This window comes from Methylobacterium sp. 13MFTsu3.1M2 (genome assembly GCF_900112625.1).
In the GTDB taxonomy this organism is placed as follows: domain Bacteria; phylum Pseudomonadota; class Alphaproteobacteria; order Rhizobiales; family Beijerinckiaceae; genus Methylobacterium.
Window position 1 is genome coordinate 1 of record NZ_FOMM01000038.1, and the last position, 44157, is coordinate 44157.

The 44157-nt window shown below is 72.9% G+C and carries 38 protein-coding genes and 1 pseudogene; 14 read left to right on the top strand and 25 right to left on the bottom strand.

The annotated features are described in order from the left end of the window. Window positions 1-276, top strand: a pseudogene (locus tag BM314_RS27555) (porin family protein); the annotation flags it as partial. A 531-nt stretch (window positions 277-807) separates the two neighbouring features. On the opposite strand, the gene BM314_RS27560 reads toward BM314_RS27555, so the two are convergent. After that, entirely contained in the window at window positions 808-2919 is a 2112-nt protein-coding gene (locus BM314_RS27560) for a putative bifunctional diguanylate cyclase/phosphodiesterase (RefSeq protein WP_091981659.1), read from the bottom strand. 246 nt (window positions 2920-3165) lie between these two features. Between BM314_RS27560 and BM314_RS27565 the strand changes: the two genes are divergently transcribed. Beyond that, complete coding sequence (locus BM314_RS27565) at window positions 3166-3522, top strand: VOC family protein (protein WP_091981663.1); 357 nt, start codon at window positions 3166-3168, stop codon at window positions 3520-3522. A 49-nt stretch (window positions 3523-3571) separates the two neighbouring features. Here the strand turns inward: BM314_RS27565 and BM314_RS27570 are convergent, their stop codons facing one another. After that, complete coding sequence (locus BM314_RS27570) at window positions 3572-3868, bottom strand: hypothetical protein (protein ID WP_234081578.1); 297 nt, start codon at window positions 3866-3868, stop codon at window positions 3572-3574. Window positions 3869-3963: 95 nt separating this feature from the next. Between BM314_RS27570 and BM314_RS27575 the strand changes: the two genes are divergently transcribed. Beyond that, entirely contained in the window at window positions 3964-4398 is a 435-nt protein-coding gene (locus BM314_RS27575) for a hypothetical protein (RefSeq protein ID WP_244527084.1), read from the top strand. Between the two features lie 26 nt (window positions 4399-4424). Here the strand turns inward: BM314_RS27575 and BM314_RS27580 are convergent, their stop codons facing one another. The 14 genes from BM314_RS27580 to BM314_RS27645 all read right to left on the bottom strand — a co-directional run bounded on the left by BM314_RS27580 (window position 4425) and on the right by BM314_RS27645 (window position 16890). After that, window positions 4425-5117 (bottom strand): response regulator transcription factor, encoded by a 693-nt coding sequence (locus BM314_RS27580; RefSeq protein ID WP_020096040.1) that lies wholly within the window; start codon window positions 5115-5117, stop codon window positions 4425-4427. Then, window positions 5114-5647: an MxaH protein gene (locus BM314_RS27585; RefSeq protein WP_091981666.1), complete on the bottom strand. Its 534-nt coding sequence runs from the start codon at window positions 5645-5647 to the stop codon at window positions 5114-5116. The genes BM314_RS27580 and BM314_RS27585 overlap by 4 nt, the downstream gene beginning before the upstream one ends. Further along, window positions 5644-6594 carry a YncE family protein gene (locus BM314_RS27590; RefSeq protein ID WP_091981669.1) on the bottom strand — a complete coding sequence of 317 codons (951 nt, stop codon included), beginning with the start codon at window positions 6592-6594 and terminating at the stop codon, window positions 5644-5646. The genes BM314_RS27585 and BM314_RS27590 overlap by 4 nt, the downstream gene beginning before the upstream one ends. A gap of 8 nt (window positions 6595-6602) precedes the next feature. Further along, a complete protein-coding gene (locus BM314_RS27595) occupies window positions 6603-7157 on the bottom strand; it encodes an SRPBCC family protein (RefSeq protein ID WP_091981672.1) in 555 nt (184 codons plus the stop codon). Between the two features lie 2 nt (window positions 7158-7159). Further along, window positions 7160-8227 (bottom strand): vWA domain-containing protein, encoded by a 1068-nt coding sequence (locus BM314_RS27600; RefSeq protein WP_091981674.1) that lies wholly within the window; start codon window positions 8225-8227, stop codon window positions 7160-7162. Continuing rightward, on the bottom strand, window positions 8224-8856 hold the full coding sequence (locus BM314_RS27605; RefSeq protein ID WP_091928522.1) for an MxaK protein: 633 nt from the start codon (window positions 8854-8856) through the stop codon (window positions 8224-8226). Before BM314_RS27605 ends, BM314_RS27600 begins: the two co-directional genes overlap by 4 nt. Next, window positions 8853-9905: a vWA domain-containing protein gene (locus BM314_RS27610; RefSeq protein ID WP_091928523.1), complete on the bottom strand. Its 1053-nt coding sequence runs from the start codon at window positions 9903-9905 to the stop codon at window positions 8853-8855. The genes BM314_RS27605 and BM314_RS27610 overlap by 4 nt, the downstream gene beginning before the upstream one ends. Before the next feature lie 4 nt (window positions 9906-9909). Further along, on the bottom strand, window positions 9910-10914 hold the full coding sequence (locus BM314_RS27615; RefSeq protein ID WP_244540059.1) for a nonribosomal peptide synthetase MxaA: 1005 nt from the start codon (window positions 10912-10914) through the stop codon (window positions 9910-9912). Window positions 10915-10916: 2 nt separating this feature from the next. Next, window positions 10917-11771: a DUF58 domain-containing protein gene (locus tag BM314_RS27620; protein ID WP_091928531.1), complete on the bottom strand. Its 855-nt coding sequence runs from the start codon at window positions 11769-11771 to the stop codon at window positions 10917-10919. Continuing rightward, on the bottom strand, window positions 11768-12799 hold the full coding sequence (locus BM314_RS27625) for an AAA family ATPase (protein ID WP_091683313.1): 1032 nt from the start codon (window positions 12797-12799) through the stop codon (window positions 11768-11770). Before BM314_RS27625 ends, BM314_RS27620 begins: the two co-directional genes overlap by 4 nt. Before the next feature lie 102 nt (window positions 12800-12901). Further along, window positions 12902-13192 (bottom strand): methanol dehydrogenase [cytochrome c] subunit, encoded by a 291-nt coding sequence (locus BM314_RS27630; RefSeq protein WP_012321128.1) that lies wholly within the window; start codon window positions 13190-13192, stop codon window positions 12902-12904. 86 nt (window positions 13193-13278) lie between these two features. Continuing rightward, the gene (gene moxG / locus BM314_RS27635) at window positions 13279-13866 is read right to left on the bottom strand and encodes a cytochrome c(L), periplasmic (protein ID WP_091981677.1); all 588 of its coding nucleotides are present in this window, start codon (window positions 13864-13866) and stop codon (window positions 13279-13281) included. Between the two features lie 69 nt (window positions 13867-13935). Then, a complete protein-coding gene (gene moxJ / locus BM314_RS27640) occupies window positions 13936-14844 on the bottom strand; it encodes a methanol oxidation system protein MoxJ (RefSeq protein WP_056529785.1) in 909 nt (302 codons plus the stop codon). A gap of 162 nt (window positions 14845-15006) precedes the next feature. Beyond that, window positions 15007-16890 carry a methanol/ethanol family PQQ-dependent dehydrogenase gene (locus BM314_RS27645; RefSeq protein WP_026605374.1) on the bottom strand — a complete coding sequence of 628 codons (1884 nt, stop codon included), beginning with the start codon at window positions 16888-16890 and terminating at the stop codon, window positions 15007-15009. A 381-nt stretch (window positions 16891-17271) separates the two neighbouring features. On the opposite strand from BM314_RS27645, the gene BM314_RS27650 reads away from it, so the two are divergent. From BM314_RS27650 to BM314_RS27665, 4 genes are all read left to right on the top strand, one after another. Next, window positions 17272-18135, top strand: coding sequence for a trypsin-like serine peptidase (locus BM314_RS27650; protein ID WP_091981679.1), 864 nt, complete (start codon window positions 17272-17274; stop codon window positions 18133-18135). A gap of 168 nt (window positions 18136-18303) precedes the next feature. Continuing rightward, entirely contained in the window at window positions 18304-19761 is a 1458-nt protein-coding gene (locus tag BM314_RS27655; protein ID WP_091981682.1) for a cytochrome P450, read from the top strand. Then, window positions 19751-22234 (top strand): putative bifunctional diguanylate cyclase/phosphodiesterase, encoded by a 2484-nt coding sequence (locus tag BM314_RS27660; protein ID WP_244540060.1) that lies wholly within the window; start codon window positions 19751-19753, stop codon window positions 22232-22234. The genes BM314_RS27655 and BM314_RS27660 overlap by 11 nt, the downstream gene beginning before the upstream one ends. Before the next feature lie 88 nt (window positions 22235-22322). After that, window positions 22323-23264 carry an NAD(P)-dependent oxidoreductase gene (locus BM314_RS27665; RefSeq protein ID WP_091981687.1) on the top strand — a complete coding sequence of 314 codons (942 nt, stop codon included), beginning with the start codon at window positions 22323-22325 and terminating at the stop codon, window positions 23262-23264. A gap of 83 nt (window positions 23265-23347) precedes the next feature. Here BM314_RS27665 and BM314_RS27670 read toward each other — a convergent pair whose 3' ends face one another. From BM314_RS27670 to BM314_RS27700, 7 genes are all read right to left on the bottom strand, one after another. Beyond that, on the bottom strand, window positions 23348-23587 hold the full coding sequence (locus BM314_RS27670; RefSeq protein WP_020096021.1) for a hypothetical protein: 240 nt from the start codon (window positions 23585-23587) through the stop codon (window positions 23348-23350). A gap of 112 nt (window positions 23588-23699) precedes the next feature. Further along, entirely contained in the window at window positions 23700-25022 is a 1323-nt protein-coding gene (locus tag BM314_RS27675; protein ID WP_244540061.1) for an adenylate/guanylate cyclase domain-containing protein, read from the bottom strand. A 124-nt stretch (window positions 25023-25146) separates the two neighbouring features. Then, complete coding sequence (locus BM314_RS27680) at window positions 25147-26544, bottom strand: TAXI family TRAP transporter solute-binding subunit (RefSeq protein WP_091683322.1); 1398 nt, start codon at window positions 26542-26544, stop codon at window positions 25147-25149. Window positions 26545-26556: 12 nt separating this feature from the next. Continuing rightward, window positions 26557-27477 carry a DMT family transporter gene (locus BM314_RS27685; protein WP_020096018.1) on the bottom strand — a complete coding sequence of 307 codons (921 nt, stop codon included), beginning with the start codon at window positions 27475-27477 and terminating at the stop codon, window positions 26557-26559. Window positions 27478-27508: 31 nt separating this feature from the next. Continuing rightward, entirely contained in the window at window positions 27509-28777 is a 1269-nt protein-coding gene (locus BM314_RS27690) for an arsenic transporter (protein ID WP_056529770.1), read from the bottom strand. A 67-nt stretch (window positions 28778-28844) separates the two neighbouring features. Beyond that, entirely contained in the window at window positions 28845-30068 is a 1224-nt protein-coding gene (locus tag BM314_RS27695) for a metallophosphoesterase family protein (protein ID WP_091981689.1), read from the bottom strand. 346 nt (window positions 30069-30414) lie between these two features. Then, window positions 30415-30621 carry a hypothetical protein gene (locus BM314_RS27700; RefSeq protein WP_091683321.1) on the bottom strand — a complete coding sequence of 69 codons (207 nt, stop codon included), beginning with the start codon at window positions 30619-30621 and terminating at the stop codon, window positions 30415-30417. Window positions 30622-31183: 562 nt separating this feature from the next. Between BM314_RS27700 and BM314_RS27705 the strand changes: the two genes are divergently transcribed. The 6 genes from BM314_RS27705 (at window position 31184) to BM314_RS27730 (ending at window position 37954) form a co-directional block, all read left to right on the top strand. Beyond that, on the top strand, window positions 31184-31984 hold the full coding sequence (locus tag BM314_RS27705) for a MetQ/NlpA family ABC transporter substrate-binding protein (RefSeq protein ID WP_091981691.1): 801 nt from the start codon (window positions 31184-31186) through the stop codon (window positions 31982-31984). After that, window positions 31984-33150, top strand: a complete 1167-nt coding sequence (locus BM314_RS27710) for a methionine ABC transporter ATP-binding protein (RefSeq protein ID WP_091981694.1) — start codon at window positions 31984-31986, stop codon at window positions 33148-33150. Before BM314_RS27705 ends, BM314_RS27710 begins: the two co-directional genes overlap by 1 nt. A 78-nt stretch (window positions 33151-33228) precedes the next feature. Then, window positions 33229-33882 (top strand): methionine ABC transporter permease, encoded by a 654-nt coding sequence (locus BM314_RS27715; RefSeq protein WP_020096012.1) that lies wholly within the window; start codon window positions 33229-33231, stop codon window positions 33880-33882. A 208-nt stretch (window positions 33883-34090) separates the two neighbouring features. After that, window positions 34091-35332 (top strand): SfnB family sulfur acquisition oxidoreductase, encoded by a 1242-nt coding sequence (locus tag BM314_RS27720; protein WP_170868195.1) that lies wholly within the window; start codon window positions 34091-34093, stop codon window positions 35330-35332. A gap of 10 nt (window positions 35333-35342) precedes the next feature. Continuing rightward, entirely contained in the window at window positions 35343-36581 is a 1239-nt protein-coding gene (locus BM314_RS27725; protein WP_091981697.1) for an SfnB family sulfur acquisition oxidoreductase, read from the top strand. Continuing rightward, window positions 36581-37954 carry an LLM class flavin-dependent oxidoreductase gene (locus BM314_RS27730; RefSeq protein WP_091981699.1) on the top strand — a complete coding sequence of 458 codons (1374 nt, stop codon included), beginning with the start codon at window positions 36581-36583 and terminating at the stop codon, window positions 37952-37954. The genes BM314_RS27725 and BM314_RS27730 overlap by 1 nt, the downstream gene beginning before the upstream one ends. 13 nt (window positions 37955-37967) lie before the next feature. Here BM314_RS27730 and BM314_RS27735 read toward each other — a convergent pair whose 3' ends face one another. Beyond that, complete coding sequence (locus BM314_RS27735; RefSeq protein WP_091981701.1) at window positions 37968-39155, bottom strand: transporter substrate-binding domain-containing protein; 1188 nt, start codon at window positions 39153-39155, stop codon at window positions 37968-37970. A 1-nt stretch (window position 39156) separates the two neighbouring features. Then, window positions 39157-40212, bottom strand: coding sequence for a helix-turn-helix domain-containing protein (locus BM314_RS27740; protein WP_056529747.1), 1056 nt, complete (start codon window positions 40210-40212; stop codon window positions 39157-39159). A 380-nt stretch (window positions 40213-40592) separates the two neighbouring features. Here BM314_RS27740 and BM314_RS31330 point away from each other — a divergent pair. Further along, a partial coding sequence (locus tag BM314_RS31330; RefSeq protein ID WP_091981708.1) for a S8 family serine peptidase occupies window positions 40593-44157 on the top strand: 3565 nt, incomplete at its 3' end.

Below are 44157 nucleotides of genomic sequence, written 5' to 3' on the forward strand. Positions count from 1 at the left end.
GCCGGCAACGACAGCTTCCGCACCGGCTGGGCCGTCGGCGGCGGCATCGAGTACGCCCTGCCCACCGACTCGTTCCTGAACTTCTTCCGCTCCTCGGCCGTGACGCTCAAGGTCGAAGGCCTGTACGTCAACCTCGACCGCAACACCCGCAACCAGGGCGCGTTCGTCATCAACGCCGCCAACAACTTCCCGGTCGTCTACAGCGGCATCGGTCGCCGCTCCGACGAGTTCGCCGTCGTCCGCGCCGGCCTGAACTACAAGTTCGGCTCCTACTGAGATCGACCAGCGACGGTCGGGTGCGACGCTCGCATCCCGACCGTCGCACCCGACCCGACACGCGAAGGGGCCGCTTCCCACAGGAGGCGGCCCCTTCGCCGTTCGGGCGGGCCGAACGCGGCCCCCCGTCCTCGCGAGCGCGGCGGCGCGGAAGCTCGACGGCCAGCCGACGATGCGGCTGGCCCGGGATCGAGCCTCAGCCGATCGCCCAGAAGAGCGGCAGGGCGCCCGCCAGGAACAGCGCGGAGGAGATGAGCACGGCGACGCGCTCGCGATGGCGGAGGATGAGGGCGTGGGGCTGGGCGAACATGGGATGGCGGAGCTGAGGGAGCCGGATCGGAGGTGCGCGGTCACGCTGGCATCCGAACCTTGACGGATCGGGGGCAGGTCGCGTCATCCACAGGCGGTCGTCGGCGGGTGTCGCGGCCGTGCCACAGAGGCGGGCGGTAGGGCCGCCGCTCGGCGCTCCGCGCCGGATACCACGACGAGTGTTCGGTCGTCCGGGCCGTCGCCGGGGCGTCGCGGCGCGCCTCAGGCGACGGCCGAATCGGGGCGGCCGGGTGGCACGAACGTTTCGGACGCGTCGATCTGCGCGGCGAACCGCTCGATCGGCTGCGGACTGCTGATCAGGTAGCCCTGGACCTCGTCGCAGGCCTCCGCGGCCAGGAAGCGCATCTGCGCCTCCGTCTCGACGCCCTCCGCCACGACGCTCATCCCGAGGCTGCGGCCGAGCCCCAGAACCGCCCGCACGATCACCGCCGCCTGCGGACTGACCTCGACATGGCCCACGAAGGACCGGTCGATCTTGATCTTGTCGAAGGGGAAGGCCTGCAGCGTCGCGAGGGATGAGTAGCCGGTGCCGAAATCGTCCATCGCGATGGACACGCCGAAGGCCTTCAGCCGGCGCAGGATGCCGAGCGCCCGCGCCATGTCGTTGATGATCAGGGTCTCGGTGATCTCGAGTTCGAGCCGCGTCGGCGCCAGGCCCGTCTCGGTCAGGATGGACAGCACGCGCTCGGGCAGATCCGCCTGCTGGAACTGGCGCGGCGACAGGTTCACCGCCACCTTCAGAGGGTGCGCCCAGCGGGCCGCCTCGCGGCAAGCGGCCCGGAGCACCCACTCACCGAGCGGCAGGATCAGCCCGCTCTCCTCCGCCAGGGGGATGAAGGCGTTCGGCGGCACGAGGCCGCGGGTCGGATGCTCCCAGCGCACGAGCGCCTCGAACCCGAGAAGCCGGCCGGTGGCGGTGCTCACCTGCGGTTGATAGTGCAGGATGAGCTCGTCGCCCTCGATCGCCTGGCGCAGGTCGCGCTCCAGATCGCGCCGGGCCGCCTCGGCCGCGTCCATCGCGGGCTCGAACACCCGGTGGGTGTTCCGCCCCTCGGTCTTCGCCCGGTACAGGGCGAGGTCGGCCCGGCGGACCAGCGTCTCGCTGTCGAAGCCGTGGCCGGGTGCCCGGGCGATGCCGACGCTCAGGCCCACCTTCAGTCGCCGCTTGCCGAAGGGGATCGGCGCCTGGACGGCCGCGATCAGGCGCGCCGCCAGGGCCTCCGCGCGGGCAGGGTCGTCCGCATCGGCCACCAGCACGGCGAACTCGTCGCCGCTGAAGCGCGCCACCATGTCGTCGGCCCGCAGCACCGCGCGGATGCGATGGGCTACCGCCCGGAGCAGGAAGTCCCCGGCCGCGTGGCCGAGGCTGTCGTTGACGGCCTTGAAGCGGTCGAGGTCGAGGCACAGCACCGCGCAGGTGCCGCCGTTCAGATGCAGGTCGGCGAGCCGGATCTCGAGCCGCTCGTAGAACAGGGCGCGGTTGGGCAGGTCGGTGAGGCCGTCGTGGCGCGCCATGTGGGCGACCTGCCCCTCGGCGGCCTTGCGGGCGCTGATGTCGATCTGGGTGCCGATGAAGCGCACCGCGCGGCCGTCGGCGGCGCGCGCCACCACCTTGCCGCGCGTCATCATCCAGGCCCAGGAGCCGTCCTTGCGGCGCATGCGATGCTCGGACATGTAGGTCGGCGCCCGCCCGCTCAGGTGCTCGATCAGGGCCCGCTCGGCCGCGCCCGCATCCTCCGGGTGGAGCAGGGCCCGCCACGTCCGCGCGTGGCTCGCCAATTCGCCGGGCTCGTAGCCCAGGACCCCCCACCAGCGGTCGGAGGACCACGCCTCCCCGGTCGTGAGGTCGCAGTCCCAGAGCCCGTCGCTGCCCGCATCCTGCGCCAGGGCGAGGCGGGTCTCGCTGACCTGCAGCGTCTCCTCGGCCCGCTTGCGCGCGGTGATGTCCGTGAAGGTCCGCACCGCACCGCCGTCGGGCAGCGGCACGGTGCGGATCTCCAGCACGGTGCCGTCGGGGCGCTCGCGCTCGTAGGTGTGGGCGCGGCACTCCAGGCCGCCCGCGGCCACCCAGCGCTGCAGGGTCTCGCTCGCCTTCCCGAACTCGCCCCGCGCGATCTGGTATTGCCGCACCGCCTCGAAGGTCGGGCGGGACCGCATCAGGTCCGGCGGCAGGTCGAGCAGCGCGAGGGCGCGGGCATTACAGACCTGAACGACGCCGGCGGCGTCGATCATCATCAGCCCCTGATCCATCGTGTCGAGAACGGTGTCGAGGAGCTTCGCCTTCTCCCGCAGCGCGACCGTCCCACTGTTCATACCCGGGGATCCCAATCGTCCGCCTGGGCGAACATTCTGCTGGACGGTGCGAGGTCCCACCGGCGCGGACGGTACCATCGGGGAGCTTTCCGGATTCTTTCCGGAGGCCCGCTTTCAATCGCTGCGTGCACTTCCGGGCGGTTAGCCGGGACGAGGCCGGGACCCGGATTCCCGAGGCGCCTTGCCGGGCCTTGCCGGGCCGCCCGCGGAGCCCTCTGATAGGCGGCGCGCAGCGGGGACCGGGCCATGGCCGTGAGGCGGATCGTCACCAACATCCGGACCACGCAGGTCGAGGCGGCGCGGTCCTTCTACGCGGAGGTGCTCGGCCTGGAGGTGGTCATGGATCACGGCTGGATCCTGACCTTCGCGGCCCCCGGGATGTCGGCGACGCCGCAGATCAGCGTGGCCAGCGCGGGCGGCTCGGGCACGCCGGTTCCCGACATCTCGGTCGAGGTCGACGACCTAGCGGAGGTCCTCGCCCGCGTGAGGCGGGCCGGCCTGCCCGTGCTGTACGGCCCGGCCCGTGAGCCCTGGGGCGTGGAGCGGTTCTACGTCCGCGACCCGTTCGACCGGCTGGTCAACATCGTCGCCCATCGTGCGTGAAGCCGCGCGAGGCCGTCCGTGAGGCCGTCCGTGAGGCCGGGCCGGCCGCTCACTCGGCCTCGTCCCGGACCAGGGAGATGCAGGTCCGCACCATCTCCTCGAGCCGCAGGTCCTTAGTGTCCCCGATATTGGCGGTCTCCTCCAGACAGCGCATGAAGTACGCTGCGTCCAGCTTGGGCGACAGCGTGTGGAAGGCCCGGCCCATCCGGGTCGAGAAATCGATCTTGTCGGTCGCGCTCGCCCGCGGCCACAGCGAGGCCTTGTCGTCCACGGTCAGGCGGGCGGCCTTCGCCGGCAGAGTCGCGCAGGCCAGAGTCACTAAGACGATTATAAGCTTGGTCTGCATTGTAAATCTCCGATCCAGCGGCATAGAACTGCGCGACTCTTCGCAGCGGTGACGGTCGACGGACGCGCTGCTCCTGCGACTGGATGGGAGAAGCGATGCGCGCGATCCGTCTTTCCGGCCCGATCTCGGCCGGCCTCCTGGGTCTTCTGACGGCCCAGGCCCACGCTCAGGCGCAGCCCCCCGCGCAGCCCATCCCGCAACCCCCGATCCAGCCCCAGGGACAGCCCCCGATGCAGGCGCAGGACCCGGCGGCCGCCGATCCGCGGCGCAATCAGGCCGCGAAGCTCGCGGGGCTCGCCGGTTTCGTGAACCTCGAATGTCCCGGCCTGCGCAGCGATCCCGCGCGCCTCAAGCAGACCGTCGAGGCCCTGGGCGTCGACGCGGCGAGTCTGGAGACCGGCGACCTGCACCTGACCGCGACCCGCTACATCGCGGCCTACCAGAAGGACGTCGCGGCCAATTGCCGGAAGGCCGAGGCGACGTTCGGGCCGCAGGGATCGATCGTTCCCGGCCTGATCGTGCCGCGGTAGCCCCGGCCCGCTGACGGCGGTCGTCGTCACACCGGGCGCCCGTCCCGCGACAGGGCGATGCGCAGGAGGTCGGCGAGGCTGCCGGCGCCGAGCTTCTGCTTCATGCCCGAGACGACGGCCGACACGCTCCGGTGGCTCATCGACAGGCTGTCGGCGATCGCCTCGTTGGACTTGCCCGCCCCCAGCAGCGACAGCACCTGAACCTCCCGCGCGGTCAGGCGCGCGAGGGGCGATTCCAGGAGCCCGGCATTCAGCATGGCGATCTTGGTCGCGACCTCGTGCGGCAGGTAGCTGTGCCCGGCCGACACGGTCGCCAGCGCCTCGTGGAAGCGCGTCACCGCCGTGTCCTTCAGGACGAAGCCGTGCGCCCCGCCCTCGATGGCCCGGGCGACGATCACCGGATCGTCGTGCATGCTGAAGGCGAGGATCCGGGTCGCCGGCTCAAGGGCCCGCACCCGGCGGATCAGCGACAGGCCCGACAGCCCCTGGTCGCGGAAGCCCAGGTCGGTCACCACCAGCCCGGGCCGGTGGCGGTGGAAGGTGCGGTAGCCCGACACCACGTCCGCGGCCTCGTGGACCGCCCGGACGCCGGCATCCTCGGCGAGATGGCGGAAGCCGCGCCGCACGACCGGATGGTCGTCGACGATCAGCACCGCGTCGAGAACCCGCGGGCCGTCCCGCCCCGCCGGACGGTCGGCCGAGGCCCGGGCGGCGCTCACGGCGTCCCCTCGCCGACCGGGTACGGGCCGGCGAGGCGCGCCAGCGCGGCCGCGTGGTCGGCCCCCTGCATCCGGGCGTTGTAGTAGTGCTGGCACATCTCGCCGTAGAGGCTCTTGCGGCGGCCGCGCTCCGCCGCGATGCCGCCGAGACCGTCGAGGATCGCGCCGTAGCCCTCGCCGATGCCGGCCTCGGCCAGCATCTGGCCGAGCTGGACGGTGCGGTTGGCGATCATGCGCGGGTCCTCGATGAAGCCGTCGCGGGCTCCGGCCAGTGCCGTCGCCATCGCGCGCACGCGGGGATCGTCGGCCGGCAGGGCCTTGCCGGCCTCGCGGCCCGCGAGCCAGCGGGCCGGGTCGGTCCCGTCGGTCGGCGCGAGCCAGGCCGGCAGGGTACCCTCGGCGATGGTGGCCACCACCGCGCCGGCCTCGTCGGCGCGCGCGTCGGCGCGCTCGTCCGCCCCGCGGTCGCAGGCGCCGAGGGCCAGCAGGACCAGCCCGGACGCGATCCAGATGCGGCCGGCACGGCTCATCGCGCGGGCTCCCCCGCCAGGACCGTGCGCGGGCCCTCCGCCACCTTGATGCGCGCCGTCTCGCGCCAGGTGGCGAGATCGATCACCGAGACGTCGTCCGAGAACCAGTTCGCCACGTAGGCAAGCGGACCGACCACCGCGATGCCCTCGGGATAGGGGCCCACCGCCACGGTGGCGACGATCTCGAGCCGGGCCGCGTCGATCACCGTCACGGCGGCGGCGTGCTGGTTGGTGACCAGGATGCGGCTGCCGTCCCCGGTAACCGCCACGCCGTAGGGCATCCGGCCGGCCGGAACCGTGGCGCGGGCCCGCAGCGTCGCCGTGTCGATCACCGTGAGGTCGCCGCTGCGCACGTTGGCGACGTAGAGGCTGGCCTCGTCCGGTGCGAGCGCCAGGGCGAAGGGCGCCTCGCCGGTCGGGACCACGGCCACGCGGGCCATCGTCCCGGTGTCGATCACGCTGACCTGACGGCTCTCGCGGTCGGCGACGTAGAGCCGCCCGCGCCGGTCGAGGACGAGATGGGCCGGGTCGCGGCCCACCGCGGCGGCGCCCTCGACGGCGCCGGTCGCCGCGGAGATCCGCAGGACGCGGTCGCCCGACCAGTCGCCGACGTACAGGCGCGCCCCGTCCGGACTCGCCGCGAGGCCGAAGGCCTGGCCGGGGACGGGCAGGCGGCGGGGCGGCGCGCCGGGCGCGACGACGGTGACGGCGCGCCCGTCCGGGTGGGTCAGATAGAGGCGGCCGGCCCGGTCGGTCGCCGCCGCCACCGGCGCCGGCCCGAGCGGGATCCGCCCGGCCACTTTCCCGGCCTCGATCCGCGCCAGCTCGGCCCCCTGCTGGCTGACGACCCAGACCGGGTCGCCGGCCGCGGACGCGTCACTGGTCCCAGCGCCGGTCCCGGCCGCGACCGCGACCGCGAGCGTCGCGATCAGCCACAGGTGGCGCATGCGGGGCCTCAATGGGTCGTCCGGCCCTCGACGGCCGCCTTCAGGCCCTTGAGCCCGTCCGCGAAGTAGCGGTTCATCGCCGCGCGCCCGGCCTCGTCGCTGAGAGTCTCCGGCGGCTCGTTGCCGGTGTCGCCCCGGTAGAAGCGGCCGATCCACGACACCTTGGAGCCGGTCCCGTCCGGGGTCACGGTGAGCGTCGCCGAGTAGGAGGAGACGGGGAGCGCCTTCAGGTCCGGGTCGGACATCCGGTACGAGTAGGTCCGGCCGTCGGCCAGCCACTCGTCCAGCCCCTCGACCAGGGTGCCGCCGGCCTTTAGGGTCACCCGGCGGGTCGTGCCCTCGACGTTGCCGCCACTGGCCTCGGCCTTGGCCACGTCCGGGTGCCAGCGCCCGATGCCGCCGAAATCGCCCATCACCTTCCAGACCGCCTCCGGGGGCGCCTGGATGGTGATCGACTGGTCGATCTTCTGCGGCGTCGGCCCGTGGGCCAGCGCCGCGCCGGCGAGGCCGACGACGGCGAGGGCCGGGGCGAGGGCCGGAAAGAGGGCGAGGGGCATCCGCATGGTCAGGTCCTGATCGCTCCGGTTGGAGCAGGGGTTGGAGCAGGGTGGCCCGCGCGCGCGCGGAGCGCGCGAAGGGCGCGGGCGAGGGGGCCCGCCAGGAGGGCCAGGAGCGTCAGAACCAGGGCCGTCGCCAGGAGGGCGGGCCGCGGGTCGAGGCGGCCGGGCAGCGGGCGCGGCGTCGCCGCGGCGCGCAGAGGGGCGGCGAGACCGCCCGGGCCGTCGAGATGGACGTAGTCGAGGCCGGTCTCGGCGGCGAGGCGCTTCAGGTAGGGCTCGCGGACCGACGAGAGGTGCTCGGTGCCGTGGGCGGCCTGGGCTCCGAAGGGGGCGTTGCGCGGGTTGTAGCCCTCGCGGGATTCCGCGTCGGCCGGGGGCGGCCCGGAGCGGTTCTCCTGCTGGACGTCGCTCTCGCCGAGGAAACCCGTCTCGCGCCCGCGATCGTCGAAGCGCGGGATCGGCGACAGGCCGTAGCCGCCCGCGCCGACGATCAGCCCGCGCACCGCGCCGGGCCTGCTGTCGAAGGTCGGGCCGCCGGAGGCGGGCAGCGGCGGCGTCTCCTGGCCGTCGGTGAGGAACAGGAGGTCGGCGTCGATCTCCCCCGCCATGGCGATCGACCGGAACAGGCCGGCCGCGATGCGGCTGTCCCCCTCCCAGGCCATGCGCGGGTCGAGGGCCGCGATGGCGCCGTCCAGCGGCGCGAAGTCGGCGCAGACCTCGACCGGCGTGAACAGCAGGAACGGCCGCCGGTCGGTGAACAGGCCGAGCGCCACCCGCGAGCCGCAGGGGAGGTCGGGCAGCGTCGCCCGAAGCGCCGCCTTGACGGTCTCGAGCCGGCTCATCGACCCGCCGGCGGCGGGATAGTCGCGCACCGCCATGCTGCCGGTGATGTCGACCACCGCCAGCACCGACACGCCGGTGCGGGTGACCGGGATCGGCGGCGCGACCAGGGCCGCCAGCGCCAGCGCGAGGGCGGCCGCCAGGGCGCGGAACCGCCCGTCGCGCAGGTTGCGGGCGACGAGGGTGGGCAGGACCGAGGGCAGGACGGGGGGAAGGACGCGCCGCGGGCTCACGGGCCGCCCCGCGGCTGGCCGGGGATGTCGGTCCAGATCTTCTTCGGCTCGGCGCGCAGCTCGTCCCCGGTCTTGCGGTCGAATTCCGGGTAGTCGCGCACGAGGCGCGAGGCGACGTCGAGGTTGTACTTGGCGTCCCAGAATTCGGGCCGGGCCTGGAGGGCGCGGCGGTAATCCTGCCGCGCCAGCGTCACCTGGGGCGCGGCCTTGTCGAGGTCGCCCCGGCCGATCAGCGCGAAGGCCTGCCGCATCCGCGCGTTGCCGATGACGTACCGCGCCCGGGCCGCCTCCCGCACCGCGCCGGCGCGGTCGAGGGCGTCGAGGAGGGGCTCGGTCTCGCCGAGACGGTCCCGGGCGGCGAGGAATCCGATCCGTGCCGCCAGGAGGGCCGGCCGCGCATCCGGCTCGACCGGCCGGTCGCGGCCCGCCTCCAGGGCGGCGATCCGGTCGTCGTCGCGCGCGGCGCTCCAGCCCGAGACGGCGAACCACAGGGCGGCGGCCGCGAGGACCAGCGGCAGCGCGACCAGCAGGGCCGGCCGGACCCGGCGCCACGCCGCCGCGGCGCCGAGGCGGGGGAGGGCGGCGCGGCGGCGCGGGGCCGGGCCGTCGAGGAGGGCGCCGGCGCTCATGCCGCCCTCCGCGCCGCCGCGCCCGCGGCCTCCGTCGCGGTCTCCGCACCGGCCGGGGCCCCCGCGAGGTCCGCCTCGGCGAGCTTGGCCACGACGAGCGCGGCGAGGCCGAGGGCGGCGAGCGCGGCGGCGAGCCCGGTCAGGTCCCGGCGCGGGCGCTCCTCGACGTAGGGGATCGGGTCCCGCTCCAGGGCCTCGATCTGCCGGATGGCGGCGGCCACCGCCTCGGCGCCCTCGGCCTCGAAGGCGCGGTAGGGCACGCCGAGGCTCTTGAAGAACAGGTCGAGATGGCGCTCCGGCGCGGCCTGGGGCGTGTCCTCGCCGGCCGGCCGGTCGGCGATGCCGGGCGATCCCTGGGTGCGCAGGAACAGCCAGTACAGGTTCGGCCGGATCCGCGCGACCGCGGCGCGCAGCTGGTCCTGGATGCGCGGGTCGATCACCGCCGCGCCGTCGGAGACCAGCAGGAGAACCCGCGAGGCGCCGACATCGATTCCGAACTGCGACAGGGCCATGCCGAGGCCCCGGCCGATATTGGTGTAGTCGAGGCCGGGCCGGTCGATGGCGGCGATCGCCGCCCGCACGGCGTCGTGGCGGTCGGTCATCGGCATGACTAGCATCGGCGCGGTGGAGAAGGCCGTCACGGCGAACAGATCGTGCGCCCGGGCGCCGACGAAATCGGCCAGCAGGCGCCGGGAGGCCGCAGCCTTCGATTCCTCGGCGCCGGAGGGCTGCCGGCCCGCGAAGGTCTCGTTCATGCTGCCTGAGCGGTCGATCAGCAGCGAGACCTGCGCGCCGATGCCGAGGCGCTCGATCCTTGCGCCCGTCCGGTAGGGGCCTGCCAGGGCCACGATCAGGCCGGCGATGGCCAGGACGCCGGCGAGCGTCAGCGCCCGGCCGAGCCAGGCCGAGAGGGGGTCGGCCGGGGCGGCGGCGACCGCCGGCACGGCCGTTCGGCGCAGGGCCGAGCGGGCCAGCGGCAGCAGCGCCAGCGGCAGCAGCCACAGGACCCAGGGATCGGTCGCGCCGAGGCGGGCGAGGAGATCGGTCACGGCCTCACGCGCTCCGCTCCGCCGCCGCGAGCCGCGCCAGGAGCGCCTCGGCCTCGGCGCGGGGCCAGGCCGCGCGCGCGGCCGGCAGCCGGCCGCCGAAGAACGCGAGGCGCGAGGCCTCGAAGAAGCGCGCGAGCCCCGCCGCCTGGCCCCGGAAGGCCCCGTGCCGGGCGAGGAAGGCGCCAAGATCGTCGGCCAGCACCCGCCTCCCGTCGGTCAGGTCGAGGCCCCGGTGCAGGGCCAGCAGCGCCGCCCGGTAGGCCTGATCGGGCCCGGCCCCCGCCCGCTGCCGCCGGAGCGCGCGCAGAGCCGCCGCGAAGGGCCGGCCCCGCCGCTGCCGGAACGGTCCCCAGGCCCGATCGTGCGCCAGCGCCAGCGCGGCGAGGCCCGCGAGGGCGCCGAGACCCGCCGCCGCTGCGACGTCCGGCCCGGGATCGACCCGCCCGCTCCGGCCGTCCGGGCGCAGGTACTCGGCCGGATCCTCGCGCCGCTGCGGCTGCACCTCGCGCAGGGGCGAGACGCCGAGGCTCCAGCCCGGCACCTGGACGGCCGCGGTGGTGCGCCCGGTCGCCGCCTCGCTCGCCAGCGTCAGGGGGAAGCCCGGCACCTCCAGGGTGCGGGCGTCGAGGGCGGCGTAGAAGCTCTGGTAGGTGAGGCGCAGGCGCACCCGCCGGCCGCCGGCCGCCGGGGCCTCGTCGACCGCGACGGCGCGCAGGTCGAGCCAGTAGGTCACCGGACCGGGCCGGGGCAGGGTCGCGCGCTGCAGCCGGAAGTCGGGATCGGCCAGGATCTCCACCTGCGCCTCGACCAGGTCGCCCAGGAAGATCCCGAAGGGCCGGGGGCTGCGCACCTCGACGGAGCGCACCTGCGCGGCGGCCGGGCCGGCCGTCAGGGCGAGCGGCGCGGCCAGGATGCCGGCCAGGACACCGGCGAGGACGCCGGCGCGGAGGCTGGCGAAGAGACCGGCGGAGAGGCCGGCCGGCAGGAGGGCGGGACCGCGCGCGCCCATGCTCAGGTCGTCATCAGGTGGCGGGTCAGCGCCTGGGCGTCGAAGCGTCCGGCGAGCCGGAAGACCCGGCGCGCGAAGGGCGCGGCGGCGCGCTCCAGGGCGGCGACCCGGTCCCGCTCCCGGGCGATCCAGGCCCGGCGCAGGCTCGGGCGCAGCAGGACCACGCGGCGGCCGCCGCCCTCGAGGTCGTCGAGCTCGACGAGGCCGAAGGCCGGCAGCGCCTCCGCCTCGGCGGGGTCGGCGAGCAGGATCGGCACCGTGTCGTGCGGCGCCAGGGCGGCGAAGACTCGGGCGATCAGGCTCTCCGGCCAGCGGAAGTCGGAGGCGAGGAAGACGAGCTTCGGCCGCCCGGCGAGCCGCCGCGCGGCCTCGAGCATGCCGGCGCAGCCGCGTCCCGCGCGCGGCGCGCCCGCGACCCGCTCGGCCGCGGCGACGGCCGCGCCCCGGTGGCGGGTGGCGGGGAGGGTGAGGTCGTCGCGCAGGGTCTCGTCGCAGCCGATCAGGCCGAACCCGTCGCTGATCCGGGTCGCCGAGACGGCCAGGGCCCGGCAGAGATCGCCCGTGAGCCGCGCCCGGTCGGCCGTGCCGGAAAAGCCCATCGAGGCCGAGAGATCGACCAGGACCCAGGTCTCGACCGCGGTCCGCGCCTCGAAGCGGCGGACATGCACGCCCTCGAACGGGTCGCGCAGCGTCGCGCGCAGGTCGATGCGGCGGGCATCCGGCAGTTGCAGGAACGGCACCTGATCGCGGAACGGGCCGGCGCCGCCGGCGTCGCGCCCCCGGTGGAGGCCGGCCCGGCTGCCGCGCGGCCGCCAGCGCGGCAGGTAGACGATGTCGGCCGTGCGCGGGTCGCTCACGGCGCCGGCACCGTCTCGAACGCGGCCCGGCACAGGGCGGGCACGATCGCGCCGCGCTGCAATTCGTGGACGGGCTCGAGGAAGACCCGGTGGGCCATCACCTCGGTGAAGACCGCCCGCACGTCCTCCGGCACCAGCCACTCGCGGCCCTCCAGCCACGCCCGCACCCGGGCGGCGCGCACCAGGAAGGCGACGCCGCGCGGCGAGGCGCCGCCCTGCACCAGGGTGGCGGTGTCGAGGCCCGGGAGCCGGATCCCGGCCTCCGCGGGGCGGACCAGCGCGTCCCAGAGGGCCACCACGTAGGCCTCGATCGACGGCTCCGCGCGGACGGCGTGCTGGATCGCGGCCGCGATGCCGCCGATCCGGGCGTGGTCGAGCACGCCCTCGGCGACCGCGCCGACGAGGGCGTCGGTGTCGTGGAAGCGCGGGTCGAAGACCAGGCTCCGGCGCACCGCCGCGTCCCGGGGCGCCTCCAGCCCGATCTCCATCAGGAAGCGGTCGCGGGCCGCGGCCGGGAGCTCGAAGGTCTCCTCCCGCTCGACGCGGTTGCGGTCGGCGAAGACCTGCAGGTTCGGGAAGGCGTAGGTGCGGCCGAAGGCCTGGACGCTGCGCTCGGCCATCAGCCGGAGCAGCAGGGCGTGGACCTGCGGCCGCGCCCGGTTGATCTCGTTGAAGAAGAACACCGAGAGATCCTCGGCCCGGGCCAGGACCGGGCCGGGATCGACCCGCGGCCGGCCGTCGGGGCCGAGGTAGGTGTGGTAGATCAGGTCGGTCGGCATCATGTCGACCGTGCCCTCGACGCGCTCGTAGGCCCCGCCCAGCGCCCGGGCCACCGCCCGCAGCAGGGTGGTCTTGCCGACGCCGACATCGCCCTCGAGCATCACGTGGCCGCGGGCGAAGATCGCGATCGTCACGAGGCGGATCGCCCGCTCCTGGCCGACCACCGCCTTGGCGACCTCCGCCTCGAAGCGGGCCGCCGCCGCCCGCCAGTCGGTGAGCATCGTGTCTCCGGAACGGAGGGTGTTCATGAGGCGGTGCCTGCGCGTGTCGATGCGGCGTGCGCTGCCGAGCGTCGCTGTGGGCCGGCGCCGCGGCGCGGGCCGGCCCCAGGACGGTCGGATCGGTCGCGATCAGTTCGAAGAGATCTTGGCGACGTCGTACTCGAACTTGCCGGTCTTCTTGGCGTTCTCGATCCGCTTCCTGTTGCGCTCCTCCATCTGCTTGATGGATTCGGCCTGCTTGCTGACCTCCTTCGGGTCGTGCTTGGGATCGTACTTGGTCCCGGCGACCTTCTCGGGGAAGCCGGGCTTCGGCTGCCAGCAATTGCCCGGCGCCTTGCAGGTCTGACCGTCGTAGGCCAGCGCCGGCACCGCGAAGGCCGCCCCCGCGATCAGCATCGCCGCAGTGATCACTGTGCGCATCGTAGATTCCTCCGTCTCTTCCTGGGGCGGCCGGTCGGGCCGCCGGTTCGCCCCGTCTTGCGCGGGGCGCGACTTGCCGAGAACGACTAGTCCAGCGGCTTGCACTGGCCGGGCACGTCCTTGGCAAAGGTCTCGCCCTCCTTGAAGGGCTTGTAGGTCTTCTTCTGCTCGTCGGTGAGCCACTCGGCATCCTTCACCGGGCCCGTGTAGAGATGACGGATCCAGGCGATGACCTGCAGCATCTCGTCGGGATTGAGATCCTCGTTGTGCGGGCCCATCATGCCGTTGGCGCCGCCCCAGAGCGTCGCGAACAGGCCGACATCGGTCGTGTTCGCCGGGTAGGTCCAGTAATCGTCGTTGAGGCCGGGCCCGACCTTGCCCTCGCCGAGATGGCCGTGGCAGCCGGAGCACGAGGTCAGGAACAGGCTCTCGCCGTTCCGCAGGCAGGACTTGTCGTCGATGTAGAGATTCTTGCCGGTCTGGAAGAAAGTCTTGACCGCTTGCGTGTCCCGCCCGCCCGGCTTGCCCTCGGCCGTGTCCATCGCCTCGCCGGTGATGGTGTTGCGGAAGACGATGCCGGTCTGCGGGCCGGACTGGGGCTGGGCGCGGGCCGCGACGGGCATCGCCACGGCGAGGGTGAGAAGGGCGACGCGGGCCGAACGTACGATGAGCATCTGTTGAGCGGGTCCTGATGTCCTGATCGATGGCCCGGGCGCGCCGGGCCGGTCTCGGGTGGGGCGGCCTCAGTTGGAGGCGACGACCGGCACCCCGTCCTGCTTGAGGATCGCCGCGATCGCCGGCCGGGCCTTCTCGATCCCGGCGTCGAGGGCCTTGCGCAGGGCCTCGTCGTCCTTGCGCACGCCCATCGACTGGTCGAAGACCTGCGGGACCTTGCGGCCGTCGCTGCCGACCGTGTCGGCCGGGACCAGCGTCATGCGCAGCGGCGTCGGGGAATCCTTGACGTAGCGGGCCACGTCCGGGCCGAAGGCGACGCCGACATCGGCCTTGTCGTTGGCGACCTCGCTGACGATGCGGGCCGGGTCGATCTGGGTGTACTGGTTGCGCGGCGAGCGGAAGTTCACCAGCGAGTAGAGGTAGGCCATGTCCTCCTCGTAGCGGCCGATATCCTTGAGCATCGCCTCGCCGGGGGAGCCGAACGGCACCACCATGTGGTCGAGGGTCTTGAGCCGCGGGTCGGACCAGGACTTCACGTCGAGATCCTTGTCGGCGCGGGTGATGAAGACGTAGCCGCTCCGGTAGTACGGCCGGGTGGTCAGCACCCGCGGGTCGTCGCTGTCGAGGCCGACGACCACGTCGCAGGTCCGCTTCTCCAGGCCGTCGCGGACGAGGTAGATCGCGGGCTTCTCGAGCCAGACGAAGACGGGCTTCTTCCCCATCGCCTCGGCGACGGCGACCGCGACGCGGTTCTCGAGCCCGGAGCCGTCCTTCATCGAGAGGGGCGGCTGCTTCTCGGAGGCGCAGATCCGCAGGGTCGCGGGGTCGGCCGGCGGGGCGGCCGGGGCCTTGCCGGGATCCGACTGGATGGCCTGGGCCTCGGATTCCTGGGCCGCCACCGGCCCGGCGGCCAGGGTGGCGAGCGTCAGGACGGCGGCGAAGCGGGCCGCCAGGATGCGTGCGCGCGGGCGCGGCATGGACGTTGATCCCTGTTGTCGAAGCGTTTCTTGATGGCGTGTCCGGATGGCGTGTCCGGAGGGACAGGCGGGGCGCCAGAGGGCCTCGCCTGTCGGGATCTGATCCCAGCACCCCGCCGGCCGAGGGGCCGACGGGATGCAGGCGGCGGTTACTGGGGGGCCTTACTTGGCGGCGTGCTGCGCGTACTCGCCGACGTTCGGGTCGTCGTACGGGCCCTTGCCGTCCAGCGAGAACACCATCACGCCGCCGCCCATCTGGGTGTAGTTGGCGAGCTTCTTGAAGGCGCCCACCGCGCCGAGACCGGCGGTCGGGTCGGCGAGGTCGAACACCAGGCCCACGCCCGGCCAGCCGCCGACGCCGTAGTAAATGGCGACGTACTGCGTGCCCTTGTGGGTGTAGGTGATCGGGTAGCCGATGGCGCCCGACGGCAGCTTGAACTTCCAGAGGAGGTCGCCGTTGTCGGAGTCGCGCGCCTTGATGAAGCCGTCCAGCGTCCCGTAGAGGACGAGGTCGCCGGCGGTGGCGGTGGTGCCGCCCCAGACCGCGAAGCGCTCCATCTTCTCCCAGTTGAACTTGCCGGTGATGGCGTTGTAGCTCTTGATCTGGCCGAGGCCCTCGTAGTTCTGCCGGTCACCCTTCGGGCCCGGATACATGTTCAGCGTCGCACCGACGAAGAACTGACCCGCGCGGTAGGGCAGCATGAAGGGCTCCCAATCCATGCAGATGTGGTTGATGCCCATGTAGAAGGCTTGCCGCTTCGGGTCGTAGGAATCGTGACCCTGGTTGTGGTAGCCCATCGCCGAGGGGCAGATGTCCTTGGCGAGGTGGTCCATCCGGGTGCCGTATTCCGGATCGCGCACCGGCGTGCCGGTCTTCAGATCCACCGACTTGAACACGTTGACGGTGTCGTCGATCTTGTTGGCCGAGACCAGCGTGCCGTCCGTCCGGTCGAGGGTGTAGACGATGCCGTTGCGGTCCGGGTGGGTGAGGAGCTTCCTCATCTTCCCGTCCTTGTCCTTCTGGTCGGACAGCATCATCACGTTGACGCCGGCATAGTCCCACTCGTCGTGGGGCGTCTTCTGGTAGCCGAACTTCGCCTCGCCGGTGTCGGCGTCGCGGCCGAAGATCGTCATCGTCCACTTGTTGTCGCCGGGACGCATGGTCTCGTTCCACGGCGCCGGGTTGCCGGTGCCGAAATAGATCAAGTTGGTGCCCGGATCGTAGGCGTACCAGCCCCAGTTGGTGCCGCCGCCGATCTTCCAGGCGTCGCCCTCCCAGGTCGAGGTGCCGAGGCCCTTCTGGCCGTAATGGGCGTTGTGGATGTTGAAGTCCTTGGCGAGCAGCAGGTCCTCGTCCGGGCCGGTGGCGTAGGCGCGCCAGACCTGCGCGCCGGTCTTGACGTCGTAGGCGGTGAGGTAGCCGCGCACGCCGAGCTCGGCGCCCGAGGAGCCGATGATCACCTTGTCCTTCACCACGTAGGGGGCGATCGTGAGGGTCGAGCCGACCTTGATGTCGGAGTTCTCGACCTTCCACACCGTCTCGCCGGTCTGGGCGTTGAGGGCGGCGACGTTGCCGTCGAGCTGGGTCTTGAGGATCAGCGCCGGGGTCTTGCCGTCGCCGGGCCAGTAGGCGAGGCCGCGGTTCACGAGATCGCAGCAGGCCACCGAGCGCGCGGCCGGGTTCTGCTTGGGCTTGTCCTGCCAGAGGATCTTGCCCGGATCGTCGAGGCCGAGGGCGAAGGTGTTGTTGGGGAACGAGGTGTGGATGTACATGACGCCGTCGACGACGAGCGGCGCGCCCTCGTGGCCGTTGAGCAGGCCGGTGGAGAACGTCCAGGACGGCTTGAGCTGCTTGACGTTGCTCTTGTTGATCTGCGTCAGGTCGCTGTAATTGTTCGAGTCGTAGTTCTTACCGGGCATCACCCAGTTCTCGTCGCTCTTCGATTTCTCGACGAGCTTGTCGTTGGCCTGCGCCACGCCCGCCATGGCGACCGGCGCGAGCGCCATGATCGCCAATGCCGAGACGGAATTCCGGAGCCTGATCATCCTGCGTCTCCTCGCCGGACTGCCACGCCGTTTGGCCTCGCAGTCATCGTGGTGTTGATTCGATGGCGACACGACTTTCACCGACAAATCCGCCTCCAGCGTCGCGATAACCGGGCTATTTCCAGTATTCGCTGAGCTTATGAAAGACTTATTATCGTTGTGCGCCACTTGATTATTCGCACGGCTTGTAATGCGTGTCTTTGCAAAACGAAACATTTCTTTTCGGGATGATTTGGCAACAGAACACCGGAGATCTGGTAAGATCACGGAGACCTTGACCGAGAGCCGGCCGCTATCCCAGAAAGGTGGGCCAGACAGGTGGGAACGATACGCGGGCGTGCGGGCCCGGAGCCGTCCGCCGACCCGTCCCGGGAGGACGCCATGGGTCATGTCACGGGCTGCGCGGCCCGCTCTCCGGCGCTGGCCGCCTGCTGGGCGGCTCTCGCCCTGGCGCCTGCGGTCCTGGCACCCGCGACCTTGGCGCCTGCGGCCCTGGCGGCCGGGACCGGCGGGGAACGCCGTCTCGCGGCGCTCTACCAGCAGGACGGGCGGCGCGAGCTGACGGGGGCCGACCTGGAGCGCTTTCCCGGCGCGGGCGTCCTGTGGTGCCGGCGCCCGGACGGGATTCCCCAGAAGGCCGCCGCCGCGTGGCTGATCGGGAGCCGGTCCCTCGTGCTGATGAACGCGCACAATTTCCGCAATCGACAACTGGAGGTTACTCGAAACGTCGCCGACTGCTACTTTCAGATAGCAGGTCGGAACTACGCCTTCGTGCCCGAGATCCTGGAACTCGGCGTCGAGCCCGAGGCGCGGCGCCTGCACATCACCGACGACTGGGCGCTGCTGCGCCTCGCCGAGCCGGCCGAGGCGCGGCCGCAGCCGATCCCGGACCCGCCCACCCTTCCGACCGGCGACCTGACGCTCCCGGTGACGATGGTCTCACCGGCCGGGCACGAGAACTACCGGGGGCAGAGCAGCCGGGAATCCTGCGCCGTCCGGCGGATCGATCAGCCGAGCGAGGGCGCGATCCGCCGCGCCCGCCACGATTGCAACGACGGCTACGGCGGATCGGGCTCGGGCCTGTTCGACGCGGAGGGCCATCTCATCGCGATGCAGAGCGCGTCGCTCTCGATGAACCAGCGCCACGCCTTCGACATCGAGTTCCACTACGGCTCGGCCCTGCTGATCGAGGGCCGGCTCCACGAGGCCCTGGAGGCTCAGGCCCGCGCGACCCGGGACCGCTAGGGCGGGCCGCCCCCGGGTGTCCGCGGCGCCTCCCCGGGAATCCGGTAAGCTCCCGGTAAGCAAGGCGGCGGTTTCCGCCCCGGCGCCGGGGGAAGCGCTCGACGGCGCCGCGGCGGCAAGCCAAAACTTAACGTTGAACCTCGAATCTGGTCCCGCGAGGGAGCCGGTATGCCCGCTGTCGGAACGTTCAGGGTCTGCGCGCCGGGACGGCCGCCGTTCGCGGCGGCCGTGGCAGAGGGCGTGGCCGAGGCGGTCGCGCTACCATCCGTGCTCGTCACGATGCTGGGCAGCCTGATCGAGGCCTGGCCCCGGCAGATCTACACACAACCCCTGGTGACCACCCGCTTCCTCGGCCAGCGGACCACCTACGTCTGCGATCCCGGCCACATCCGCGGCCTGATGGTCGACCAGGCCGAGGCGCTGGAGCGGGAGCCGTTCATGCTCCGGGCGCTGGCCCCGGCCCTCGGGGCGGGGGTCCTCACCGCGGACGGGGACCACTGGCGGCGTCAGCGCAGGACCGCGACCCCGATGTTCCGCCCGGACCGGGTCCGGAGCTTCGTGCCGGCCATGGCCCGGGCCGCCGCGGCGACGCGGGCGCGCTGGCGCGACGCCGATCCCGCCGGGAGCGAGCGGGACATCCTGCGCGAGATGATGCGCACGACGTTCGACGTCATCGTCGCCACGATGGTGTCGGGCGATCCCCACCTAGAGGTTGGGCCCTTCGGGGCCGCGATGGACGCCTATCTCGGCCAGACCAGCTGGAAGATCGCCCTGGAGATGCTGCGGGCGCCGGCCTGGGTCCCGCATCCGGGGTCCCGGGCCGGGGCGGAGGCGGTGCGCTACCTGCGCGGCGAGGTCGCCCGCACGATCGCGCGCCGCCGGGCCCGCGGCGAGCCCGGCTCCGACCTCCTCGGCCTCCTGCTGCAGGCGCGGGACCCGGAGACCGGCGCGCCGCTCACCGAGGCGAGCCTCGTCGACAACCTGCTGACCTTCGTGTCCGCCGGCCACGAGACCACCGCCCTGGCGCTGGCCTGGACCTTCCGGGTCCTGGCCGAGCACCCGGAGGTGGAGGAGCGCGTCGTCGCCGAGATGGCGCGCCTCGGCGCCGATCCCGAGTCCGATCCCGGTTCCGTGGACCGGCTCCCCTACACGCGTCAGGTGCTCCTCGAGGTGATGCGCCTCTATCCGCCGGCCCCGCTGATCGTGCGGCGGACGCGGGCCCCGGTCCGGCTCGGGGACACGGTCGTGCCGGCCGGGCAGTCGGTCCACGTGCCGGTCTACGCCCTGCACCGGCACGCGCTGCTCTGGGACAGGCCGGAGGCGTTCGACCCGGGCCGCTTCGCGCCGGAGCGGGCCGCCGCGCGCGACCGCTACGCCTACCTGCCGTTCGGCGCCGGCCCGCGGGTCTGCATCGGCATGGGCCTCGCCCTGACCGAGTGCCTCGTCGTCCTCGCGACGCTGCTGCCCGCCTTCCGCCTCCGGCCGGTGACGGCGGAGATGCCGGGGGCGCAGTTCCGCGTGACCCTGCGGCCCAGGGGCGGCCTGACCATGAGGGTCGCGCCCCGCCACGGGACCGGACAGGGGGACGGGCACGGGGCCGAGCAGGGGGCGGCCCATGCCGCCTGAGATGTCGCCCGAGGTGTCGCCCGAGATCTCCGCGGGCGCGACCGGGCCGGGCGCGCGGCGGGGGACCTGGCCGGACCGCCGGCCGGGATCGCTGCTCGGCCGCCTCTTCGGTCCCGACGCCGACGACGCGCTGCCGAGCCGCTACCGCCTGCAGGTGCGGGCGGGGCTCCTCGACGAGACGCTGAAGCTCGCCACCTACTCGGCGGTGACGCACCTGATCATCGCGCTGGCCGTCGCGTACTTCTTCTGGGGTTCGGCCTCGCACACCTACCTCCTCGGCCTGCTCGCCGTGGTCGCGGTGCTGATCACGGCGGCGACCTACGCGACCTGGCTCTACTGGCGCACCCACGGCGACACCGCCTCGGCGCACACCGTCCGGTGGGGCTGCCGGATCTCCGCCGGCCTCGCCTTCGCCCTGGGCCTCGCCTGGGCGACCCTGCCGGTCGTGCTGTTCGCCCCCTCCGGCGGCGACGCGCGGCTGCTCGTCGTCGCCATCGTGGCCGGCCTGATCTCGGACGCCTACGTGGTCGGCCCGCTCCTGTCGGTCTCGTACCTGTTCGCGGTCCCGGTCATCGTCGGCAGCTTCGTCGGGCTGGCCCGGTCCGGGGAGCCGGTCGCGCTCAGCATCGGCTTCCTGCTCGCCGTCTACGCGATCTTCGTGGTGACGAGCGTGAGCCGCATGAGCCGCCTGTCGCGCCAGCGCATCCTCGACCGCGTGCGGGTCGAGGACCAGAGCGAGACGATCGGGCTGCTGCTCAACGCCTTCGAGGCGAATGCCAGCGACTGGCTGTGGGAGACAGACGGGACCGGACGGTTCCAGCACGTCTCCACCCGGATGGCGGACGTGCTGGCCTGCCCGGTGCAGAGGCTCCAGCACGCCTCGTTCCCGGCGCTGCTTGCCGGCCGGGCGGAGGCGCCCCCCGAGGCCGACCAGAGCGCCGACCTCGTGGACCGTCTCCGGCGGGGCGTCGCCTTCCACCAGCACCTGATCGCCGTCGACACGCCGGCCGGCCGGCGCTGGCTCCGGCTGAGCGGCAAGCCGTTCCTCGACCAGAAGGGGCGCTTCGCGGGGTTCCGGGGCGTCGGCTCCGACGTGACCGAGGCCCGCCGGGCGGAGGCGCACATCGCCTATCTGGCCACCCGGGACCCGATGACCGGCCTGTCGAACCGGGTCATGTTCCACGACGTCGCGTCCGAGGCCTGCGCGGCCGCCGCGCAGAACGCGCCGCAGAACGCGCAACCGGCCCCGGACGCGACGGTCAGCCTGCTCTACCTCGACCTCGACGGCTTCAAGACCGTCAACGACAGCATCGGCCACGCCGCGGGCGACGCCCTGCTGGGGCAGGTCGCCGATCGCCTGCGCGCCCTGCTCCCGGCCGACGCGCAGGCGTTCCGTCTCGGGGGCGACGAGTTCGCGATCCTGCAGCGCGGCCGGGACGGCGCGGCCGCGCAGGCCCTGGCCGAGGCCACGATCGCGACCCTGCGCGAGCCCTACCTCATCGACGGCGTCCGGGCGGAGATCGGCGTCAGCATCGGGATCGCCTGCGCCCCCGCGGACGCGACCGAGCCCGAGGACCTGCTCCGGAAGGCGGATCTCGCGCTCTACAGCGCCAAGCAGGGCGGCAAGGGGCGCTGGCGGGGCTTCGACCGCGACCTGGACGTGCGCGTCCAGCGCCGGCACGAACTCGACGAGGCGATGCGCCAGGCCCTCGCCGACGGCGAGATGGCGCTGCACTACCAGCCTTTGGTCAGCCTGCAGGACGGCCAAGTGGTCGGCTGCGAGGCGCTGCTCCGCTGGACCCGGCCCGGTCTCGGCCCCGTCTCGCCCGCCGAGCTGATCCCGATAGCCGAGGGAACGGGCTTCATCCTCGCGATCGGGCGCTGGGCCCTGCGGCGGGCCTGCGCGGAGGCGCTGACCTGGCCGGTGCGCCTGCGCGTCGCCGTCAACATCTCGTCGGTCCATTTCCGCCGGCCCGACTTCTTCGCCGACGTCGCGGCGGTGCTGGGCGAGACCGGCCTTGCGCCGGACCGCCTGGAGATCGAGATCACCGAGTCGATCTTCCTGGCCAACACGCCGCACGTGCTGGACAATCTCCGCTCCCTGCGGGCGCTCGGCGTGCGGATCGCCCTCGACGATTTCGGGACGGGCTACTCCTCGCTGAGCTACCTGACGCAGTTCCCGGTCGACAAGATCAAGATCGACCGCGCCTTCGTGCGCGACCTGAGCAGCCGCCCCGAATGCCTGACGGTGATCGAGGCGATCATGGTCATCGCCCGCGACCTGCGCATCGACGTCACCGTGGAGGGCGTCGAGACCGAGCAGCAGGCCGAGCTGCTCCGGCTGCGGCGCTGCAACAGCGCGCAGGGCTTCCTGTACAGCCCGGCCCGGCCGCCCGAGGAGATCCCCGGCCTGATCGAGAGCCTGCCCCGGCGGGCGCTCCCGACGGAGCGGGCGGTCCGCGCGGTCGCCTGAGGGCGGGCGAGCCCGGATCCGGGTTGCCACGCGGGCCGGAACGGCTCTAGCGGGAGACGATCACGCGGAACCGGGACACAGGCGCGCCATGCCCAAGGTCGTCATCAGCGAGTTCATGGACGAGGCCGCGATCGCGGCCGAGCTCGCCGGCCTCGACGTGCAGTACGATCCGGGTCTCGTCGACCGGCCCGGGGACCTCGCCGCCGCCGTGGCCCGGGCCGACGCCCTGATCGTGCGCAACCGGACCCAGGTCCGCGGCCCCCTGCTCGACGCCGCCCGCGATCTCAAGGTCGTCGGCCGCCTCGGCGTCGGCCTCGACAACATCGACGTCCCGGCCTGCCGGGCGCGCGGCATCGCCGTCTACCCGGCCACCGGCGCCAACGACGGCGCGGTCGCCGAGTACGTGGTCGCCACCGCGCTGCTGCTCCTGCGCGGCGCCTACGGGGCCACGGCCCGCGTGGCGGCCGGGACGTGGCCGCGCAACGCCCTGATGGGCCGCGAGATCGCCGGCAAGCGCCTCGGCCTCGTCGGCTTCGGGTCGATCGCCCGCGAGACTGCCCGGAGGGCGGCGGCCCTCGGCATGGCGATCGCCGCCCATGACCCCTTCGTGGCCGCGGGAGACCCGGCCTGGAACCCGGCCTACGGCCCCGTGCAGAGCCAGGCGCTCGACGCGCTGATTGCGCAGAGCGACGTGCTCTCGCTGCACGTGCCGCTCACCGATCAGACCCGCGGGTTGATCGACGCGGCGGTGCTGGCGCGGATGCCGAAGGGCGCGATCCTGATCAACGCGGCAAGGGGCGGGGTGGTGGACGAGGCCGCCGTGGCCGAATCCCTGCGGTCCGGCCATCTCGGCGGCGCGGCGCTGGACGTGTTCGACCGCGAGCCCCTCGACGCGGCGGCGGGGGCCGTCTTCGCGGACGTGCCGAACCTGATCCTGACCCCGCACATCGCCGGGGTGACGCAGGAATCGAACGTGCGCGTCTCCGCCGTCACGGCCGCGGCCGTCCGCCGCCACCTCACGAGGGACTGAACCGGGAGGGCCCGCGCGCGGCTGCACATCGACGGAACCCTGCGCGCCGCGCGGGTCGCCTTCGACGGGCTCGACCGGGAGGCTCAGCGCAGGGCGAGCACCTGGGCAGCGTGCGAGGCGACGGCCTGCACGGCCGGGAGATCGTAGGCGTAGACGCGGCCGGCCAGGATCGCGAGCGCCAGCGTCCAGAACACCGCACCGCCGACGCGCCGCGCCGTGCGGTCGCCGGTCGAGGTGGCCGGGCAGGCGCCGGCGACGCCGTCGGCGACGGGCTCGCCGAACGGATCGAAGGCCGGCGACTGGTTTTCAGAGGCGCTGCGCATGGTGCCGAATGTCGCGCTCGGCAGGTCCGTTCGCAATGGACACGTCTTTCGAATTTCGCTGCGCACGGAGATGCTTGTTCTCCATTCGATCCCGACGACAGGCAGGTTCTTCTCAGAGGGCCGGTTCGACCGCCGGAAACGCGATATCTTCTTCCCGGCGGGGGCCGGGACCGCCCGCTCCCGGGGCGGCGGGCGTGTGGTAGGCCATGCGCTCGCGGCGCCCCCGCAGGGGCTCGCGACTGACTTCGCGCCACGCCTCGGCCGGCGCCCCCGCGGCCAGCCGTGCGGCCTCCGAGACCAGGATCGGGACGCCGTGGAGCTTGGTCGCCTGCTCGAGGCGGGCGGCGACGTTGACGGCGTCGCCCAGCACGGTGAACTCGTAGCGCGCCTCCTCGCCGATGATCCCGCAGAACACCTCGCCGTAATGGACGCCGACACCGATGCGCACGGCCTGCGCGGGTGCGGCCCTGTCGGTCCAGCGGGCGATCACCGCGACGAGGTCCTGCGCGAAAGCGAGGGCGCGGGCCGCGTCGTCGGGCCGGGGCTCGGGCAGGCCGAACACCACCAGGGCGCCGTCGCCGATGAACTTGTCGACCACACCGCCCCGCAGGCGGGCGAGGCGCGTCACCCGCCGCCGGAAGGCGGACAGGAACTCGGAGAGCCGGTGCGGATCCAGGCTCTCGGCCAGGGTGGTCGAGCCGCGCATGTCGACGAACACGATGGCGGCCTGCTGGCGGCGGCCGGCCTTCAGGCTCCCGTCGCCGTCGGCGAGCCGCAGGACCAGCTCCTGCGGCAGGAACCGCGACAGCCGGTTGCGCCGGGTCGCCTCCCGCAGGGCCGACACGGCGAACAGCACGAACAGCACCGCCAGGGCCCCGACCATGACCCAGATGGCCAGGGCGATCCGCGACACCGTCGCCTGCCGCCGCTCCATCCGCCGCGCCTCGTGCGCCTCCATGCGGCGCACCCGGTCGCGGATCGCGTCCATCACCTGCTTGCCGCGCCCGTCCGCCACGGAGGCGCGGGCCGCCGCGCCGTCGCCGGCGCGCATGAGGGCGACGCTGGCGCCGAGCTCGTCGAGCTTCCGGCGGATCAGCCCGGCCAGGGTGTCGAGGTCGCCCCGCTGGTCGGGATCGTCCTGGACGAGGTCGCGCAGGAGATCGAGCTGCTGGTCGACGTTCAGCCGCCCCTCGGTGAAGGGCAGCAGGAAGGCCTCGTCGCCGGTGAGCAGGTAGCCGCGCTGGCCGGTCTCGGCGTCCTGCACCGCCGACAGGACCCGGGCGAGGCGCCCGTCCACCGCCACGGTGTGGCGCACGGCGTCGACGCCGCGCTGCTGGTACACGAAGGCGCCGAGCGCGATGGCGGTCATCACCAGGATCGTGGCGAACCCCACCGTCATCCAGGTCACGGTGCGCGAGCGCAGGGATCGCTGCACCCGCGCCCCCACGCGCGCGCCGACACGCGCCCTGACCGAGGCGGCGTCCGGCGCGGCGTCGCTCCGATCCGATTCTGTTGCGGTGGCGGGCACGGTGGCGGGCGCGGGCGCTGGGACGGACATGTCAGGCCCCGCCCGCGCCGTGCAGCCGGACGGGCCGCCCGGTCCGCCCCCCGTCCTCGGCCGCCCGCGCCCGGCAATCCGCGATGGTCGCCCGCGCCGTGTCGATCGCGACGGACGCCGCCGACATGGTGCGGGTGTCCGGCTCCCGCTCGCGGGCGTAGCGGACGACGTCCATGGCCAGCGCGTCGACCTCGACGGTGAGCGCCTCGATCGCCGCCGGGTCGCGCAGCGCCCGGGCCTGCCCGGCGATCTCCAGGAGCCGGTCCAGGAGCTCGTCGATGCGCTCGCGGCGCAGGCTGGCGAGGCGCTGCCGGATCCAGGCCAGCACCGAGACGAGGCCGCCCACCAGCGCGCCGAGGAGGTAGAGCGTGTCGCCGTAGCGCTCGATGAAGCCGTGCTGGTCGCGCTCGTAATAGTCGATCGCCCCCGGATGGATCGGGATGCGGGCGCTGGTGGCCGCCACGGTCGTGTCGTAGGCCGGGGCCTGGACGTACTCGGCGGCGTCCGTCGCCAGGGCGGCGGCGCCGCGCTTCTCGAAGAGCTGCTGGGTCACGTCGGCCGCCACGACGCGGCTTAAGGAAGCCCGGGCCATCAGCCGGTACGAGGCGCCCACCGTCTTCACGTCGTCGGCCGGCAGCTTCGGGCGGCCGCCGAACAGGCCGCCCGGGACGGTGACCGCCTGGAGCCGCGGGAAGCGCTCGATCACCGCGCCGTCATCCTCCACGGCGACGAACGCCACCTTGCCGCCGCGGGCGACGCCCTGCACGGCCGAGACCAGGGCCAGCGCCTTCGGCGCCGAGGGCGCGATGATGCTGACGAAGGCGTCGATCCGCTTCTCGCGGAAGGCGCCGGCCACCGCCTCCTGATCGACCGGGACCAGCAGGACCGTCGAGTCCCGGGCCGGGCCGGCGGCCTCCTCCAGGGTGAGCCCGTAATAGCCGAGGAGGTTCCGGAGCAGCCAGAGATCGGCGTCCCGGTGCGCCGCGATGCCGAGCCGCTTGCCGGCGAGCTTCGGGAAGCTGGTGATCCCGGCCTGCTCGGGCGAGGCGATGACCATCGCCTGGTCGCGCAGGATCGCCAGGGTCAGGCCGTTCGTCGGCAGCAGCACGTCGGGGCGGACCACCGCGAGGTCGGCGCGCCCGTCCTGCAGGGCGGCGGCGCTCTCGCGCACGTCGTCGAAGGACAGGATCTTCAGCCGGACATTCTCGTGCGCGGCCTCGAGCGCGTCCGCGTAGGCCTTGATCAGGCCGGGCTCGGTCCCGTCCCGGGGAGCGACCGCGATGGTGAGCACCGTCGCCTGGAGCAGGTACCACGCCGCGACCCCGCCCGCGCCCAGGAGGGCGGCCCCGGCCAGGAGCAGGGTCTCCCGGCGCAGGATCCAGGCGGGGAGGGTCCACATTGCCCCGGCCACTCAGAACAGCGAGATCAGCACGATGCCGCCGACCATCAGGGCGGCGCCGATCAGGCGCGGCGGGCCGGCCTTGACCCGCTTCATGCCGAACCAGCCGAAATGATCGAGCGCCACCGAGGTCAGGAGGTTGGCGGTGATGAGCAGGCCGTTGAAGGCGCCGGCCCCGACCTTGTCGACGAAGAGCAGCCCGGCGAAGACCGCGACCGCCCCGGTGAGGCCGGCGAGGGGCATCCACCAGCGGACGCCCGCGACGTCGTCGCGGGTCGGCAGCGGCGACGGCCGCAGCAGGAACATCAGCGCGAACACGAACACGACCGGCACGAACGACACCGTCGCGGCGAGCCAGGGATTCTCCAGGGCCCCGCGGAGCTGCGCGTTCCAGACCACGCCGATCGCCATCAGGGCGCCGGCCACGAGGATGAACGGGTAGAGCAGCTTGCCGCCGACCCCCGAGCCGCCGCCGTCGCTCTTGCCGCCCGAGCGCGCGATGAAGGTGACGCCCACCGCCATCAGCAGGCCGCCGAGCCAGGGCATCGGCTTGAAGCCCGCCGCCTGCAGGCCGAACAGGCCGAGCGCGTCCATCGCCAGGGAGGTGAGGATGTTGGCGGTGAGCGTCAGGCCGTTGAACGGCCCGGCGCCGACCTTGTCGATGAAGGCGAGGCCGCCGAACACCGCGACCGCGCCGGCCAGGCCGCCGAGGGGCGCGTACCAGGGCATCTTGCCCAAGCTGTCGAGGCTCGGCAGCGGCGTCGGCATGGTGAGGAACAGGGTCGTGAACACGAAGACGATCGGCAGGAACGACACCGTCGCGGCGAGCCACGGATTGACCATGCGGCCGCGCAGCTGCGCGTTCATGGCGTTGCCGATCGCCTGCAGCGCGCCCGCCACCAGGATGAAGGGATAGAGGAGGGCAGCCGTCACGCGCGCGGACCTTCGGGTTTGCGGGGAAGGGTCAGACGAGGAGCAGGCCGGCGAGCGCCAGCGCGAGGGCCGGCGGCATCACCAGCAGGCCGAGCTTGAGGAAGGTCCAGGCGCCGACATCCTGGCCCTCGCGGCGGATGGCGGTGAGCCAGAGGATCGTCGCGAGCGAGCCGGTCACCGACAGGTTCGGCCCGAGATCGACGCCGATCAGGATCGCGCCCGCCACCTTCTCGGGCACGTGGGCGGTCTGGACCGCGGCGCCCGCGATCAGCCCGGCCGGCAGGTTGTTGACGAGGTTGCACAGCACCGCGACGAGGCCGCCCGCCCCCCAGGCGGTGGCCTCCGGGGCGGCGTGGGCGTAGCCCTTGAGGAGGTCCGCCAGCATCGCCAGGACGCCGGTCTTCTCCAGGGCCTCCACCAGGACGAACAGGCCGGCCACCAGCGGCAGCACGCTCCACGACACGTCCTTGGCCACCTCGACGAGGCCACCGCGCTTGAGCAGCAGCACGACGATCGTGGTGGCGAGCCCGGCCACGAAGGTGGGCAGGCCGAGGTCGAGGCCGAGCGCGGAAGCCGCGATCAGCACGCCGCCGGTCGCCACGATGCCGATCCCCGCCACGAGGCCGGTGCGGGAGAGCGGCTGTGCCTCGACGTCGGTGGCGACCTCCTGCCCGCGCAGGGTCTTCGCCTGTGTCAGCCGCAGCACCGCGTAGGTCGTCGCGATGGCCAGCAGCGAGGGCAGGGCGAACAGGCCGAGCCAGCGCACCAGCGGCGGCATGTGCTCGGCGAAGACCACGAGGTTGGCCGGGTTCGAGATCGGCAGCACGAAGCTCGCCGCGTTGGCGATGAAGGCGCAGATGAACAGGTAGGGGAGGGGGTTCTCCACCTTGGCGGCCTTGGTGGCCGCGTAGACGGCGGGTGTCAGCACCACCGCGCAGGCGTCGTTGGACAGGAACACCGTCACGACGGTGCCGACCAGGTACACGAGGGTGAACAGCCGGGTCGCCGAGCCCCTGGCGGCGCGCACGGCGATCGAGGCGAGCCAGTCGAACAGGCCCTCCTTCCGGGCCACCTCCGACATCAGCATCATGCCGACGAGGAACAGGTAGACGTCGGTCCCCTTCAGCACGCCGTCCCAGGCGGTGGCGGGGGCGAGCAGGCCGAGGGCCACGAGGGCGCCGGCCCCGAGCACGGCCCAGATCGCCTCCGGCCACGCGAACGGCCGCAGGATGACGCCGAGGGTCGCGAGGGCGGCGATCGTCCAGGTCGCGATGTTGGGGGTCAGCGTCAGCGCGCCCATCGGTTGCGGTGGTCCTCTGGTGGGGTGGATCGTGCGGTGCGGTGTGCCGCGATTCGGGCAGGACCGGCTACCAGTGCCGGCCGTTGCGGTTCGGCCCGAGCTGGTCGCCCCGGAGCCCCTTCTCGGGCCAGGCCGGCAGGCGGAACGCGTCGCTGCCGGGCCGCTCGTGCGCGGGCGGCGGCACGAAGCTCCGGTCCACGGGCTCGATCACCTCGGTGTCGGTGTGGCCGGTGCCGTCCGCGACCGTGACGGCGAGGCGGCGCGCGCCGTCCCGCCAGGGGATGCGGGCGTGGACCGTCCGGGGGCCGTCCGGCACCATCGGGTGGGCCGGGCCGCCATCGACGCGCAGGTGACAGCGCCACGCGGCCCGCGGCCGGTCCGACAGCACGAGGGCGCGCACCGAGACTGTGCCGTCGGCGGCGTCGAGGGGCGCCGTGGCGAGGCGCCGGTCGGCCGGGCTCGTGATCATCACGAAGGGCAGCGCCCGGTCGAGGGGCTTGAACCGCCAGCTCGCGACCGGCCCGTCGATCGCCGCGACCGCGTAGCCGACCGAGCCGTCCTCGTTCTGGCCGACCGAGCGGGCCGCGGCGTAGAGGGTGCGCCCGTCCGGGGCGAGCTCGTTGTAGTGGGTGTGGCCCATCTCGACGAGGCGGACGCCGTAGTGGCGGATCAGGCCGGCGAGCGCCGCCCGCTCGTCGGGCACGCAGAGGTCGTCCGGGTAGGTGTGGGCGAAGACCGCGCAGGGCTGGCCCTCCCGCTCGGCCCGGGCCAGCTCCTCGCCGAGCCACGCGAGCTGGTGGGGGCCGAGGCGGAAATCGAGGCCGAAGCCCTTCTGGCCGTAGCCGGGGCTGACCATGTCGAGGAACAGGCAGCGCACGCCCGCCCAGGTCTCGGCGAAGTAGTAGTGCGTCACGGAGACGGGGTCGCGCGGGCGCGGCAGGTCGTGGCACCGCGCCGCGTGACCGCCGCCGCGCGGGCTGCCCGCGACCGCGGCGAACAGGGCGTCGAAATCCGCCATCGTGCCGTGCTGGCGGTCGTGGTCGCCGGCGATCAGGCGCACCGGCAGGTCCGGGTGCCGGTCCAGGGCCTCGCGCAGGACCGCGTACTGCTCCGCCCGCCCGTCCTCGGCGAGGTCGCCGGGGATGTAGACGAAGTCGAGGAGACCGTGTCGGTGCAGCCCCGCCATCTCGGCGAGCATCGCCCGCAGGTCGGCGGCGTGGGGGTCGGAGGCCCGCTCGAGATGCAGGTCGCCGATATGCGCGAAGGCGAACACGCCGTGGCTCGCCGTCATGGCGCGCCCGCGCGCCGTCTGTGGTTTCCCTGAGCCATCGTGCCCCCCGGACAGGCCCGTCCGCCCCGGCCGGGAGATCGGCCGCGGTGGTCGCGACCGGCCCGACGTTTCGGAGCCGGCGGGGTTCCGGCCCGGGGGGGAGACGCGCGCCGGTGGGGGCCTACATTTTCGTGAGCGCGGGCCCGATCCGTGCCCGGCGCCGCGAAGTGTCGTGAAAACAGACACTCGCTGTCCTCTCAGCCGACAGATCCGGGCGATGTCGGCGCAAGGTCAGCCCGGGGTCAGCCCGGGGTTCAGCCCGGGGTCAGCCAATGACTCCGCCGGCCGGCGGGTTTGTCGGCGCGTCTCAGTGCACGCGCCGGAACAGGTCCGGCAGGTAGCGTTCCAGGGTCTCGTGTCCCTCGAACTGCACGTCCACGGTGGCGGCCGCGCCCCACGGGCGGTGGAGCCCCACGACCCGGCCGCGGGCATGGCGCCAGATCCCGAGGATCTCGGCGAGGTCGAGCCGGTCGAAGACCACCTCGTCGCCCGGGGCGAGGGCCGGCGCGGCGATGCCGGACCAGGCCTCGGGGACCGGGCGGCGGGGCATCTCCACGACCCGGGAAGGCTCATCCCCCGGATCGAGGATGGGGGAGAAGGTTTCGTTCGCGGAGTGCTCGCGGAAGAGCATGATCTTCACTAAGCCGTTGCGATGACTGGATAATCGCAGGTTCAATCCGATCCGACAAGGCTTGTTCCGGCGCTCCCCCCGCCGGACCGACCTGTATTCGGCGACCGGTCCGGCCGGCCGGGACGCGCCCGAGCGCCCTGCCCCGTTCCCGCGACCGGACCGCTCGTTGAGACCGCGCGCGCGGGACGGACCGGCGCCCCGCGGGGGCGCAGCATGCGCCTCTCCGGTTCAGGGGTATCGGGAGATCGTTCGTGTCGTCGAACGACGATCTTTAGAATTTCGGGGCGGGCCGCGCTGATCTAAACCTGACGCGAGACAATCATCCACGTGAGACGGCGCCTGTCGACTTGATGAATCGTGTCCGCATGCCTTCGGATGCGGCGCGAACCATCGCGGCCCGGCAGCCGGACTTGCCCCCGTCCATCCCGATCAGAGTTCCCGCCCGATGAAGTTCCTGCGTCTCCTCGCCGTCGCGGCGCTCAGCCTCGGGGCTCTGCCGGCCGGGGCTGAGACCCTCCGGGTCGGCGTCGTGCCCGGGGCCTACGGCGACGCCGTCACGGTCGCGGCCCGGGAGGCCAAGGCCGAGGGCCTCGACGTCAAGGTGGTCGAGTTCAGCGACTGGACGACGCCCAACGTCGCCCTCGACGCCGGCGACATCGACGTGAACTTCTTCCAGCACCGCCCCTTCATGGAGAACGCCGCCAAGCAGAAGGGCTACGCGTTCGACATCGTCGGGCTCGGGATCCTGTCCAATATCGGCCTGTACTCCCTGAAGCATAAGAGCTTCGACCAGATCCCGGCGGGCGGCACGGTGGCGATCGCCAACGACCCGGTGAACCAGGGCCGCGGCCTGCTGCTCCTCCAGAAGGCCGGGCTGATCACGCTGAAGGACGGTGTCGGCTTCCTCGGCACCCTCGACGACATCGTCGAGAACCCGAAGACGCTGCGGTTCACCGAGGTCGAGGGGCCGCAGCTCGCGCGGATCACCGGCGACGTCGACCTCGCCCTGGGCTACCCGCACTTCATCGTGGCGGCCGGCAGTTTCGACCCGACCAGCGGATTGATCTATTCCGGTATCGAGGACCGGCGCTTCGCCGTGAGCTTCGTCACCAAGGCCGCCCGCAAGGAGGACCCCGTGATCCGGAAATTCGTGACGCTCTTCCAGACCTCGGAGGCCGTGAAACAGCAGATCCGCAAGTCCTTCGCCAACAGCGACAAGCTCTACCTGCTGGCGTGGCAGAACTGATGGTCGGCCTGATCTTCGACAGCCTGCGCGATCCGGGCACGCCGGCCGCGGCCGGGCGGACGAGCCCGGGCGCCGCGACCGCCGCCCGGACCCCGGCCGCCGCGCCCGGCAGCGAGGCCGGCCGGGAGACCGGAACGGTGCGGTTCGAGTCCGTCTCGAAGACCTACCGCTCGGCCGCCGGACCGGTGCAGGCGCTCGACCGGGTGGACCTCGCGATCCCCGCCGGGGCGATCTTCGGCATCATCGGCCGCTCGGGGGCGGGCAAGTCGAGCCTCCTGCGCACGGTCAACCGGCTGGAGGCGCCGAGTTCGGGCCGGGTCCTGGTCGACGGCGCCCCGATCGACGCCCTCGACACCGACGGGCTCGTCGCCCTGCGCCGGCGCATCGGCATGATCTTCCAGCACTTCAACCTGCTGGCGGCCAAGACCGTCCGGCAGAACGTGGCGCTGCCGCTCACGGTCGCGGGCGTCCCCCGGCGCGCGATCGGCCCGCGAGTCGCGGAGGCCCTGCGCCTCGTCGGCCTGGAGGACAAGGCCGACACCTACCCGTCGCGGCTCTCCGGGGGCCAGAAGCAGCGGGTCGGCATCGCCCGGGCGCTCGTGAGCGATCCGGAGATCCTGCTCTGCGACGAGGCGACCTCCGCCCTCGACCCGGAGACGACGCTGGCGATCCTCGACCTGCTGCGCGACATCAACCGGCGGCTCGGGATCACCATCATCCTGATCACCCACGAGATGAGCGTGATCCGCGAGATCTGCAGCGACGTCGTGGTGCTGGAGGGCGGCCGGGTCGTCGAGACCGGGCCGGTCTGGCGCGTGTTCGGGGCGCCCGAGCACCCGACCACCCGGGCGCTGCTCGAACCCCTGACCCGCGGCCTGCCGCCGGATCTGGCGGCCCGGCTGCAGCCGCGGCCCGCGCCGGGCGGCTGGGCGATCCTGCGGATCACCTGCTCGGGCCGGGCCGCGCCGGATCTGTCGGGCCTCGCGGGGGCCGGGGCGCCGGTGCGCCTGCTCCAGGCGGGCATCGAGCGGATCCAGGGCCACGCGGTCGGCCGGATGCTGGTGGCCGTCCCGGCCGACGACCCGGGCGCGGAGGCGCGGCTGCGGACGCTCGGCGGCGACGTGGAGCGGGTCGGCTACGTCCCCGCCGACGCGGCGGAGGGGTGAAACGATGCGGGACCGCTCCTCCCCCGATACCCCGACCGCTGCACCGCCGCCCCTGCACCCCGAACCCGGAGGCCCGCCATGTCGCCGCAGATGATCGAACGCCTCTGGCAGGCCTTCCTCGACACCGCGCTCATGGTCGGGGTCTCGGCCGGGATCGCCGTGGTCGCCGGCATTCCCCTGGCGCTGTTCCTCGTCACCTCCGGGCCCGGCGGCATCTTCGCGGCGCCGACGGCCCACCGGGTGGTCGGGACCGTGGTCAACGGCTTCCGGGCCGTGCCCTTCATCGTGCTGCTGGTGGCGCTGATCCCGTTCACCCGGCTGGTGGCCGGCACCACGATCGGCGTCTGGGCGGCGATCGTGCCGCTCTCGGTGAGCGCGACCCCGTTCTTCGCCCGGATCGCCGAGGTCTCGCTGCGGGAGGTGGATGCGGGCCTGATCGAGGCCGCCCAGTCCATCGGCTGCCGGCGCCGGCACATCCTCGCCCACGTGCTCCTGCCCGAGGCGCTGCCGGGCATCGTGGCCGGCTTCACCATCACGGTGGTGGCGATGATCGGCGCCTCCGCGATGGCGGGCGCGGTGGGCGCGGGCGGGCTCGGGGACGTCGCCATCCGGTACGGCTACCAGCGCTTCGACACCACCGTGATGGTGGTGGTGATCGCGATCCTGATCGCCCTCGTGTGCGCGGTCCAGTTCGCGGGCGACACCGCGGTGCGGCGGCTCCGGGCCCGCTGAGCGAAACCGTCCGATCTGGGCGATCCGACCGGGAGCCTGCAGCCATGGATCGTCCCCGGTCGACGACCTCGACATCGCCGTCCGCGCGCGCGGAGCGAAGCGATCCAGGCAGCGCCGCGTCTTCCGACCGCGCGTGGGCCCCGGGGCGCTTCGCAGCGCTCGCGATGACGGCGGGACGTCCCAACCCGAGCGGTCAACCGGAAACCGTATGAGCCTGCACCTGGACGATCCCGTCACCGACCCGGTCGAAGATCGGCTGCCGCCGCCGGCGCCGCCGCACCGGATCCGCTCGGACGCCGAGGCGATCGCGGCCGCGCGGGCCGTGGCCCGGATCTTCGCGGCGGGCGCGGCCGAGCGCGACCGCGACCGGCGCCTGCCCTGGGCGGAGATCGCGGCCTTCACGGAGAGCGGGCTCGGCGGCATCACGGTGCCGCGCGAACACGGCGGCGCCGGGGTCTCGCACGCGACGCTCGCGGAGGTCTTCGCGATCCTCGCCGCCGCCGACGGCTCGGCGGCGCAGATCCCCCAGAACCAGTTCGGCGTCCTGGCGCTGGTCGCGGCCGCCGCCAGCCCCGCCCAGCAGGCGCGGATCTACCGGGACGTGCTCGCCGGCCACCGGATCGGCAATGCCGGCCCCGCCCGCAACGGCAAGGCGATCACCGGCGTGGACACGCGGCTGACCGCCGGGCCGGAGGGCCCGCGGCTCAGCGGCACGCGCTTCTACTCCACGGGCGCGCTCTTCGCCCACTGGATCCCGACGCGCGCGGTCGGCCCCGACGGCGGGCCGCTCCTGGTCTTCGTGCGCCGGGACGCCCCCGGCGTGCGGGTGGTGGACGACTGGCAGGGCTTCGGCCAGCGCACCACGGCGAGCGGCAGCGTGATCTTCGCGCAGGCCCCGGTCGAGGCGGAGCTGACGATCGACCTCGCGCCCCTCGCCGGGCGCCCGGGCCTGTTCGGGCCGGTCTCGCAGCTGATCCACGCAGCGATCGACGCCGGGCTCGCCCGGGGCGCGGCCGCCGCCGCCCTCGACTTCCTGCGCACCCGGACCCGGCCCTATCCCTTCACCGCCGAGACCGTCGCGGAGGATCCCCACATCCTCGGCGAGGTCGGGCGGCTCACCGTCGACCTGCACGCCGCCGAGGAGGTCCTGGCCCGGACCGGACGGGCGCTCGACCGGATCGCCGCGGCCCCCGTCACCGCCCAGAGCGCGGCCGAGGCGTCGGTGGCGGTGGCGCAGGCCAAGATCCTCACCACCGAGGCGGCCCTGGAGGCCTCCGAGCGGCTGCTCGAGCTCGCCGGCGCCTCGGCGACCCGCGACGGGTACAATCTCGGCCGGTACTGGCGCGACGCCCGGGTCCACACCCTGCACGACCCCGTGCGGTGGAAGTACCACCTCCTCGGGAACCACGCCCTGAACGGCGTGCTGCCCGCCCGGCACCAGTGGAACTGAGGACCGGGCGATGCCGCTCCAGCCCCACGAGACCGCCTTCACGCAGGCACCCGCGCCGCCGCGCCCGGTGCCGGTCCTTCCGGACGCCGCCGCGGCGCTCGCCGTCGCCGACCGGCTGGCGGAGGCCTTCGCCGAGGCCGCCGCCGAGCGCGACCTAGAGCGCCGCCTGCCGGTCGCCGAGATCGCGCGCTTCACCGAATCCGGCCTCTGGGCGATCACGGTGCCGAGGGAATACGGCGGCCCCGGCCTCGACAGCGCCACGGTCGCCCAGGTGATCGCCCGGATCGCCGCGGCGGACGGCTCCCTCGGCCAGATCCCGCAGAACCATTTCTACGCCCTGGAGGTGCTCCGCAACGGCGGCACCGAGGCCCAGAAGCGCGCCCTCTACGGCCGCGTCCTGGCGGGCGAGCGCTTCGGCAACGCGCTCGCCGAGACCGGCGCGCGCGACCACACCCGCCGCACCCGCCTCGTGCGCGACCCGGCTGGCTGGACTGTCGAGGGCCGCAAAGACTACTGCACCGGCTCGCTCTACGCCCACCGCATCCCCACCCTGGCCAACGCCGAGGAGGACGGCCGGGCGGTCGCCTACCTCGTCTTCGTCCCCCGGGACGCGCCGGGCGTGACCCTGGTCGACGACTGGGACGGGTTCGGGCAGCGGCTCACCGGCTCGGGCTCGGTCCTGTTCGACCGCGTCGCCGTGGAGCCCGACTGGGTGGTGCCGTTCCAGGCCTCGCTGGAGCGGCCCACCGCCCTCGGCCCCTTCGCGCAGATCCTGCACGCCGGGATCGATCTCGGCATCGGCGCGGGCGCCTTCGCGGCGACCTTGCCCTTCGTGCGCGACCGCGCCCGGCCGTGGATCGATTCCGGGGTCGCGCGGGCGAGCGAGGATCCCCTGACCCTCCACGCGCTGGGCGACGTCCAGGTGCGCCTCGCGGCGGCCGACGCCCTGCTGGCGCGGGCCGGCCGCTTCGTCGACGCCGCGCAGGAGGCCCCCGACGCCGACAGCGTCGCGGCGGCCTCCGTGGCGGTGGCGGAGGCCCGGGCGGCGAGCCACCGGGCCGGGCTGCTCGCGGCCAACAAGCTCGTCGAGCTCGGCGGCACCTCGGCCACCGACCGGGCCGAGGCGCTCGACCGTTACTGGCGCGACGTCCGCACCCACACCCTGCACGATCCGGTGCGCTGGAAGTACCACTGGATCGGCGCCTACCACCTCGACGGCCGGCAGCCGCCCCGGCACGGAGCGCTCTGATGGCCCTCGGAAAGAAGCAGATCCTGTTGAACGCCTTCAACATGACCTGCGCGGGCCACATCAACCACGGGCTCTGGACCCACCCGCGCGACCGCTCGGCCGATTACAACACGCTGTCCTACTGGACCGAGCAGGCGAGGCTCCTGGAGCGCGGCCTGTTCGACGGCCTGTTCATCGCCGACATCATCGGCGTCTACGACGTCTACGGCGGCGGCATCGACGTGACCGCCCGGGAGGCCGTGCAGCTCCCGGTCAACGACCCGACCGTGATGATCTCCGCCATGGCGGCGGTGACCGAGCATCTCGGCTTCGGGGTGACGATCAACGTCCACCAGGAGGCGCCCTACACCTTCGCCCGGCGCCTCTCGACCCTCGACCACCTGACGGGCGGCCGGATCGGCTGGAACGTCGTCACCGGCTACCTCGACAGCGCCCACCGCGCCCAGAGCGGCGGCGCGTTGCCGGCTCATGACCGGCGCTACGACTACGCCGACGAGTACCTGGAGGTGCTCTACCGGCTCTGGGAGGGCAGCTGGGACGACGCGGCCGTGCGCCGCGACCGGGCGGGCCGGGTGTTCAGCGATCCCGCCCATATCCGCAAGGTGGTCCACCGGGGCGAGTTCTTCGCGGTCGAGGGCTACCACCTGTCGGAGCCGTCGCGCCAGCGCACGCCGGTGCTCTACCAGGCCGGCGCCTCGGGCCGCGGCCGCGCCTTCGCGGGCCGCCACGCCGAGTGCGTGTTCATCTCGGCCCGCGACCCGGCCACCGCCCGCGAATCCGTCCGCGCCATCCGGGCCGAGGCGGTCGCGGCCGGCCGGGAACCCGACGACGTGAAGGTGTTCGTCGGCCTCGCGGTGATCCCCGGTCGGACCCGGGCGGAGGCCGAGGCCAAGCGGGACGAGTACCTGTCCTACGCGAGCCCGGAGGCGGGGCTCGCGCATTTCTCCGCCTCCACGGGGATCGACTTCGCCCGCTACGGCCTCGACGAGCCGATCCCCTACGCGCCGGGCAACGCCATCCAGTCGGCCACCGCGGCGGCGGCCAGGCGCGGGCTGACGAAGCGCGACCTCCTCGCCGAATTGCAGCTCGGCGGCCGCTACGCGGTCCTCACCGGCGACGCCGTGACGATCGCCGACGAACTCCAGGCCTGGATCACGGAGGGCGAGGTCGACGGGTTCAACCTCAGCCGGATCGTCGTGCCGGAGAGTTTCTCCGACTTCATCGACCTCGTGATCCCGGAACTGCAGGACCGCGGCCTCTACAAGACCGCCTACGCCGAGGGCTCGCTGCGGGCGAAGCTGTTCGGCCAGGGGGACCGGCTGCCCGCGCGCCACCCGGCCGAGGCCTATCGCGGCGCGCCTCGGCGGCCCTGATCAGCGACCTTGATCAGCGCCCCTGGGACTCGCCGCTCTCGGAGCCGAACCAGCGACCGTAGATCTCGTCGTAGCGGCCGTCCTCGCGCAGGCCCAGCAGGGCCTGGTTGACGCGCTTGCGCCGGGGGTCGTTGGCCGGGAACAGGATGCCGTAGGATTGCCGGTTGAACGCGGTGCCGACCAGGCGCAGGGCCTCGTGGCCGGGCCGGGTCGCGTAGTAGCTGAGCGCGGGGGCATCGTAGACCACTGCCGCGACCGTGCCGGCCTGGAGCGCCGCGCAGGCCTCCTCCAGGGTCGCGAAGCCCACCGGCGTGGCGAAATGGTCCGCCAGGTAGGCGACCGAGGTGGTGTTGGCGACCGTGCCCACCCGCTTGCCCGGCAGGTCCTGCGGGCCGTTGATCGCGCCGCGCAGGCGCTCCACGGTCGCCGTGCTGGTCAGGCCCGCGGTGAACCACGCCACCAGGGCGATGCAGGTGAACAGCCAGAGCACCGTGACGGCCCGCGCCAGCGGGCTGCGCGGCATCTCCTCCGCCTGCGCGGCGAGGCTGCTCAGGGCCCACCAGACGACGTGGGCGAAGCCGCGCGCCGGTCCCGAGCGCGCCGCCATGCCGCCGGGGTGGCGCCGCTCGAGCCACCAGACCAGGGCCGCCACCGCCAGGATCAGGGCGGCGAGCCCCAGCAGGACCTGCAGGAAGGCGGCGTCGCTCAGGAGCGCCCGGAGAGCCCGCGCGGTGGCCGAGCCGGTCGCGTCCGGCTCCGCCCGGACGGCGATGCGCAGGCCGGTCTCCAGCATCGTGACGGAGAAGTCGAAACGCCGCTCGCGCTCCGCGGTGATCGACACCGCCGCGATGGCCAGGTCCGCGCGCCCGTCCGAGACCGCCGCGAACAGCGCCGGCAGGTCGTCGACGCGCAGGTAGGCCGTCCGGACGCCGAGATCCCGCGCGAGGGCGTTCCAGAGATCGATGCTGAACCCGCGCAGCCGGCCGTCCTCGTCCATGACCAGGGGCGGCACCGGATGGGTCGCGACCCGCCACGTCTCGGGCTCGCCGGTGCGGAGGGCGGGCGCCGCCTCCCGGGTTTCGGCCTGGACGGGGCCCGGGGCGAGCGACGCGGCGGCCGCGCAGCACAGGGAGAGGCACAGGCAGAGGGACAGGACGCCCGCGGCGCCGGCGCGCCGCCGGCCGGCGGACCGGCGCGGCACGTCAGAGGCTCTCGATCCAGTTGCGCAGGACGGCGCCGGGCGCGGGTTCGGGGCCGGTCTCCAGGCGCTGGGACGCGTCGCTCGGGATGAAGCCGAACCGGCGCTTGAACGCCCGCCGGAAGGTCCGCTCGTCCGAGAAGCCGACCGCGAAGGCGACCTGCGAGATGCGCAGGGGTTTGGGGGCATCGTCGCGCACGAGCATCCGCATCGCCGCCATGAGGCGGCGGTCGCGGATATACGCCACGATGCCGTTGGGGGCGAACAGCCGGTACAGGGTCGAGCGCGACAGGCCGAGCCGGGTCGCGATCAGGGCGGGCGTTAGCTTCGGGTTGCCGAGTTCCGCCTCGACGAGGCGGCGGACCCGGATCCGGATGTCCTGGTGCTGGGAGGGGCGCCCCTCCTCCTGCCCGCGCAGCCAGCTGGCGCAGAGCTGGGTGATCGCCGCCGAGGCCGCCAGGGCCTCGCGGCGGTCGAGGAGGTCGCCGCAGGCGACGACGTTGGCGACGAAATTATGGACCAGGCGCCCGAACGGGTCGCCGTCGTGGTCGAGGGGGCGCCCGTGCAGGGCGTCGGGGTGGCAGCCCTGCTTCTCCAGCAGGGCGCGGGGGATCACGACGTTCGTGGCGTCGACCGCGCCCGCCACGATGCGCACGGGCTGGGCGAGGTCGAAGACGATGCACTGCACCTCGTTCACGGGGCCGGTGCCCTGATCGGTCTCCACGCGGCTCTGCCCCCGCCGGTAGAATTGCAGCAGGATGTGGTCGAGGCCTTGCTGGCCGATCATCTCCCGCGTCCGCACGAGGGTGTGGGCCGGCGCCACCACGTCGCCGACCAGTAGGTCGCCGAGATGGTAGCTGCGCATCGCGATCGGGACGGTCAGGTCGGTCTCCGGGCGGAAGCTCACGTCGAAGATGGGCGCGAGATGGTCCTGCCACGCCCGCCCCAACGCCGCGGGATCCCCGGGCGGCTCGAACCGCAGGCAGGCGACCTCGCCGCCCGGAGCCTCGCCCCCGGCCGGCGCCGCGTCCGGGTCCTGGTTTCTCTCCTCGGAAGACATACGTAGAGCCTGACACCTGCTGTTCGCGCGACCGATGAAGAACGAGGGCCTGCCCCAAGGTGACGCGTGGCAACGCGGTCCGGTCGTCCCGCACGTTAGCCGCGCCCACCCGGACAGTCTTCCTGTCTCCCGCCGACCCGAGCGGCTGTACACTGTCGTTTGCCCGGGCGGCGTGCGATTCGACGCGGGGGCCGCCGGATCGGGGCGCCGCGCGCGGCAGCGTCGGACCACCATGACACGCGAGCCGCGGAATGGTTCCTTCCGTCCCAGAAAGGGGGATTGCCGTTTCAGACTGTCGCGCGCGGCGCCGAGTGTGGCCGCAATGTGATAGTTCGTTAAAGCCGCATTTCCTACCCCCCCGTACACAGTTTGCGACAGGCATGACGGGGGTCAGTCCGGTGGTCCAACAGTATAGCGATGTAGAGCGTGTGACCGGATCCTGTGATCCGAGCAGGCGCACGGGCGCTGGAACGCGGCGACGCGGCCCCGTGCGGATGGGATTGCTGGTCGGCAGCTCGCTCGCTACGCTCACCCTGGCTCTCGGACCTGTGGTTGGGCAGACCGTGCCGGCGCGCTCGCCTTCGACGTTCGATGCTTTTGGCGTTCCCCTGACCGCGGCGCAGTTCGACACGCCCGAGTACAGAGCCGACTGGGGCTTGTCTGCGATTAATGCCGCCACCGCTTACGCCCGAGGCTTCACCGGTCTAGGCGTATTGGTTGCCGTGATTGACTCCGGGATCGACCCCACGAATCCAGAATTCCGAGGACGGATCTCTCAGCGATCAAGAAATTTTATTCCCGGACTAAATCAAACCCTTATATTCGATACGGACACTGCATCCAGTCATGGAACCCATGTGGCTGGTACAGTTGCGGCTGCCCGTGATGGCGTCGGGATGATGGGGGTCGGTTTCGACAGCAAGATATTGGCGTTATTCAATTTACGCAATACAATCTCTGCAGTGGAGGCAGCAACTCAAAGCGGCGCCCGGGTCTTGAATGGCAGCTATGGACCGACGACCTCTTCTCCGATTGTCGATGGATTTTTGAATCCCAACTATAGAAGAATGTCAATTCAAGAATTCGAGATATCAGATGAAAGAGAGGCCAGTGCGCTCCTTAGGGCCGCACAGTCAGACATGCTCATGGTCTTTGCCGCAGGCAACGATCGAAGAAGTCAACCCGATGTAACTCAAAACCCAAGCGGCGCCGCATTCTATCCATTCATCAAGCCAGCGAATGCGAATAGCGGTCTCTACCAAATTTATACCACCTACGGGACTGACCCTAATGGCGATCCCAGCCCCGACTATGCGCCGACCGGCCCCGTCGACCAAAGCAAAATCGATTTTTCTAAACTCGACGGCTTTATCGTTTCAATAGTCGCAGTCAACGAAAACAAGAAGATCGCCAATTTCAGCAACTGGTGCGGTGTTACGGCAGCGTGGTGCATCGCGGCACCGGGCGTCGACATCTATTCAACTGTGCAGGTCGGACAGGGCTACAGCGGCTTCGACGCCAACAACAATAAAATTCTTAATGGTTCAAACTATGGGCCTCTGCAAGGCACCTCAATGGCCGCGCCGCACGTGGCCGGTGCTGCGGCCGTATTGCGTCAGGCGTTCCCGTTCCTGACGGCGCCGCAGATCGCCCAGACCATGTTCACAACCGCCACCCATCTCGGTGACGGGCCCGCCAACGCCCCGAACGCCATCTACGGCTGGGGCCTGCTCAACCTCGGCAAGGCCATCGACGGCCCGGGTCAGTTCACCTCCACTTGGACGGTCAACACCACCTACAATGGCCAAGCCTATTACGGCCGCTTCGCCAACGACATCTCGGGCGTCGGCGGTCTGATCAAGGTTGGTTTCGGCACACTCGAACTCGCCGGTACCAACACCTATGCCGGCGGCACCGCCGTCCTCGGCGGTACCCTGGCCGTCTCCCGCGACGCCAATCTCGGCGCCGCCGGCACCGGCCTGACCCTCGGCGGCGGCACCCTCGAGGTTCTGGCCGACGGCTTCGCCACCGCCCGCCCGCTCACGCTCTCCGGCCCCGGCACCCTGCAGATCGACCTCGGCACCGCCACCTTCGCGGGGCCGATCGCCGACGGCAGCCAGCCGGGCGTGCTCGTCAAGACCGGCCCCGGCACCGCCGTGCTCTCGGCCGCCAACACGTTCACGGGCGGCGCCCTGGTCGGCACCGGCACCCTGGCCCTGACCGCCACCGGCAGCCTCACCGCGCCCGTTCTCGTCGGCTCGGCGGCGAGCTTCCTCAATGCCGGCCTCGTCTCCGGCAACGTCGGCAACTTCGGCGTCCTCGCCAACAGCGGCACCATCACGGGCGGCCTCGCCAATGCCGGTCTGGCCCTCAACACCGGCACCGTCGCGGGCGGGCTGGCCAATGCCGGTCTGGCCCTCAACACCGGCGCCATCGGCGGCGGCGCGACCAACAGCGGCAGCCTGGTCAACGCCGGCACCCTCGCGGGCGGACTGACCAACACCGGCACCGCCCTCAACACCGGCACGATCGCCGGCGGCGTCATCAGCAGCGGCATCCTGAGCAACGCCGGCACCATCGGCGGCGGCGTCGCCAACACCGGCCTCCTCGCCACCAGCGGCACGATCAGCGGCGGCCTGACCAATGCCGGCACCGTGCTTGCCAGCGCCGGCCGCATCGACGGGCCCATCGCCAACAATGCCGGCCTGCTCGCCGTCGCCGGATCCGTGGCCGGCACCGGCCCCTTCGCCAACGCCGCCGGCGCGACGCTCGCCGTCACCACGGGCGGCAGCTACAGCCTCGCCGGCCCCCTCGCCAATGCCGGCCTCGTCGCCGTCGCCCAGAGCGCCAGCCTCTCCGCCTCCGGCGGCCTCAGCAACGCCGGCCTCGTCGCCAGCGACGGCACCCTCACCGCCGACCTGACCAACACCGGCATCGCCCGCCTGTCCGGGCAGTTCAACGGCACGCTCACCAACACCGGCCTCGTGCAGATCACCGGCCCGCTCGCCGGGCTCACCGGCCTGACCAACACCGGCGCCCTCGACCTCGGCGGCACCGCCCTCACGCTCACCGACCTCGCCGGCCCGGCCTCCGCCGTCCTGGGCAACGGCGCCCTCACGGTCGCCAGTGCGGCCGCCTCCACCTACGCCGGCGCCATCCTGGAGACCGCCAGCCCGACCAGCCTGACCAAGGCCGGCCCCGGCACGCTCACGCTCACCGGCCCCGGCCTCTTCTCCGGCCCGACCACAATCCAGGCCGGCACGCTCTCCCTCAACGGCCTCTGGACCTCGCCGGTCACGGTCGCGGCCAATGGCACCCTGCGCGGCATCGGCACCGTCGCGGCCCCGGTCACGGTCGCGGGCGCCCTGCGGCCGGGCAACTCCCCCGGCACGCTCACCGTGCTCGGCCCGGTGGCGTTCGCCCCCGGCAGCAGCCTCGGCCTCGACATCGACGGACCGGGCACCGGCACCGGCGCGGGCAGCTACGCCCGCCTGCTGGCGCTCGGCCCGACCGGCACGGTCTCGGCCAACGGCACCCTGGTGCCGGAACTGCGCGGCATCACCGGCAACGCCACAAACAGCTTCACCCCCGCGCTCGGCCAGCGCTTCGGCGTGCTGACCGCGCAGGCCGGGCTGTCGGGCTCGTTCAGCGGGCTCGCCCAGCCGGCGGCGGGCCTGCCGGCGGGCACGCGCCTCGACGCGCTCTACGCCGCCACCGGCCTCGACCTCGTGGTCACGCCGGCCGCCTACGGCAACCTCGCCGGCCTCGGCCTCGCCCAGACCGGCAACGCCCGGGCCGTGGGCGCGGCCCTCGACCTCGCCCGCCCGGCCGCCGGCACGCGGCCGGACGCGGCGCGGGCGCGGGTGTTCGACCCGCTCTACGCGGCCGGCCCGGCGACGCTGCCGGGCGGCCTGGCGAGCCTGTCGGGCCAGAGCTACGGCGACG

Bases quoted from the DNA above. Each gene is read 5' to 3' on its own strand.
- moxG (WP_091981677.1), bottom strand. From the start codon at position 13,866: ATGCTCATCGTACGTTCGGCCCGCGTCGCCCTTCTCACCCTCGCCGTG.
- BM314_RS27560 (WP_091981659.1), bottom strand. From the start codon at position 2,919: ATGAACAGTGGGACGGTCGCGCTGCGGGAGAAGGCGAAGCTCCTCGAC.
- BM314_RS27605 (WP_091928522.1), bottom strand. From the start codon at position 8,856: ATGAGCGCCGGCGCCCTCCTCGACGGCCCGGCCCCGCGCCGCCGCGCC.
- BM314_RS27720 (WP_170868195.1), top strand. From the start codon at position 34,091: ATGAGCCTGCACCTGGACGATCCCGTCACCGACCCGGTCGAAGATCGG.
- BM314_RS27710 (WP_091981694.1), top strand. From the start codon at position 31,984: ATGGTCGGCCTGATCTTCGACAGCCTGCGCGATCCGGGCACGCCGGCC.
- BM314_RS27740 (WP_056529747.1), bottom strand. From the start codon at position 40,212: ATGTCTTCCGAGGAGAGAAACCAGGACCCGGACGCGGCGCCGGCCGGG.
- BM314_RS27630 (WP_012321128.1), bottom strand. From the start codon at position 13,192: ATGCGCACAGTGATCACTGCGGCGATGCTGATCGCGGGGGCGGCCTTC.
- BM314_RS27665 (WP_091981687.1), top strand. From the start codon at position 22,323: ATGCCCAAGGTCGTCATCAGCGAGTTCATGGACGAGGCCGCGATCGCG.
- BM314_RS27575 (WP_244527084.1), top strand. From the start codon at position 3,964: ATGCGCGCGATCCGTCTTTCCGGCCCGATCTCGGCCGGCCTCCTGGGT.
- BM314_RS27660 (WP_244540060.1), top strand. From the start codon at position 19,751: ATGCCGCCTGAGATGTCGCCCGAGGTGTCGCCCGAGATCTCCGCGGGC.
- BM314_RS27565 (WP_091981663.1), top strand. From the start codon at position 3,166: ATGGCCGTGAGGCGGATCGTCACCAACATCCGGACCACGCAGGTCGAG.
- BM314_RS27595 (WP_091981672.1), bottom strand. From the start codon at position 7,157: ATGCGGATGCCCCTCGCCCTCTTTCCGGCCCTCGCCCCGGCCCTCGCC.
- BM314_RS27730 (WP_091981699.1), top strand. From the start codon at position 36,581: ATGGCCCTCGGAAAGAAGCAGATCCTGTTGAACGCCTTCAACATGACC.
- BM314_RS27725 (WP_091981697.1), top strand. From the start codon at position 35,343: ATGCCGCTCCAGCCCCACGAGACCGCCTTCACGCAGGCACCCGCGCCG.
- BM314_RS27705 (WP_091981691.1), top strand. From the start codon at position 31,184: ATGAAGTTCCTGCGTCTCCTCGCCGTCGCGGCGCTCAGCCTCGGGGCT.
- BM314_RS27715 (WP_020096012.1), top strand. From the start codon at position 33,229: ATGTCGCCGCAGATGATCGAACGCCTCTGGCAGGCCTTCCTCGACACC.
- BM314_RS27655 (WP_091981682.1), top strand. From the start codon at position 18,304: ATGCCCGCTGTCGGAACGTTCAGGGTCTGCGCGCCGGGACGGCCGCCG.
- BM314_RS27650 (WP_091981679.1), top strand. From the start codon at position 17,272: ATGGGTCATGTCACGGGCTGCGCGGCCCGCTCTCCGGCGCTGGCCGCC.
- BM314_RS27585 (WP_091981666.1), bottom strand. From the start codon at position 5,647: ATGAGCCGTGCCGGCCGCATCTGGATCGCGTCCGGGCTGGTCCTGCTG.
- BM314_RS27680 (WP_091683322.1), bottom strand. From the start codon at position 26,544: ATGTGGACCCTCCCCGCCTGGATCCTGCGCCGGGAGACCCTGCTCCTG.
- BM314_RS27590 (WP_091981669.1), bottom strand. From the start codon at position 6,594: ATGCGCCACCTGTGGCTGATCGCGACGCTCGCGGTCGCGGTCGCGGCC.
- BM314_RS27570 (WP_234081578.1), bottom strand. From the start codon at position 3,868: ATGCAGACCAAGCTTATAATCGTCTTAGTGACTCTGGCCTGCGCGACT.
- moxJ (WP_056529785.1), bottom strand. From the start codon at position 14,844: ATGCCGCGCCCGCGCGCACGCATCCTGGCGGCCCGCTTCGCCGCCGTC.
- BM314_RS27695 (WP_091981689.1), bottom strand. From the start codon at position 30,068: ATGACGGCGAGCCACGGCGTGTTCGCCTTCGCGCATATCGGCGACCTG.
- BM314_RS27645 (WP_026605374.1), bottom strand. From the start codon at position 16,890: ATGATCAGGCTCCGGAATTCCGTCTCGGCATTGGCGATCATGGCGCTC.
- BM314_RS27670 (WP_020096021.1), bottom strand. From the start codon at position 23,587: ATGCGCAGCGCCTCTGAAAACCAGTCGCCGGCCTTCGATCCGTTCGGC.
- BM314_RS27615 (WP_244540059.1), bottom strand. From the start codon at position 10,914: ATGGGCGCGCGCGGTCCCGCCCTCCTGCCGGCCGGCCTCTCCGCCGGT.
- BM314_RS27690 (WP_056529770.1), bottom strand. From the start codon at position 28,777: ATGGGCGCGCTGACGCTGACCCCCAACATCGCGACCTGGACGATCGCC.
- BM314_RS27625 (WP_091683313.1), bottom strand. From the start codon at position 12,799: ATGAACACCCTCCGTTCCGGAGACACGATGCTCACCGACTGGCGGGCG.